The organism is Streptomyces sp. UC4497, assembly GCF_054871485.1.
In genome coordinates this window covers 1-57,671 of sequence record NZ_JBTYHB010000026.1, presented here as the reverse complement: position 1 = coordinate 57,671, position 57,671 = coordinate 1, and the positions used below count along the sequence as shown (strand labels likewise).

Annotated in this window: 50 protein-coding genes, 2 pseudogenes and 1 riboswitch; of the genes and pseudogenes, 37 read left to right on the top strand and 15 right to left on the bottom strand. The window is 71.6% G+C overall.

Features of this window, described 5'->3' with window-relative positions:
• Positions 1-46: 46 nt before the first annotated feature.
• Positions 47-1,501 (bottom strand): FG-GAP-like repeat-containing protein, encoded by a 1,455-nt coding sequence (locus ACYSUO_RS29380; RefSeq protein WP_461779258.1) that lies wholly within the window; start codon positions 1,499-1,501, stop codon positions 47-49.
• A gap of 151 nt (positions 1,502-1,652) precedes the next feature.
• Positions 1,653-2,528, bottom strand: coding sequence for an SCO6745 family protein (locus tag ACYSUO_RS29375; RefSeq protein WP_461779257.1), 876 nt, complete (start codon positions 2,526-2,528; stop codon positions 1,653-1,655).
• Between the two features lie 115 nt (positions 2,529-2,643).
• On the opposite strand from ACYSUO_RS29375, the gene ACYSUO_RS29370 reads away from it, so the two are divergent.
• The 3 genes and pseudogenes from ACYSUO_RS29370 to ACYSUO_RS29360 all read left to right on the top strand — a co-directional run.
• Positions 2,644-3,591: a GlxA family transcriptional regulator gene (locus ACYSUO_RS29370; RefSeq protein ID WP_461779256.1), complete on the top strand. Its 948-nt coding sequence runs from the start codon at positions 2,644-2,646 to the stop codon at positions 3,589-3,591.
• A gap of 36 nt (positions 3,592-3,627) precedes the next feature.
• Positions 3,628-4,101: pseudogene (locus tag ACYSUO_RS29365) on the top strand (DJ-1/PfpI family protein); the annotation flags it as partial.
• A 187-nt stretch (positions 4,102-4,288) separates the two neighbouring features.
• Positions 4,289-4,435: pseudogene (locus tag ACYSUO_RS29360) on the top strand (DJ-1/PfpI family protein); the annotation flags it as partial.
• Between the two features lie 24 nt (positions 4,436-4,459).
• Here ACYSUO_RS29360 and ACYSUO_RS29355 read toward each other — a convergent pair.
• Positions 4,460-5,215, bottom strand: a complete 756-nt coding sequence (locus tag ACYSUO_RS29355) for an enoyl-CoA hydratase/isomerase family protein (RefSeq protein WP_461779255.1) — start codon at positions 5,213-5,215, stop codon at positions 4,460-4,462.
• Between the two features lie 241 nt (positions 5,216-5,456).
• On the opposite strand from ACYSUO_RS29355, the gene ACYSUO_RS29350 reads away from it, so the two are divergent.
• Positions 5,457-5,993 (top strand): ATP-binding protein, encoded by a 537-nt coding sequence (locus ACYSUO_RS29350; protein WP_461779307.1) that lies wholly within the window; start codon positions 5,457-5,459, stop codon positions 5,991-5,993.
• On the opposite strand, the gene idi is transcribed toward ACYSUO_RS29350, so the two are convergent.
• From idi to galE, 4 genes are all read right to left on the bottom strand, one after another.
• Positions 5,959-6,552, bottom strand: a complete 594-nt coding sequence (gene idi, locus ACYSUO_RS29345) for an isopentenyl-diphosphate Delta-isomerase (RefSeq protein ID WP_461779254.1) — start codon at positions 6,550-6,552, stop codon at positions 5,959-5,961. The genes ACYSUO_RS29350 and idi overlap by 35 nt on opposite strands.
• 122 nt (positions 6,553-6,674) lie before the next feature.
• Positions 6,675-7,208 carry a GNAT family N-acetyltransferase gene (locus ACYSUO_RS29340; protein WP_461779253.1) on the bottom strand — a complete coding sequence of 178 codons (534 nt, stop codon included), beginning with the start codon at positions 7,206-7,208 and terminating at the stop codon, positions 6,675-6,677.
• A 46-nt stretch (positions 7,209-7,254) separates the two neighbouring features.
• Positions 7,255-8,196, bottom strand: a complete 942-nt coding sequence (locus tag ACYSUO_RS29335; RefSeq protein ID WP_461779252.1) for a cation diffusion facilitator family transporter — start codon at positions 8,194-8,196, stop codon at positions 7,255-7,257.
• Between the two features lie 168 nt (positions 8,197-8,364).
• Positions 8,365-9,348, bottom strand: a complete 984-nt coding sequence (gene galE, locus ACYSUO_RS29330; protein WP_461779251.1) for a UDP-glucose 4-epimerase GalE — start codon at positions 9,346-9,348, stop codon at positions 8,365-8,367.
• A gap of 306 nt (positions 9,349-9,654) precedes the next feature.
• Between galE and ACYSUO_RS29325 the strand changes: the two genes are divergently transcribed.
• The 21 genes from ACYSUO_RS29325 to ACYSUO_RS29225 all read left to right on the top strand — a co-directional run bounded on the left by ACYSUO_RS29325 (position 9,655) and on the right by ACYSUO_RS29225 (position 34,557).
• The gene (locus tag ACYSUO_RS29325) at positions 9,655-11,436 is read left to right on the top strand and encodes a DUF5941 domain-containing protein (RefSeq protein WP_461779306.1); all 1,782 of its coding nucleotides are present in this window, start codon (positions 9,655-9,657) and stop codon (positions 11,434-11,436) included.
• Positions 11,433-12,185 carry a phosphocholine cytidylyltransferase family protein gene (locus ACYSUO_RS29320; protein WP_327660362.1) on the top strand — a complete coding sequence of 251 codons (753 nt, stop codon included), beginning with the start codon at positions 11,433-11,435 and terminating at the stop codon, positions 12,183-12,185. The genes ACYSUO_RS29325 and ACYSUO_RS29320 overlap by 4 nt, the downstream gene beginning before the upstream one ends.
• Positions 12,173-13,240 carry an iron-containing alcohol dehydrogenase family protein gene (locus ACYSUO_RS29315; RefSeq protein ID WP_327660361.1) on the top strand — a complete coding sequence of 356 codons (1,068 nt, stop codon included), beginning with the start codon at positions 12,173-12,175 and terminating at the stop codon, positions 13,238-13,240. The genes ACYSUO_RS29320 and ACYSUO_RS29315 overlap by 13 nt, the downstream gene beginning before the upstream one ends.
• On the top strand, positions 13,218-13,997 hold the full coding sequence (locus ACYSUO_RS29310) for a CDP-alcohol phosphatidyltransferase family protein (protein WP_426898700.1): 780 nt from the start codon (positions 13,218-13,220) through the stop codon (positions 13,995-13,997). The genes ACYSUO_RS29315 and ACYSUO_RS29310 overlap by 23 nt, the downstream gene beginning before the upstream one ends.
• 17 nt (positions 13,998-14,014) lie before the next feature.
• Positions 14,015-14,887: a glycosyltransferase family 2 protein gene (locus ACYSUO_RS29305; RefSeq protein WP_461779305.1), complete on the top strand. Its 873-nt coding sequence runs from the start codon at positions 14,015-14,017 to the stop codon at positions 14,885-14,887.
• Between the two features lie 51 nt (positions 14,888-14,938).
• Entirely contained in the window at positions 14,939-15,880 is a 942-nt protein-coding gene (locus tag ACYSUO_RS29300) for an ABC transporter permease (protein ID WP_461779250.1), read from the top strand.
• Positions 15,873-16,658: an ABC transporter ATP-binding protein gene (locus ACYSUO_RS29295; RefSeq protein WP_461779249.1), complete on the top strand. Its 786-nt coding sequence runs from the start codon at positions 15,873-15,875 to the stop codon at positions 16,656-16,658. Before ACYSUO_RS29300 ends, ACYSUO_RS29295 begins: the two co-directional genes overlap by 8 nt.
• 431 nt (positions 16,659-17,089) lie before the next feature.
• Positions 17,090-17,992, top strand: coding sequence for a squalene synthase HpnC (gene hpnC / locus ACYSUO_RS29290; RefSeq protein ID WP_461779304.1), 903 nt, complete (start codon positions 17,090-17,092; stop codon positions 17,990-17,992).
• A complete protein-coding gene (hpnD, locus tag ACYSUO_RS29285; protein ID WP_461779248.1) occupies positions 17,989-18,951 on the top strand; it encodes a presqualene diphosphate synthase HpnD in 963 nt (320 codons plus the stop codon). Before hpnC ends, hpnD begins: the two co-directional genes overlap by 4 nt.
• Positions 18,952-19,120: 169 nt before the next feature.
• Entirely contained in the window at positions 19,121-20,566 is a 1,446-nt protein-coding gene (hpnE, locus tag ACYSUO_RS29280) for a hydroxysqualene dehydroxylase HpnE (RefSeq protein ID WP_461779247.1), read from the top strand.
• Between the two features lie 89 nt (positions 20,567-20,655).
• The gene (locus ACYSUO_RS29275) at positions 20,656-21,723 is read left to right on the top strand and encodes a polyprenyl synthetase family protein (RefSeq protein WP_461779246.1); all 1,068 of its coding nucleotides are present in this window, start codon (positions 20,656-20,658) and stop codon (positions 21,721-21,723) included.
• 103 nt (positions 21,724-21,826) lie between these two features.
• Entirely contained in the window at positions 21,827-23,833 is a 2,007-nt protein-coding gene (shc, locus tag ACYSUO_RS29270) for a squalene--hopene cyclase (RefSeq protein ID WP_461779245.1), read from the top strand.
• Positions 23,833-24,489, top strand: coding sequence for a phosphorylase family protein (locus tag ACYSUO_RS29265; protein WP_461779244.1), 657 nt, complete (start codon positions 23,833-23,835; stop codon positions 24,487-24,489). The genes shc and ACYSUO_RS29265 overlap by 1 nt, the downstream gene beginning before the upstream one ends.
• A gap of 6 nt (positions 24,490-24,495) precedes the next feature.
• Positions 24,496-25,518, top strand: a complete 1,023-nt coding sequence (gene hpnH / locus ACYSUO_RS29260) for an adenosyl-hopene transferase HpnH (protein WP_461779243.1) — start codon at positions 24,496-24,498, stop codon at positions 25,516-25,518.
• A 7-nt stretch (positions 25,519-25,525) separates the two neighbouring features.
• The gene (ispG, locus tag ACYSUO_RS29255) at positions 25,526-26,692 is read left to right on the top strand and encodes a flavodoxin-dependent (E)-4-hydroxy-3-methylbut-2-enyl-diphosphate synthase (protein WP_461779242.1); all 1,167 of its coding nucleotides are present in this window, start codon (positions 25,526-25,528) and stop codon (positions 26,690-26,692) included.
• Between the two features lie 33 nt (positions 26,693-26,725).
• Positions 26,726-28,675 carry a 1-deoxy-D-xylulose-5-phosphate synthase gene (dxs, locus tag ACYSUO_RS29250; RefSeq protein WP_461779241.1) on the top strand — a complete coding sequence of 650 codons (1,950 nt, stop codon included), beginning with the start codon at positions 26,726-26,728 and terminating at the stop codon, positions 28,673-28,675.
• Positions 28,672-30,057, top strand: coding sequence for an aspartate aminotransferase family protein (locus tag ACYSUO_RS29245; protein ID WP_461779240.1), 1,386 nt, complete (start codon positions 28,672-28,674; stop codon positions 30,055-30,057). The genes dxs and ACYSUO_RS29245 overlap by 4 nt, the downstream gene beginning before the upstream one ends.
• Positions 30,058-30,179: 122 nt before the next feature.
• Complete coding sequence (locus tag ACYSUO_RS29240) at positions 30,180-30,842, top strand: helix-turn-helix domain-containing protein (protein ID WP_461779239.1); 663 nt, start codon at positions 30,180-30,182, stop codon at positions 30,840-30,842.
• Positions 30,835-31,020 carry a DUF6126 family protein gene (locus tag ACYSUO_RS29235; protein ID WP_426898676.1) on the top strand — a complete coding sequence of 62 codons (186 nt, stop codon included), beginning with the start codon at positions 30,835-30,837 and terminating at the stop codon, positions 31,018-31,020. Before ACYSUO_RS29240 ends, ACYSUO_RS29235 begins: the two co-directional genes overlap by 8 nt.
• 184 nt (positions 31,021-31,204) lie before the next feature.
• A complete protein-coding gene (locus tag ACYSUO_RS29230; protein WP_461779238.1) occupies positions 31,205-32,035 on the top strand; it encodes an ABC transporter ATP-binding protein in 831 nt (276 codons plus the stop codon).
• Positions 32,032-34,557, top strand: coding sequence for an ABC transporter permease (locus ACYSUO_RS29225; protein ID WP_461779237.1), 2,526 nt, complete (start codon positions 32,032-32,034; stop codon positions 34,555-34,557). Before ACYSUO_RS29230 ends, ACYSUO_RS29225 begins: the two co-directional genes overlap by 4 nt.
• A gap of 86 nt (positions 34,558-34,643) precedes the next feature.
• Here the strand turns inward: ACYSUO_RS29225 and ACYSUO_RS29220 are convergent, their stop codons facing one another.
• A complete protein-coding gene (locus ACYSUO_RS29220; protein WP_461779236.1) occupies positions 34,644-35,441 on the bottom strand; it encodes a tyrosine-protein phosphatase in 798 nt (265 codons plus the stop codon).
• A 383-nt stretch (positions 35,442-35,824) separates the two neighbouring features.
• A riboswitch (cyclic di-AMP (ydaO/yuaA leader) is annotated at positions 35,825-35,996 on the top strand.
• A 3-nt stretch (positions 35,997-35,999) separates the two neighbouring features.
• Here ACYSUO_RS29220 and ACYSUO_RS29215 point away from each other — a divergent pair.
• Together ACYSUO_RS29215 and ACYSUO_RS29210 are read left to right on the top strand one after the other, a co-directional pair.
• The gene (locus tag ACYSUO_RS29215) at positions 36,000-36,782 is read left to right on the top strand and encodes a M23 family metallopeptidase (RefSeq protein ID WP_461779235.1); all 783 of its coding nucleotides are present in this window, start codon (positions 36,000-36,002) and stop codon (positions 36,780-36,782) included.
• Between the two features lie 218 nt (positions 36,783-37,000).
• Entirely contained in the window at positions 37,001-37,783 is a 783-nt protein-coding gene (locus ACYSUO_RS29210; RefSeq protein WP_461779303.1) for an SGNH/GDSL hydrolase family protein, read from the top strand.
• 42 nt (positions 37,784-37,825) lie between these two features.
• Here ACYSUO_RS29210 and ACYSUO_RS29205 read toward each other — a convergent pair whose 3' ends face one another.
• Complete coding sequence (locus tag ACYSUO_RS29205) at positions 37,826-38,464, bottom strand: TetR/AcrR family transcriptional regulator (protein ID WP_461779234.1); 639 nt, start codon at positions 38,462-38,464, stop codon at positions 37,826-37,828.
• A gap of 215 nt (positions 38,465-38,679) precedes the next feature.
• Between ACYSUO_RS29205 and ACYSUO_RS29200 the strand changes: the two genes are divergently transcribed.
• Positions 38,680-40,254, top strand: a complete 1,575-nt coding sequence (locus ACYSUO_RS29200; RefSeq protein ID WP_461779233.1) for an APC family permease — start codon at positions 38,680-38,682, stop codon at positions 40,252-40,254.
• Between the two features lie 96 nt (positions 40,255-40,350).
• Here ACYSUO_RS29200 and ACYSUO_RS29195 read toward each other — a convergent pair whose 3' ends face one another.
• From ACYSUO_RS29195 to ACYSUO_RS29180, 4 genes are read right to left on the bottom strand one after another with little or no spacing between them, the layout of a single operon-like run.
• Complete coding sequence (locus ACYSUO_RS29195) at positions 40,351-42,513, bottom strand: acetate--CoA ligase family protein (protein ID WP_461779232.1); 2,163 nt, start codon at positions 42,511-42,513, stop codon at positions 40,351-40,353.
• Positions 42,510-43,751 (bottom strand): glutamate dehydrogenase, encoded by a 1,242-nt coding sequence (locus ACYSUO_RS29190; protein WP_461779231.1) that lies wholly within the window; start codon positions 43,749-43,751, stop codon positions 42,510-42,512. Before ACYSUO_RS29190 ends, ACYSUO_RS29195 begins: the two co-directional genes overlap by 4 nt.
• A complete protein-coding gene (locus ACYSUO_RS29185) occupies positions 43,748-45,409 on the bottom strand; it encodes a 5-guanidino-2-oxopentanoate decarboxylase (RefSeq protein ID WP_461779230.1) in 1,662 nt (553 codons plus the stop codon). The genes ACYSUO_RS29190 and ACYSUO_RS29185 overlap by 4 nt, the downstream gene beginning before the upstream one ends.
• Positions 45,406-46,563, bottom strand: coding sequence for an acyl-CoA dehydrogenase family protein (locus ACYSUO_RS29180; RefSeq protein WP_461779229.1), 1,158 nt, complete (start codon positions 46,561-46,563; stop codon positions 45,406-45,408). Before ACYSUO_RS29180 ends, ACYSUO_RS29185 begins: the two co-directional genes overlap by 4 nt.
• A 250-nt stretch (positions 46,564-46,813) precedes the next feature.
• Between ACYSUO_RS29180 and ACYSUO_RS29175 the strand changes: the two genes are divergently transcribed.
• Positions 46,814-48,007 (top strand): MBL fold metallo-hydrolase, encoded by a 1,194-nt coding sequence (locus tag ACYSUO_RS29175; RefSeq protein WP_461779228.1) that lies wholly within the window; start codon positions 46,814-46,816, stop codon positions 48,005-48,007.
• 94 nt (positions 48,008-48,101) lie between these two features.
• On the opposite strand, the gene ACYSUO_RS29170 is transcribed toward ACYSUO_RS29175, so the two are convergent.
• The gene (locus ACYSUO_RS29170) at positions 48,102-48,857 is read right to left on the bottom strand and encodes a class I SAM-dependent methyltransferase (protein ID WP_461779227.1); all 756 of its coding nucleotides are present in this window, start codon (positions 48,855-48,857) and stop codon (positions 48,102-48,104) included.
• A 119-nt stretch (positions 48,858-48,976) separates the two neighbouring features.
• Between ACYSUO_RS29170 and ACYSUO_RS29165 the strand changes: the two genes are divergently transcribed.
• From ACYSUO_RS29165 to ACYSUO_RS29135, 7 genes are all read left to right on the top strand, one after another.
• Positions 48,977-49,570, top strand: coding sequence for a helix-turn-helix domain-containing protein (locus ACYSUO_RS29165; protein ID WP_461779226.1), 594 nt, complete (start codon positions 48,977-48,979; stop codon positions 49,568-49,570).
• A 130-nt stretch (positions 49,571-49,700) separates the two neighbouring features.
• Positions 49,701-49,970: a DUF1905 domain-containing protein gene (locus ACYSUO_RS29160; RefSeq protein ID WP_426898650.1), complete on the top strand. Its 270-nt coding sequence runs from the start codon at positions 49,701-49,703 to the stop codon at positions 49,968-49,970.
• Between the two features lie 267 nt (positions 49,971-50,237).
• A complete protein-coding gene (locus ACYSUO_RS29155) occupies positions 50,238-52,307 on the top strand; it encodes a sensor histidine kinase (protein WP_461779225.1) in 2,070 nt (689 codons plus the stop codon).
• A 160-nt stretch (positions 52,308-52,467) separates the two neighbouring features.
• On the top strand, positions 52,468-52,902 hold the full coding sequence (locus tag ACYSUO_RS29150) for a roadblock/LC7 domain-containing protein (protein WP_266722430.1): 435 nt from the start codon (positions 52,468-52,470) through the stop codon (positions 52,900-52,902).
• A 2-nt stretch (positions 52,903-52,904) separates the two neighbouring features.
• A complete protein-coding gene (locus ACYSUO_RS29145) occupies positions 52,905-53,276 on the top strand; it encodes a DUF742 domain-containing protein (protein WP_266722432.1) in 372 nt (123 codons plus the stop codon).
• Entirely contained in the window at positions 53,254-53,853 is a 600-nt protein-coding gene (locus ACYSUO_RS29140; RefSeq protein ID WP_461779224.1) for a GTP-binding protein, read from the top strand. The genes ACYSUO_RS29145 and ACYSUO_RS29140 overlap by 23 nt, the downstream gene beginning before the upstream one ends.
• Positions 53,850-54,446 (top strand): GAF domain-containing protein, encoded by a 597-nt coding sequence (locus ACYSUO_RS29135; protein ID WP_461779223.1) that lies wholly within the window; start codon positions 53,850-53,852, stop codon positions 54,444-54,446. Before ACYSUO_RS29140 ends, ACYSUO_RS29135 begins: the two co-directional genes overlap by 4 nt.
• A gap of 39 nt (positions 54,447-54,485) precedes the next feature.
• Here the strand turns inward: ACYSUO_RS29135 and ACYSUO_RS29130 are convergent, their stop codons facing one another.
• On the bottom strand, positions 54,486-55,922 hold the full coding sequence (locus ACYSUO_RS29130) for an amino acid permease (RefSeq protein ID WP_461779222.1): 1,437 nt from the start codon (positions 55,920-55,922) through the stop codon (positions 54,486-54,488).
• Positions 55,923-56,501: 579 nt separating this feature from the next.
• On the opposite strand from ACYSUO_RS29130, the gene tdh reads away from it, so the two are divergent.
• Positions 56,502-57,530: an L-threonine 3-dehydrogenase gene (tdh, locus tag ACYSUO_RS29125; RefSeq protein WP_461779221.1), complete on the top strand. Its 1,029-nt coding sequence runs from the start codon at positions 56,502-56,504 to the stop codon at positions 57,528-57,530.
• The last annotated feature ends 141 nt before the right edge of the window (positions 57,531-57,671 follow it).

The window sequence follows — 57,671 nt, the reverse complement described above, 5'->3', positions numbered from 1 at the left end:
CTGCGGGGACGGTCATTTCACTGGGCGTGCGTCCGGTCGGCAGCGTCTACTTGCCGAGGACCTCGCCGTACTTCGTGCCGGTGGACAGCGCGAGCCCGAACGGGGTCAGTGAGCGCCCGAGGGGATAGGCGGTCTCCGTGGTCTGGGCGTACCAGACGCCGCCCGAGCGGGCCTCGCCCGCGTTCTCCGTGGGGGCGCTCGCGGCGACGTCGTCCAGCTGGTCGGGGTTGTACCTCCCGGTGCTCACCTGCGCGCCGAACTGGTCGCCGGCCTCCGCGGTGCCGGGCATGTCGGGGGTGTTCTGGTTGCGCGCGACACCGCCGGCCGGGCCGGTGGCGGTGCCGCGCAGGACGACGTACGCACCCGCGTCCTTGGCGGTGCCGACGTCCTCACCGGGCACGCCGACCACGAGCTCCGGGAGGTCGTCGTCGTTCACGTCACCCGCGGCGACCGAGAAGCCGAACCAGTCGCCGGCCTCGGAGGCCCCGGCGACGTCGGGGCTGTCCTGGGTGAAGCAGTCGTGCGCGGACCCGAACGCGCCCTTGCCGTACACGACGGCGACGGCGCCGCCGGCCCGCTCGTCCGCGCACAGCGGTCCCTGTTCGGTCTCGGGGTGGGGCTGGTCGTATCCGATGGCCAGGTCGTCCCTGCCGTCCCGGTCGAAGTCCGCGGCGGCCAGCGACTGGCCGTAGTCCCAGGTGTTCCAGTAGCGGGCGGGCTGGCCCGCGGCGTCCCAGCGCAGGATGAAGGTGCCCGCTCCCTCCAGCTCCTTGTACGTCACCGCGAGGTCGTCCTGGCCGTCCCCGTCGAAGTCGCCGGTCGCGAGGTCGCGGGTGCGGCCGCCCATGCTGTACTGCTCGATGACCTCGGTCGTGGTGGGCGAGCCGGGGATGAGGGGGCCGCGCCGCAGCCGCAGCGAGCCGCTCTCCTCGTCGGCCGCGCCGAGCGCCAGGTCCTGGTCGCCGTCGTGGTCGTAGTCGCCCACGGAGATGCGGCCGCCGAGCTCGGTGAACTCGCCCTCGCCCTTGGCAGCGGTGAAGCCGACGCTGTCGTGGTTGCCGAAGCCCGTCGGGGAGCCGTACAGCACGGTGACGCTGCCTTCGTGGCCGTAGCCCGCGTCGGTGAGGGCCTCGCCGCTCGCGCCGATGACGAGGTCGGTGATGCCGTCGCCGTCGAGGTCGCCCGAGGCCACCGCGGACCCGAAGCGGTCCCCGGCCTCCGGGGTGCCGGGCACGGCGCGGTAGGACTGGCTGATGACACCGGTGGAGCTGTTCGGGCCGAGCCCGTTCGGGCCGCCCCAGACCACGTTGACGTAACCGGCCTTCGCCTCGCCGTTCACGGTCGCCGAGGGCACGCCGACCGCGAGGTCGGTGAAACCGTCCCCGTTGAAGTCGGCGTGAACCGGGGTCGCGGCGGCCGCGGTTCCGGCGAGGGGCAGGGTCAGCCCGGCGGCGGTGAGGGCCGCGACAGCCGCTGAAGCGCCCAGGGTTCGTACACGCACGGTGGTTCTCCCGGAGATCGAGAATGAGGGGGAAGCTCTCCGGGCTGTGTGACGTGTGAGGCGCACGAAGGGTTGTGCGCAAGTGGCTTGAAGGTGAACGCGGTTGCCCTGCGGGGTCAGAGGGAACCAAGACCCCGCGCCGATCAAGACCTCAGGCCGCCTTGCCGATCAGGTCCGCGGGGAAGGCGCCGTTGCCGAGCGCCGTGCCGATGAAGCCCGTCGCCAGCTCGGTCAGCCGGGCGACGCCCGTCTCGCCGAGGTGCTCGTAGGGGGCGCGGTCGAGCGCGTCGGTGCGGTGCTCGATCTCGGCGCGCAGCGTCACGCCCTGCTCGGTGAGCGTCAACTCCTCGTCGCCGGTGAGCAGTCCACGCGCGCGAAGTCGCTCGGCTGCCGCGTCGTACTCGGCCCTGTCCCAGCCGCGGGTGGCGAGCAGCCACTTCGGGGCCATGCCCTTGCCGGTCGCGACGTGGCTCACGAGGGCCTCCACCGGGTCGAGTTCGGCGCCGAGCAGCGCCGCGATGTGCCCGTCGCCGCGGTGCTCGCGCAGCAGCGTCGTGGCGTGCCAGTACGCCATGTGCGGCTCCTCCGGCACGTCCAGGTCGGCGTGGGCGGCGTACAGGGGGCGGGCGTGCCGGGTGCAGGCCTCAGCGGCGTGGAGGGCGAGCTGGGCGGCCTCGGCCATCTCCCGGGACGCGAGCGCCTCCGCACCGAGCAGGCGGCGCAGCGTCGAGTCGACGGCACGCGCGCGTGCGGCGAGCACCGCCTCCGGGGATGCGGTCTCCCACACGGCCGGAACGTGCCGGGCGACCAGTTCGTGCTTGAAGTTGTAGAACGTGGCGGTCACGGTCCCGGCGCCGACGGCCCCCATGGGCGCGGAACGCGCCGCGAAGTAGGCCGCAGAGGAGTCGCTGACGCCGATGGCGGCCAGCTCCTTGCCGAGGTCGGGCGAGAAGTAGTGCGTCGAGTGGAACGGGTTGAGCACGTTGTGGCAGTGGCGGGCGGCGCGCAGGCGGGGGTCCGAAGTCATGCGCCTACGTTACCGACCGGTCGGTACGGGTGGCAGTACCGGGCACCGGGCCATGGCAGGAAAGGTGGGGGATTCGTCATTGCGGCCATGCGGCGGGCGCCGAAGAATGAGCCGCATGCCGCCGCGTACCGTCCTGGTCCTCCTCTTCGACCGCGTGCAGAGCCTCGACGTCACGGGCCCCGTGGAGGTCTTCTCCGGCGCGGGCGACGCCTATCGCGTGCGCACCGCCTCGGCCGACGGCGCCCCGGTCCGCACGTCGAGCGGACTGACCCTGACGCCGGACCACGCCCTTGCCGACGCGCCGTCCGCGGACACCCTCCTGGTCCCCGGAGGCGACGGCACGCGCGACCCGGACCCGCGCCTGACCGACTGGCTGCGCGAGCGCGCCCCGCACACCCGCCGCACCGTCTCGGTGTGCACCGGCGCGTTCCTGCTGGCCCGGGCGGGGCTCCTGGACGGCCGCCGGGCCACGACGCACTGGGCGTTCTGCGACACCCTCGCCCGCCAGTACCCCGAGGTGGCTATGGACCCCGACCCCGTCTACGTACGCGACGGCCCCGTATCGACGTCGGCGGGCGTGACCGCGGGCATCGACCTCGCGCTCGCCCTGGTCGAGGAGGACCACGGCAGGGACGTGGCGCTGCGGATCGCCCGCGCCCTGGTCGTGTTCCTCCGACGCCCGGGAAACCAGGCCCAGTTCAGTACGCAGCTCGCCGCCCAGACGGCCACCAGGGAACCGCTCGGCGAGGTGCAGCGATGGATCGCCGAGCACCCCGGAGCCGACCTCTGCGTCGAGGCGCTCGCCGCCCGCGCCCGGCTCTCCCCGCGCCACTTCGCCCGCGCCTTCCGTACGGAGACCGGCCTGACGCCCGGCCGGTACGTCGAGCGCGTCCGCGTGGAGCACGCCCGCCGCCTCCTGGAGGACACCAAGGGTGGCGTCGAGGAGATCTCCCGGTCGAGCGGCTACGGCACCCCGGAGGCGATGCGCCGCGCCTTCCTCAAGACCCTCGGCACGTCACCCGCCGAGTACCGGCGCCGGTTCCACGCACCGGTGGGCCCCTGACCAGCCCAGCACGGCACCCGACCCGAAAGGCATGCCATGCAGATCGCCATCGCCCTCTACGAGCGGTTCACCGCCCTCGACGCCATCGGCCCGTACCAGACCCTCGGCGGCATTCCGGACGCCGACGTCGTCTTCGTGGCCGAGCGGACCGGCCCCGTGCGGGACGACTCGGGACGGCTCGCGCTCGTCGCCGACAAGACCTTCGACGAAGTGGGCTCCCCGGACGTGGTCGTCGTGCCCGGCGGCCCCCAGCAGAGCGATCAGACGGAGAACGGGCCGCTCCTGGAGTGGCTGCGCTCCGTCGACGCCACCAGCACCTGGACGACGTCCGTGTGCACGGGCTCCCTCGCGCTCGCCGCCGCGGGCCTGCTCAAGGGGCGCGAGGCGACCTCGCACTGGCTGGCCCTGGAGGAGCTGGACCGGCTCGGCTCCCGCTCGACCGGACGGCGCGTGGTCTTCGACGGCAAGTACGTCACCGCGGCCGGCGTCTCGTCCGGCATCGACATGGGCCCAGGGCCCTTCTGACGGATCTTGCTGGAGTCGCGGGCCCTGGCACGCACATCTGCGGCGTTGTCGTCGGTTGCCAACGCTCCGCGTTGTCGCCCTCCTCCGCCTTGCAGCTGCACGCACCAGACCCCGCTTGTCGGCACCGGACATGCACGGCCGCCCGCATCCAGCCTGATCCGTCAGAAGGACCCTCGCCCTCGCGGGCCGGATCGCGGGCGACGAGACCGCCCAGGCCATCCAGCTGATGACCGAGTACGACCCGCAGCCGCCCTACGACGCCGGCTCCCCGGACAAGGCCCCCGCGCACCTCGTGGCGAGGTTCCGCCCGGCCGGTTGAGTGACGGGAGTTTGCAGATAGGACCTAGGCCTCCACGGTCCATTCGAACCGCGGAGCGCGCCGCTCCAGGAACGCGGCGACGCCCTCCGCGCTCTCGCCGCCGACGCGCGCCTGCTCGGCCCAGTGCGCGTCCCGGTCCGTGCGGCCCGTCACGAACTCCTTCGCCGCGGCCTGTGTCAGCTGCGAGCGGGCGGCGAGGGTGCGGGTGAACTCGGCGACCCGCTTGTCCAGCGCGTCCCCGGGCAGCACCTCGTCCACGAGCCCGGTGCGCAGCGCCCGCTCCGTCTCGATCAACTCACCGGAGAACAAAAGGTACTTGGCGGTCGCCGGGCCCACGAGCGCGGCGAGGCGGCGCGTGGAGGAGGCCGGGTAGACGATGCCGAGCTTGGCGGGGGTCACCCCGAACCGCGCGCCGTCGGCGGCGAAGCGCAGATCGCAGGCGGCCGCCAACTGGCTGCCGCCGCCCACGCAGTACCCGCGCACCACGGCGAGCGTCGGCTTCGGGAACGCGGCGAGCGCGTCCTCCGCCGCGACCGCGAGCCCCTGCGCCGCCCCCTGGCCGAGAGTCGATATGTCGGCCCCGGCGCAGAACGTGTCGCCGGCCCCGGTGAGCACGAGAACCCGTACCTCCGCATCGGCCGCGAGCCGTTCGAGGAGCGGCGGCAGGGACGCCCACATGGCGTCGGTCATGGCGTTGCGCTTGGCCGGGTGGTCGATCACGACGGTGGCGACACCCTCGGCGACGCTGTGCGTGAGCTGCGGTGGGGACACGGAAGGCATGGCCGGATGCTAGCCGGGTACCCGGCCGGGTCGGCGTGTCGGGCAGCTCGTAGAACAAGCGTAAGAAGGTGCAAGTCGGGCGTAATGAGGGCGGGACCGGTCGACTTTCTGGCTCGGTCTACCAGTAACGATCAAATGCCGTCGATACACGCTGACTTCTGGTCAGTCCCGCGGTACGAAGCAGGTGATTCTCAACACTCGAAGGGTGGTGACAATCGAGCGCAAGGGCGGCGACCTGACAATGAGCGACCACGGGTGGGGGTCCCGCCCAAGTCCTCAGGACAGCGGGGGAGCACCCCCCGACCGTCCTGCGGACGGGCCGCTCCCGTACGAGGGAGTGTGGCGGTTCACGACGCAGGCGGTCGACGCCTCCGTGCCGCAGGCCCGGCGCGCGGTACGGGAGTTGCTCACCCGGCAGGGTGTGCCCGCGCCTGACGACCTGGTGCACGGGCTGCTCGTGATCGTCTCCGAACTGGTCACGAACGCGGTGAAGCACGCCGCCGTGGTCTCGCCGATGCTCGCCGTCGAGGTCGCCGTGGGCCCCGAGTGGGTGCGGGTGTCCGTGGAGGACGAACACCCCTACAAGCCCACGGCACTCGAGGCCACCAGCGGTCAGACCGGCGGCCGCGGCCTGCTGCTCGTCCGCGAGATCACCGCGGAGGCGGGCGGCGTCTGCGACGTCGCCGGCACGGCGAGCGGGGGCAAGGTGATCTGGGCCGCCCTGCCCCTCAAGCCCGAGACGGCTACCAGCCCGCCGAGGGGCCTGTCAGCTCCCTGACCGCGGGCCGCGCCGCGTCGAGGACCGTCATGAACCACGCGGAGAACGGGTCCTTGGCGTGCCGCTCGGCCAGCTCGTCCGCCGTCACGAAAGCCGTCGCCCCGACCTCTTCCGGGTCGGGGTTCAGCGTTGCCTGCACGAGGCCCACGAAGAGGTGGTTGAACTCCTGCTCCACCAGGCCCGATTCCGGGTCCGGGTGGTTGTAGCGCACCGTGCCGGCCTCGGCCATCAGGGACGGCGAGACGCCGAGCTCCTCGAAGGTGCGCCGCGCGGCCGCCGCGAACGGGGCCTCGCCGGGGTAGGGGTGGCCGCAGCAGGTGTTCGACCAGACGCCGGGGGAGTGGTACTTGCCGAGCGCCCGCTGCTGGAGCAGCAGCCGGCCCTGCTCGTCGAAGAGGAACACGGAGAACGCTCTGTGCAGCTGCCCGGGCGGCTGGTGCGCCGCGAGCTTCTCCGCCGTGCCGATCGTCCTGCCGTCCTCGTCGACGAGTTCCAGCAAGATCGCTTCCGCGGTGCCGTTCGACGAGCTGTTCGTCGTGGGGGCAGGTGTGATCGGCATACCTATCCTTCGTTTCGTTCCTCGAACCAAGTCTGCCGTACGGGACGGACAGCCCCCGCGCTGCCGGCGTCCCGCAAGTCCCGTCCGGCCGCGAGGCCGGGCGGGACCACCGTAGGCGCCGGTCAGACGCCGAATGCGGCCGGGTAGGTGATCGTGCCCCGCGGGAGCTGCCCGGAATCGTCCCGTTCATCCAGAACGAGGGCCATCATCGCCTCGTCCGGCACGTCGAAACCGGGCCGGATGCCGTACCCGGAGGCGGGCGTGAAGCCGAACCTCGGGTAGTACTCCGGGTGCCCGAGGACCAGCACAAGTCGCTCGCCACGCGCGCGTGCCGCCTCCAGCACCGCACGTACGACGGCCGAACCGGCCCCCGTGCGCTGGTACTCGGGAAGCACCGCACAGGGCGCGAGCGCCGCGGCGGGCGCGCCGTCCACGGTGCAGCGGGTGATCAGCGCGTACGCGGCGATCGCGCCGTCCGGGGCCTCGGCCACGTACGACAGCCCCTCCAGCCACGCGCCCTTGTCGGCGCGCAGGGCGTCGACGAGGTCGGCCTCGGCCTCGGTGGGGAAGGCGGCGGCGTTGACGGCGTGCACGGCCGCCCGGTCGGCCCCGGTCTCGGGGCGCGGACGCCACGCGTGGGTCGTGTTGTCGGTCAACCTGTGAACCTTTGAGTGAAGGGACGTCGCTCAGAACCGGCGATGCTCAGTGGCACAGCCGCGCCTCGTGCTCGGCGTGCCCGGTGGGCTCCAGCTGGAACGTGCAGTGCTCCACGTCGAAGTGGTCGCCGAGGCAGCCCTGCAGTTCGTGGAGCATCTTCTCGTGGCCGATCGAGCCGAGCATCTCCGTGCTGACGACGACGTGCGCCGAGAGCACCGGCATCCCCGAGGTGATCGTCCAGGCGTGCAGGTCGTGCACGTCCTCGACGCCGGGCAGCGCCAGTATGTGGGCCCTGACCTCGGCCATGTCGACGCCCTTGGGGGCCGATTCGAGCAGCACGTTCAGCGTCTCGCGCAGCAGCTTCACCGTACGCGGGACGATCATGAGGCCGATGACGAGCGAGGCGATCGGGTCGGCGGCCTGCCAGCCCGTGGTCAGGATGATCGCGGCGGAGATCAGCACCGCGAGGGAACCGAGCGCGTCGGCGGCCACCTCCAGGAAGGCGCCGCGCACGTTCAGGCTCTCCTGCTGGCCCTTCACCAGGAGGGACAGCGAGATCATGTTCGCGACCAGGCCGATCAGGCCGAAGACGATCGTCTGCCCGCCCGCGGTCTCGGCCGGCTCGATGAACCGCTGGATCGCCTCGTACAGGACGTAGCCGCCGACGCCGAGCAGCAGCAGGCAGTTGGCGAGCGCGGCGAGGATCTCGGCGCGGGCGTAGCCGAAGGTGCGCTGGTCGCTCGCGGGGCGGTTGGCGAAGTGGATCGCGATCAGGGCCATCGCGAGGCCGAGCGCGTCCGTCGCCATGTGGGCGGCGTCGGCGATCAGGGCGAGCGAGTCGGCGACGATGCCGCCGATGATCTCCACCACCATCACGGCCAGCGTGATCGACAGGGCGACGCGCAGCCGTCCGCGGTGCGCCGCGGCGGCCGTCCCGGTCGTCGGCCCGTGGCTGTGCCCGTGGTCGTGATCGTGCCCGAGGCCCATCGAAAACCCCCTACGTATCGATCCGGCGTGTTGCCCTGGTCGGGGGCGACGATCACAGTGAACTACGGGTAGGGGGTATCCGCAAACATGGCGGTGAACACCGTTGTCATGTGCCCTGACCTGCGCAAACGATACGTCGCGTGTACGCAGGTCAGGGCGCCGACGTGATCACTTGCCGGTCGCCTCCGGGTGCCGCAGGCACCAGCCGGCCCAGGCCGACTCGACCATCTCGCGCACCCCGCGCTGCGCCTTCCAGCCGAGCTCCTGCTCGGCGAGCGCCGAGGAACCGACGGCGCGCGGGGCGTCGCCGGGACGGCGCGGCTCGACGATCGCGGGGGTGGGGTTCCCGGAGACGTCCGCGATCAGGTCGATCAGCTCGCGCACGGAGGCGCCCTGCCCGGTGCCGATGTTGAGCGTCAGATCGCCGCTCGCGTCGGGCCCGGACAGTCGGCGGGCCGCCGCCAGGTGCGCCTCGGCGAGGTCGGCGACGTGAATGTAGTCACGGATGCAGGTGCCGTCCGGGGTCGGGTAGTCGTCGCCGAAGATCCGCGGGGCCTCGCCGCGCGTCAGGCGGTCGAAGACCATCGGGATCACGTTGTAGACGCCGATGTCCGCGAGCTCCGGCGCCGCGGCGCCCGCCACGTTGAAGTAGCGCAGGCAGGCCGTCGCCATGCCGTGCGCGTGCCCGGCCGCCCGCACCAGCCACTCGCCCGCGAGCTTCGTCTCGCCGTACGGGTTCACGGGCGCGGTGGCCGTGGACTCGGTGATGAGGCCCACATCCGGGTTGCCGTAGACGGCCGCGGACGAGGAGAACACGAAGCGGCGCACCCCGGCCGCCGCGACCGTCTCCAGGAGCGCGGCGAGCCCGCCCACGTTGTCCCGGTAGTACAGCTCCGGCTTCTCCACCGACTCGCCGACCTGCTTGTGCGCGGCGAGGTGGACGACGCCGGTCACCTCGTGCTGCGCGCACACCCGGGCCACCAGCTCGGTGTCCAGCGCCGAGCCGCGCACCAGCGTGATCGACTCGGGCAGTCGGGAGGGCACCCCCGAGGTCACGTTGTCGAGGACGACGACCCGCTCGCCCGCTTCCGTCATGGTCCGCGCCACATGGGCCCCGATGTATCCGGCTCCGCCGGTGATCAGCCACGTCATGGCGCACCACCCTAAGACCGAACCGGCCCACCCCCGCCCGTCGCGCGCGGTTACCCCCGGTTACGGACCCGGGCCACCCCTGGTTTGTGGCCCGAGTGCTTGATCGTCAATGATGAGCGCGCGGTCGGCCCTGCGCGGACCGCATGAGACAGGGGCCAATCGGTCGGTAAACGGGCAGCGAACGCCCGGTTGCGCCATCCGATAGCCTCTGCCGACATGCCGCCCGGCCGCGTATCCGCCCCGGGTGCTCCACCATGCATGAGCCCGGCGCACAGGTGTGCGTCGGCACCCAAGGAGTGAGTTCGTCTGTCGACCGCCATCGTCACCGGATCGCCGGTCCCCGGATCGTCCCTGGAGGGAGATCTGCGGGCGCTGGGCTTCGACGTGCGGCTCGCCCAGGACCCCGCGGACGCCGAAGCGGCGCTCGCGGCCGTCCCCGGCGAGCAGCGGGTCGCGGTCGTCGACGCGGGCTTCGTGGGCCATGTCCACGCCCTGCGCCTCGGCCTGACCGACCCGCGCTTTCCCGCGTCGGCGATCCCCGGCGCGGTCACCGCGCAGCCCGCCGCCCGCCAGGCACTGACCCGCGCGGTCGCGCGGACCGGCGTCGACCCGGACGTCGTGGCCAAGAGCCTGGAGGCGGACGGCACCGACGTGCACCACCCCGAGCTCGGCGAGCTCGTCGCCGCGGTGCCCGCCGACCCGCAGGCCCGCAACGAGGCGCGGCAGGCCCTGGCGTCCGTCGACGACGAGGCGATCCGGCTGCGTACGGCGGTCAAGGCGCGCGACGGCTTCTTCACGACCTACTGCATCAGCCCGTACTCCCGCTACATCGCGCGCTGGTGCGCACGCCGGGGCCTGACCCCGAACCAGGTCACCACCGCGTCGCTGCTCGTCGCGGTGATCGCGGCCGCCTGCGCGGCCACCGGAACGCGCGGCGGTTTCGTCGCGGCGGGCGTGCTGCTGCTCGCCTCCTTCGTCCTGGACTGCACCGACGGGCAGCTCGCCCGCTACTCGCTGCAGTACTCGACGATGGGCGCCTGGCTGGACGCGACGTTCGACCGCGCCAAGGAGTACGCCTACTACGCGGGCCTCGCGCTCGGCGCCGCCAACGCGAGCGGCGACGACGTATGGGCGCTGGCGCTCGGCGCGATGGTGCTCCAGACCGGCCGGCACGTGATCGACTTCTCGTTCAACGAGGCGAACCACGACGCCGAGGCGCTGGGTGAATTGGCGGGGGCCAGCCCCACCGCGTCCCTTTCCGGCAAGCTCGACTCCGTCGGCTGGACCGTCTGGGCCCGCCGGATGATAGTGCTGCCGATCGGTGAACGCTGGGCGCTGATCGCGCTGTTCACCGCGCTGACCACGCCGCGCATCACCTTCTACATGCTGCTCATCGGCTGTGCGCTCGCCGCCTGCTACACGACCGCGGGCCGCGTCCTGCGCTCGCTGACCCGCAGGGCCCGCCGCACGGACCGGGCCGCCGCGGCGCTCGGCGACCTCGCCGACTCCGGCCCGATCGCCGAGGTGGTCGCGAAGGCCCTCAAGGCGAAGGCCGCCCCCGTGCTCGCCGCCGTCGGAGCCGCCGCGGTCGTCGCCGTGAGCGCGCTCACGGACTTCGGCAGCGTCTGGCCGATCGTGGCCGCGGCCGTGTACTGCGTCACGTCGGGCCTCGCCGTCTCCCGCCCCCTCAAGGGCGCCCTCGACTGGCTCGTGCCCCCGATGTTCCGGGCCGGGGAGTACCTCACGATCCTCGTCCTCGCGGCCCGCGCGGACGTACAGGGCGCCCTGCCCGCGGCTTTCGGCCTCGTGGCGGCGGTCGCCTACCATCACTACGACACGGTGTACCGCATTCGCGGCAACGCCGGGTCGCCCCCGCACTGGCTGGTGCGGGCGATCGGCGGGCACGAAGGCCGGACACTGGTCGTCACGGTCCTCGCCGCGCTGCTCACCCCCACAGATTTCACCCTCGCGCTCACGGTGCTCGCCGTGGCCGTGGCACTCGTGGTGCTCGCAGAGAGCATCCGCTTCTGGGTCGCCTCCGCTCAGCGCGGAGAGCCCGCCGTACACGATGAAGGAGAACCCGCATGATCGGCCTCGTCCTGGCCGCCGGCGCCGGCAGCCGGCTCCGTCCCTACACCGAGACGCTTCCCAAGGCGCTCGTGCCCGTCGTGGGCGAGGGGACCGAGAACGAGCTCTCCGTACTCGACCTCACGCTGAAGAACTTCGCCGAGATCGGCCTCACCGAGGTCGGCATCATCGTCGGCTACCGCAAGGAGGTCGTCTACGAGCGCAAGGCCGCGCTCGAGGCGAAGTACGGCCTGAAGCTCACGCTGATCGAGAACGACGTGGCCGAGAAGTGGAACAACGCCTACTCCCTGTGGTGCGGCCGTGACGCCATGAAGCACACGGTGATCCTCGCCAACGGCGACACCGTGCACCCGGTCTCCGTCGAGAAGACGCTGCTCGCCGCCCGCGGCGACGGCAAGAAGATCATCCTCGCGCTCGACACGGTCAAGGACCTGGGCGAAGAGGAGATGAAGGTCGTCGTGGACCCCGACAAGGGCGTCCAGAAGATCACGAAGCTGATGGACCCGTCCGAGGCCACCGGCGAGTACATCGGCGTCACCCTCATCGAGGGCGAGGCCGCCGACGAGCTGGCCGACGCCCTGAAGGCGACGTACGAGCGCGACCCGCAGCTGTACTACGAGGACGGCTACCAGGAGCTCGTGAACCGCGGCTTCAAGGTCGACGTCGCGCCCATCGGCGACGTCCCGTGGGTCGAGATCGACAACCACGACGACCTGGCCAAGGGGCGGGAGATCGCGTGCCAGTACTGACGAGACTCATCCCCTCGCCGGTCGTCGTCGACATTCGGTCCGGGGCGCTCGACGACCTGGCCAAGGTCCTCGCCGACGGGAGGATCTCGTCGTCCACGGGGCGCCTGGCCATCGCGATCAGCGGTGGTTCGGGCGCCGCCCTGCGGGCCCGCCTCGAGCCCTCGCTGCCCCGCGCCGAGTGGTTCGAGGTCGGCGGCGGCACCATCGACGACGCGATCAAGCTCGCCGACGACGTCAAGAAGGCCGGGCGCTACGACGCCCTGGTCGGCCTCGGCGGCGGCAAGATCATCGACTGCGCCAAGTTCGCGGCCGCGCGCGTCGGCGTGCCGCTGGTCGCCGTCGCGACGAACCTGTCGCACGACGGCCTGTGCTCGCCCGTCGCGACCCTCGACAACGACGCGGGCCGCGGCTCGTACGGTGTGCCGAACCCGATCGGCGTCGTCATCGACCTCGACATCATCCGCGAGGCCCCGGTGCGCTTCGTGCGCTCCGGCATCGGTGACGCCCTCTCCAACATCTCCGCGGTCGCGGACTGGGAGCTGGGCGCCCGTGAGCGCGGCGAGGACATCGACGGCCTGGCCGCCGCCATGGCCCGCCAGGCGGGCGAGGCGGTCCTGCGGCACCCCGGCGGCGTCGGCGACGACGACTTCCTGCAGGTGCTCGCGGAGGGCCTGGTCCTCACCGGTATCGCCATGTCGGTCTCCGGTGACTCGCGGCCCGCCTCCGGCGCCTGCCACGAGATCAACCACGCCTTCGACCTCCTCTACCCCAAGCGCGCCGCGAGCCACGGCGAGCAGTGCGGCCTGGGCGCGGCGTTCGCGATGCACCTGCGCGGTGCCCACGAGCAGTCCAAGTACATGGTCTCGGTGCTGCGCCGGCACGGCCTGCCGGTGCTGCCGGAGGAGATCGGCTTCAGCGTGGACGAGTTCGTGAAGGTCGTGGAGTTCGCTCCGCAGACCCGTCCGGGCCGCTACACGATCCTCGAGCACCTCGACCTCTCCACCGATCAGATCAGGGACGCCTACGCCGACTATGCAAAAGCCATCGGTAGCTGAACTCCGCCCGGTCGTTCACCCCGCCGGGGTGAAGGACCGCAGGAGCGGTGAGCACTGGATGGGCCGGCTCTACATGCGCGAGGTCTCGCTGCGTGTGGACCGCCACCTGGTGAACACCAAGGTCTCGCCCAACCAGCTGACCTACCTGATGACCGTCTGCGGTGTCCTCGCGGCCCCGGCGCTCCTGGTGCCGGGGATCTGGGGCGCGGTCCTCGGTGTCGTCGCGGTGCAGCTGTACCTGCTGCTCGACTGCGTCGACGGCGAGATCGCGCGCTGGCGCAAGCAGTACTCGCTGGCCGGCGTGTGGATGGACCGGGTCGGCGCGTACCTCACCGACGCCGCCGTCCTCGTCGGCTTCGGGCTGCGCGCCGCCGACCTGTTCGGCACGGGCCGCATCGACTGGCTGTGGGCCTTCCTCGGCACGCTCGCCGCGCTCGGCGCCATCCTGATCAAGGCCGAGACGGACCTGGTCGGGCTCGCCCGCGCGGCGACCGGCAAGGAGCAGGTCAAGGAGTCCGCCTCCGAGATGCGCTCCTCCGGCATGGCCCTGGCCCGCAGGGCCGCGGCCATGCTGAAGTTCCACCGGCTCATCCTGGGCATCGAGGCGACGCTCCTCATCCTGGTCCTCTCGGTCGTGGACCAGATCAGGGGCGACCTGTTCTTCTCGCGCCTGGGTGTGGCCGTCCTGGCGGGCATCGCGCTCCTCCAGACCCTGCTTCACCTCGTGTCCATCCTCGCTTCGAGCAGGCTCAAGTGAGCGGCGGGACACAGCAGTTGAAGGTCGGCGCGGTTGTCATCACCATGGGCAACCGGCCGGCCGAACTGCGCGCCCTCCTCGACTCGGTCGCCAAGCAGGACGGCGACCCGGTCGAGGTGGTCGTGGTCGGCAACGGCTCCCCGGTCCCGGACGTCCCCGAGGGCGTGCGGACCATCGAGCTGCCCGAGAACCTCGGCATCCCCGGCGGCCGCAACGTCGGCATCGAGGCCTTCGGCCCGTCCGGCTCCGACGTCGACATCCTGATGTTCCTGGACGACGACGGGCTGCTGCCGCTGACGGACACGGCGGAGAAGTGCCGCGAGGCCTTCACCGGCGACCCGAAGCTCGGCATCGTCAGCTTCCGCATCGCGGACCCGGACACCGGCGAGACGCAGCGCCGGCACGTGCCGCGGCTGCGCGCCGCCGACCCGATGCGCTCCTCGCGCGTGACCACGTTCCTCGGCGGCGCCAACGCCGTGCGTACGCGGGTCATCGCCGAGGCGGGACCGCTGCCCGCCGAGTTCTTCTACGCCCACGAGGAGACCGACCTCGCCTGGCGTGCCCTCGACGCGGGCTGGATGATCGACTACCGCGCCGACATGGTGCTGCACCACCCCACCACGGCCCCGTCCCGGCACGCGGTCTACCACCGGATGGTGGCCCGCAACCGGGTCTGGCTGGCCCGCCGCAATCTGCCCGCGCTCCTGGTGCCCGTGTACCTCGGCGTCTGGCTGCTGCTCACCCTGGCCCGCCGGCCCTCGGGCCCGGCACTGAAGGCCTGGCTGGGCGGCTTCAGGGAAGGCTGGAAGACCCCCTGCGGGCCCAGGCGTCCCATGAAGTGGCGTACCGTGTGGCGGCTGACCCGACTGGGCCGCCCCCCTGTCATCTGACAAGCTCGTGCCTGACGGCAGGCCGTGCATTTGAAGACGAAAGTTCCTCTTGTGAGTGAGACAACGCATGACGCCGGTGTCGCGGTGAGCGCGACCCCGTCGCCGGACGACGGGCTCTCCCGGCGGGAGCTCGCCGCGAAGTACGGCTTGTCCGTCAGCGGGGCCCGGCCCGGCCTTTTCGAGTACGTACGGCAGCTGTGGGGCCGGCGGCACTTCATCATTGCCTTCTCGCAGGCGAAGCTGACCGCCCAGTACAGCCAGGCCAAGCTCGGCCAGCTGTGGCAGGTGGCGACGCCGCTGCTGAACGCGGCGGTCTACTTCTTCATCTTCGGCCTGCTGCTGGGCGCCCGTAAGGGCATCCCGAACGACATCTACGTGCCGTTCCTGGTGACGGGTGTCTTCGTCTTCACGTTCACGCAGAGCTCCGTGATGGCGGGGGTGCGGGCCATCTCCGGCAACCTCGGCCTGGTCAGGGCGCTGCACTTCCCGCGGGCCTCGCTGCCGATCTCGTTCGCGCTCCAGCAGCTCCAGCAGCTGCTGTTCTCGATGATCGTGCTGGTCATCGTGATGGTCGGGTTCGGCGTCCTGCCGGCCTTCTCCTGGCTCCTGGTGATCCCCGCGCTGGTCCTCCAGTTCGGCTTCAACATGGGCCTCGCGCTGATCTTCGCCAGGGCGGGCAGCAAGACCCCCGACCTCGCGCAGCTGATGCCGTTCGTCATGCGTACGTGGATGTACGCGTCCGGCGTCATGTTCAGCATCCCCGCGATGCTCGCCGACAAGAACGCCCCCGGCTGGCTCACGGACGTCCTGCAGTGGAACCCGGCCTCGATCTACATGGACCTGATCCGTTACGCCTTCATGGGCGGGCACGGATACGGCTCCGAGTACCTCCCGCCGCACGTGTGGGCCTTCGCGGCCGGATGGGCCGTGCTGATCGGCGCCGCCGGCTTCGTGTACTTCTGGAAGGCAGAGGAGCGGTACGGCCGTGGCTGATCTCGACAACCCCACCGATGCGCGCATCCCGACGGTCATCGCCGACGAGCTGCACATCGTGTACCGCGTCAACGGCGCGAAGACCGGCAAGGGCAGCGCCACCTCGGCGCTGAGCCGGATCCTCAAGCGCGGCGACGAGCGCGGCGTGCGCAAGGTGCACGCCGTCAAGGGCGTCTCCTTCACCTCCTACCGCGGCGAGGCCATCGGCCTCATCGGGTCGAACGGCTCCGGCAAGTCGACCCTGCTGCGCGCCATCGCGGGCCTGCTGCCCGCCGAGAAGGGCAAGGTCTACACGAACGGCCAGCCCTCGCTGCTCGGCGTGAACGCGGCCCTGATGAACGACCTCACGGGCGAGCGCAACGTCATCCTCGGCGGTCTCGCCATGGGCATGTCCCGCGAGGAGATCAAGGCGCGCTACCAGGACATCGTCGACTTCTCCGGCATCAACGAGAAGGGCGACTTCATCACGCTGCCGATGCGGACGTACTCGTCCGGCATGGCCGCGCGCCTGCGCTTCTCCATCGCGGCCGCCAAGGACCACGACGTGCTGATGATCGACGAGGCGCTGGCCACCGGTGACCGCAAGTTCCAGAAGCGCTCCGAGGCCCGCATCCGCGAGCTGCGCAAGGAGGCCGGAACGGTCTTCCTGGTGAGTCACAACAACAAGTCCATCCGCGACACCTGCGAGCGCGTCCTGTGGCTCGAGCGCGGGGAACTGCGTATGGACGGTCCGACGGCCGAGGTACTCAAGGAGTACGAGAAGTTCACGGGCAAGTAACCGCCCGCCTCTGGACCACGTCATATGAGGCCCTACCGGCTTCCGTCCGGTGGGGCCTCTGATATGCCTGTAGGTACCAAGTAATTGGCGATCGCGGTCAAGGGCGGGTCAACTTCCTTGCCCTGAAGGAATCTTGGCGTCAATCGTCGTGTTGTTGTGATGTGCAGAACACCCCGACGCGAGGGCGGGCGTTGTACAACGTAAGCTGTACCGGCCTCAATCGCGGCATGTGGGGCGATAAGGCGCGACATCCCGACCCCTGCGGGGCTGGGCGGCCGCGCGGGCGGCCGGGCGGCGTGTCCGAAATGAGATGCATTGGGTCCGCAGTGTAGAACGGGAGTTGTGACGGCAATGGCTATGGAAACTCTCCGGCACGGGGCTTTCGCCGTCCTCGGGGAAGCGGGCCGTACCCGGTGAGCCCGCACCCCCGAGTGCGCCCCGAGAGCCCTGTCGACACAGCGAGCCCGGTGAGTGCCACCCTCGACAAGGCCGCCGAGGAGAACTTCCCGGTGGCCCCCTTCTTCCTGCCGCGCGCCTGGCGCGACGACCTGATGGCCGTGTACGGCTTCGCGCGCCTCGTCGACGACATCGGTGACGGCGACCTCGCCCCCGGCGGCGCGGACGCCCGCTTCCTGGGCGTGTCACCCGATCAGGCGCACGACCGCCTCGCGATGCTGGACGCCTTCGAGACCGACCTGCGGCAGGTCTTCGACGGCACGCCCCGCCACCCGCTCCTGAAGGCCCTGCAGCCCACCGTCCGGCGCCGCTCGCTGACCCCCGAGCCGTTCCTCGGCCTCATCGCCGCGAACCGCCAGGACCAGCTGGTCACGCGCTACGAGACGTACGACGACCTGCTGGCCTACTGCGAGCTGTCCGCCAACCCCGTGGGCCGCCTCGTCCTCGCCATCACCGGCACCGCGACCCCCGAGCGCATCCGCCTGTCGGACGCGGTCTGCACCGGGCTCCAGATCGTCGAGCACCTCCAGGACGTGGCCGAGGACCTGGAGCGCGACCGGATCTACCTGCCGGCCGAAGACCTGAAGAAGTTCCACGTCGACGAGACGGATCTCGCCGCCCCGAGCGCGGGCGCATCGGTGCGCGCGCTGGTCGCGTACGAGGCCGAACGCGCCCTGAAGCTGCTGAATGAAGGCACCCCCCTGGTGGGTAGCGTCCACGGCAGGCTGAAGCTGCTGCTGGCAGGGTTCGTCGCAGGGGGGAAAGCGGCGGTCCACGCGATCACCGCCGTTTCGTACGACGTGCTTCCTGGACCACCCAAACCCACCAAGGCGCGATTGCTGCGCGAGGTGGGAGCGACTCTGCGAGGAGAGGGGTGAGCAACACCGTGGAGTCTGACCAGACCGTGTCGGCGCCGGTGCTCGCCGCATACAGCTACTGCGAGACCGTCACCGGGCAGCAGGCCCGCAACTTCGCCTACGGGATCCGGCTGCTGCCGACCGCGAAGCGGCGCGCCATGTCGGCGCTCTACGCGTTCTCGCGCCGCGTCGACGACATCGGCGACGGCGGCCTGGAGCCCGACATCAAGGCGCACCGGCTCGACGAGACCAGGGCGCTGCTCGGCCGCGTCCAGGACGGCAAGGTCGAGGAGGACGACACCGACCCGGTGGCCGTCGCCCTGGCCGATGCCGCGAGCCGCTTCCCGGTTCCGTTGGACGCGCTCGACGAGCTGATCGACGGTGTCCTGATGGACCTGCGCGGCGAGACCTACGAGACCTGGGACGACCTGAAGGTCTACTGCCGGTGCGTCGCGGGCGCCATCGGGCGGGTCTCGCTGGGCGTCTTCGGCACGGAACCGGGGGCGCGCGGCGTCGAGCGCGCGCCGGAGCTCGCCGACACGCTCGGCCTCGCGCTCCAACTCACCAACATCCTGCGCGACGTGCGCGAGGACGCTGCGGACGGGCGCACCTATCTGCCCGCCGACGACCTCGCGAAGTTCGGCTGCTCGACGGGGTTCCAGAGCTCCGTGCCGCCGGCCGGCTCGGACTTCGCCGGGCTCGTGCACTTCGAAGTGCGGCGCGCCCGCGCCCTGTTCGCCGAGGGCTACCGGCTGCTTCCCATGCTCGACCGGCGCTCCGGCGCCTGCGTCGCCGCCATGGCCGGCATCTACCGCCGGCTGCTCGACCGCATCGAGCGCGACCCCGAGGCCGTGCTGCGCGGCCGGGTCTCGCTGCCCGGGCACGAGAAGGCGTACGTCGCCGTGCGCGGCCTGTCGGGCCTGGACACCCGCACCGTCGTGCGCGGCGCCACCCGCGGCACGACCAGGAGGCGCGCCTGATGGACAGCGCGGGCCAGGTCGACGTGGCGAGAACGAAGCGGCGGGCAACCCTCCGCAGCGGCGTGGCGTCCCTGCATGCAACGGTCGGTCGCGTGTTCGCCACACCCGTCGAACCCGGCCCCACAGGGGCCGTACGCACCACCGAGAGCACCACCCAGGGGGAGGGCGCATGAGCGAGGCGACCACGTCCGGCGACGTGCGCGAGGCGGACGCCGCGGGGGACCGCGGGCGTCCCACCGCGGTGGTCGTCGGCGGTGGGCTCGCGGGGATCACGTCCGCGCTCGCGCTCGCCGACGGAGGCATGGACGTCACCCTCCTCGAGGGGCGCCCCAGGCTGGGCGGCCTCGCGTTCTCCTTCAAGCGCGGCGACCTCACCGTCGACAACGGCCAGCACGTCTACCTGCGCTGCTGCACCGCCTACCGCTGGTTCCTCGACCGCGTCGACGCCGCCGCGCTCGCGCCCCTGCAGGAACGACTCGACGTGCCCGTACTCGACGCCGAGAGGAACCGGCTCGGCCGGCTGCGGCGCACCGCGCTGCCCGTGCCGCTGCACCTGGCCAAGAGCCTCGCCACGTACCCGCACCTGTCGCTCGCCGAGCGGGCCAACGTCGGCCGTGCCGCGCTCGCCCTCAAGGGCCTGGATCCCGCCGATCCGGCGCTCGACAAGCGGGACTTCGGCTCCTGGCTGGCCGAGCACGGTCAGACGCAGCGGGCCATCGAGGCGCTGTGGGACCTCGTCGGCGTCGCGACCCTGAACGCGGTGGCGGGCGACTCCTCGCTGGGCCTCGCCGCCAAGGTCTTCAAGACCGGGCTGCTGTCCGAGCCCGGCGCCGCCGACATCGGGTGGGCCAAGGTGCCCCTCGGTGAACTCCACGACACTCTCGCCCGCAAGGCGCTCGACTCCGTGGGCGTACGCACCGAACTCCGTACACGCGTCACCTCCATCTCCCGTACGGACAACGGGCGTTGGGCCGTGGAGGTTCCCGAAGGGCCGGACCGTTCCGGCGCCGTGCTCGCCGCCGACACCGTCGTGCTCGCCGTGCCGCAGCGCGAGGCGCACGACCTGCTGCCCGCGGGAGCCCTCGACGACGCCGACCGGCTGCTCGACATCGGCACCGCGCCGATCCTCAACCTGCACGTCGTCTACGGCCACAAGGTCCTCAAGCAGCCCTTCTTCACCGCGCTCGGCTCGCCGGTCCAGTGGGTCTTCGACCGCACCGACGCCTCGGGACTCGCCCGTACGCTGCCGGACGCCCAGTACCTCGCCGTCTCCCAGTCGGCCGCGCAGGACGAGATCGACGCGCCGGTCGCCGAGCTGCGCAAGCGGTACCTGCCGGAGCTGGAGCGGCTGCTGCCCGCCGCGCGCGGCGCCGAGATCCACGACTTCTTCGTCACCCGGGAGCGGACGGCGACCTTCGCGCCGACCCCCGGAGTCGGCGCGCTGCGGCCCACGGCCCGCACCAATGCCCCCGGCCTGTACCTGGCCGGCGCGTGGACCGCCACCGGGTGGCCCGCGACCATGGAAGGCGCTGTCCGCAGCGGCACCAGTGCCGCCGACGCGGCGCTCGCCGCGCTCGGCCGCCCCCGCGGCCACCTGTACCGGGAGGCGGCGTGACCAGCGACCTTCCCACGGTGGACGTGACCAGCGACCTGCCCCAGGTCGACAAGCCGACAACGCTGTATCCGGTTACACAAGGAGAGACTGTGCCACCTGTGCCCTCGGCCCCAGAGGCTGCCGACGCGGTGGACGTGACCGCGCTTTTGGAGCGCGGCCGAACCCTGGCCACCCCCGTGCTGAAGGCGGCCGTGGACCGCCTGGCAGCACCGATGGACACCGTCGCCGCCTACCACTTCGGCTGGATCGACGCCGAGGGCAACCCGGCCGACGGTGACGGCGGCAAGGCCGTGCGCCCCGCCCTGGCCGTGCTGTCCGCACAGGCCGCGGGCGCCGACCCCGAGGTCGGCGTGCCGGGCGCCGTCGCGGTCGAGCTCGTCCACAACTTCTCGCTGCTGCACGACGACCTGATGGACGGCGACGAGCAGCGCCGGCACCGCGACACCGTGTGGAAGGTGCACGGCCCCGCCCAGGCGATCCTCGTCGGCGACGCCCTCTTCGCGCTGGCCAACGAGGTCATCCTGGAGCTGGAGACCGTCGACGCGGGCCGCGCCACGCGCCGCCTGACCACCGCGACCCGCGCCCTCATCGACGGCCAGGCGCAGGACATCGGGTTCGAGCACCGCGAGCGCGTCAGCGTCGTGGAGTGCCTGGAGATGGAGGGCAACAAGACGGGCGCGCTGCTCGCCTGCGCCTCCTCCATCGGCGCGGTCCTCGGCGGCGCCGACGACGCGACCGCCGACGCCCTGGAGAAGTACGGCTACCACCTGGGCCTCGCCTTCCAGGCCGTCGACGACCTGCTCGGCATCTGGGGCGACCCCGAGTCGACCGGCAAGCAGACCTGGAGCGACCTGCGCCAGCGCAAGAAGTCCCTGCCGGTCGTCGCCGCGCTCGGCGCCGGCGGACCGGCCTCCGAGCAACTCGGCGAGCTCCTGGCCGCCGACGCCAAGGACGTCGACTTCGACACCTTCACCGAGGCGGACTTCGCCGCCCGCGCCGCCCTCATCGAGGAGGCCGGCGGGCGCGAGTGGACCGCCGAGGAAGCGCGGCGCCAGTACGCCGTCGCCCTCGAAGCCCTGGACTCCGTCCAGATGTCAGCCACGGTGCGCGCCCAGTTCGTGGCGCTCGCCGACTTCGTCGTCGTACGAAAGAGATGATCACTATCGGCCGCATATGACTCGCAGTCGCCGGCCGGTGTCCCGCCAGGGCTCCGGCCGACGGTTACCCAGCAGAGAAGAAGCACTGCATGAAGGGATAGCCATGACAGCGACGACCGACGGAAGCTCCGGCGCCACGGCGCCGCAGACGACCTCGGCCACCACTGCCCAACTGACCGACACGACCCCCGGGGCGGCCGGGCCCCGAAACGCCGCCGGCCGAGCCATACAGCGCGCCACGGACTTCCTGCTCGCGCGGCAGGACGACCGGGGCTGGTGGAAGGGCGACCTCGACACCAACGTGACGATGGACGCCGAAGACCTGCTGCTGCGCCAGTTCCTCGGTATCAGGGACCAGGCCACCACCGACGCCGCCGCGCTGTTCATCCGCGGCGAGCAGCGCGAGGACGGCACCTGGGCCACCTTCTACGGCGGCCCCGGCGAACTGTCCACCACCATCGAGGCGTACGTCGCGCTGCGCCTGGCCGGTGACTCCCCGGACGACGCGCACATGGCCAAGGCCTCCGCGTGGATCCGCGAGCGCGGCGGCATCGCCGCCAGCCGCGTGTTCACCCGGATCTGGCTGGCCCTGTTCGGCTGGTGGAAGTGGGACGACCTCCCCGAACTCCCCCCGGAGCTCATCTACTTCCCCAAGTGGATGCCGCTCAACATCTACGACTTCGGGTGCTGGGCCCGGCAGACGATCGTGCCGCTCACCGTGGTCTCCGCGAAGCGCCCGGTGCGCCCCGCGCCGTTCCCGCTGGACGAGTTGCACACCGACGCCCGCGATCCGAACCCCGCCAAGCCCCTTGCCCCCGTGGTGAGTTGGGACGGCGCGTTCCAGCGGCTCGACAAGATCATGCACGGCTACCACAAGGTGGCCCTGAAGCGGCTGCGCAAGTCCGCGATGAACTCCGCGGCCCGCTGGATCGTCGAGCGCCAGGAGAACGACGGCTGCTGGGGCGGCATCCAGCCGCCCGCCGTCTACTCCGTCATCGCGCTCCACCTGCTCGGCTACGACCTCGAACACCCGGTTCTCAAGGCCGGGTTGGCGTCCCTCGACCGGTTCGCCGTGTGGCGCGAGGACGGGGCCCGGATGATCGAGGCCTGCCAGTCGCCGGTGTGGGACACGTGCCTGGCGACCATCGCGCTCGCCGACGCGGGCCTGCCCGCCGACCACCCGGCGCTCGTCAAGGCGGCCGAGTGGATGATCGCCGAGCAGATCGACCGGCCGGGCGACTGGTCCGTGCGCAAGCCCGCGCTCGAACCCGGCGGCTGGGCCTTCGAGTTCGACAACGACAACTACCCCGACATCGACGACACCGCCGAGGTCGTGCTCGCGCTGCGCCGCGTCGCCCACCCCGACAAGGCGCGCGTCGAGAAGGCCATCGAGCGCGGCGTGCGCTGGAACCTCGGCATGCAGTCGAAGAACGGCGCGTGGGGCGCCTTCGACGTCGACAACACCAGCCCGTTCCCCAACCGGCTGCCGTTCTGCGACTTCGGCGAGGTCATCGACCCGCCGTCCGCCGACGTCACCGGGCACGTCGTCGAGATGCTCGCCATCGAGGGGTACACGCGCGACCCGCGCACCCGGCGCGGCATCGAGTGGCTGCTCGCCGAACAGGAGGACAACGGCGCCTGGTTCGGCCGCTGGGGCGTCAACTACGTCTACGGCACGGGCTCCGTGGTGCCCGCCCTGATCGCCGCCGGCCTGCCCGCATCGCACCCCGCGATCAGACGGGCCGTCAGCTGGCTGGAGTCCGTCCAGAACGAGGACGGCGGCTGGGGCGAGGACCTGCGCTCGTACCGCTACGAGGACTGGAAGGGGCACGGCGCCTCGACCGCCTCGCAGACCGGGTGGGCGCTGCTCGCGCTGCTCGCGGCGGGGGAGCGGGAGTCGAAGGCCGTCGAACGCGGTGTCACGTACCTCGCCGACACCCAGACCGAGGACGGCACCTGGGACGAGCCGTACTTCACCGGGACCGGCTTCCCCTGGGACTTCTCGATCAACTACCACCTGTACCGGCAGGTGTTCCCGCTGACCGCACTCGGTCGGTATGTCAACGGCGAGCCCTTCAGTGACAAGGGCGCCGCCACCAAGGGGAGCTGATGACCGCATCGCCGGTGGCCCGCCCACCGGAGACCGCGCCGCTGCTGGTCGCCTGTGCGCTCGGCATCGAGCACCTCGCGCTGCGCAGCGGCAGCAGGGCCGGGGCCACGAGCCCCGTGACCGTGCTGCGTACGGGCATGGGGCCGAAGGCCGCCGAGCAGGCGGTCACCCGCGCCCTGGGTGACGCCGTGCTGCGCGACGCCGCCGTCGTGGCCACCGGGTTCTGCGCCGGGCTCGCGCCCGGCATGCACCCCGGCGACCTGGTGGTGGCCGACGAGACCCGTGACACGTACGGCGCCACGCCGTGCGCGGGCACGGATCTCCTGGTCAAGGAGCTGGTCAAGGCCGTGCCCGGCAAGACCGTGCACACCGGGCCGCTGACCGGATCCGACCACGTGGTGCGCGGTCACGAGCGCGCCGACCTGCTCGCGACCGGCGCGATCGCCGTCGACATGGAGTCGGCCGCGACCCTGCGGGCGGCCGGTGGCGCCGGGAGGCGTCCGGTTGCCGCCGTCCGGGTGGTCGTGGACGCTCCAGAACATGAACTCGTCAGGATCGGCACGGTTCGCGGTGGACTATCGGCTTTCCGTGTCCTTCGTGCCGTCCTTCCCGCTTTTTTTGAATGGCACCGTTCTTTGCTGCTCCCTCGGAGGTGAGCCCAGATGGCCATGCCGCTTCGTCAATCCATCAAGGTCGCGACCTATCTCGCTGAACAGAAGATCCGCCGGCGGGACAAGTTTCCGCTCATCGTCGAATTGGAGCCGCTCTTCGCCTGCAACCTGAAGTGCGAGGGCTGCGGAAAGATCCAGCACCCGGCCGGGGTGCTCAAGCAGCGCATGCCGGTCGCCCAGGCCGTCGGTGCCGTCCTCGAATCGGGTGCGCCGATGGTGTCCATCGCCGGCGGCGAGCCGCTGATGCACTCTCAGATCGATGAGATCGTGCGGCAGTTGGTGGCCAAGAAGAAGTACGTCTTCCTGTGCACCAACGCGATGCTGCTGCGCAAGAAGATGGAGAAGTTCACGCCGTCGCCGTACTTCGCCTTCACAGTGCACATCGACGGCATGCGCGAGCGGCACGACGAGTCCGTCGCCAAGGAAGGTGTCTTCGACGAGGCGGTCGAGGCGATCAAGGAGGCCAAGCGGCGCGGCTTCCGGGTCACCACGAACTCGACCTTCTTCAACACCGACACCCCGCAGAACATCATCGAGGTGCTCAACTACCTCAACGACGACCTCAAGGTCGACGAGATGATGATCTCGCCCGCCTACGCCTACGAGAAGGCGCCCGACCAGGACCACTTCCTGGGCGTCACGCAGACCCGCGAACTGTTCAAGAAGTCCTTCGCGGGCGGCAACCGGCGCCGCTGGCGGCTCAACCACTCGCCGCTGTTCCTCGACTTCCTCGAGGGCAAGGTCGACTTCCCGTGCACCGCGTGGGCCATCCCCAACTACTCGCTCTTCGGTTGGCAGCGGCCCTGCTACCTGATGAGCGACGGGTACGTGCCCACGTACAAGGAGCTCATCGAGGAGACCGACTGGGACGCCTACGGGCGCGGCAAGGACCCGCGCTGCGACAACTGCATGGCGCACTGCGGCTACGAGCCGACGGCCGTGCTCGCCACCATGGGGTCGCTGAAGGAGTCCATCCGCGCCATGTCCGAGACCGTCGCCGGGAACCGTGGGTGACGACACCATGAATCCCGGAGAGCCAGTCTCACTGGGCCTCCCCGAGGTACCGGTCCGACCGATCGCTGAACGGCGGGTCAGCCGTCAGATCCAGGTCGGACCGGTGGCCGTGGGAGGCGGGGCACCCGTTTCCGTACAGTCGATGACCACGACGCGCACGTCCGACATCGGGGCGACGCTGCAGCAGATCGCCGAACTGACCGCCTCCGGCTGCCAGATCGTGCGAGTGGCATGCCCCACGCAGGACGACGCGGACGCGCTCGCGACCATCGCGCGCAAGTCGCAGATCCCCGTCATCGCGGACATCCACTTCCAGCCGAAGTACGTGTTCGCCGCCATCGACGCGGGGTGTGCGGCGGTGCGCGTGAACCCGGGCAACATCAAGCAGTTCGACGACAAGGTGAAGCAGATCGCGCGGGCGGCGTCCGACGCCGGCACACCGATCCGCATCGGGGTCAACGCCGGCTCGCTGGACAAGCGCCTGCTCCAGAAGTACGGGAAGGCGACCCCGGAGGCCCTCGCCGAGTCGGCGCTGTGGGAGGCCTCGCTCTTCGAGGAGCACGGCTTCCGTGACATCAAGATCTCGGTGAAGCACAACGACCCCGTGGTGATGGTCAACGCGTACCGGCAGCTCGCCGCCGCGTGCGACTATCCGCTGCACCTCGGGGTCACCGAGGCGGGGCCCGCCTTCCAGGGCACCATCAAGTCCGCCGTGGCCTTCGGAGCGCTGCTCTCCGAGGGCATCGGGGACACCATCCGGGTCTCGCTGTCCGCGCCGCCCGCCGAGGAGTGCAAGGTCGGCATCCAGATCCTGGAGTCGCTGGGCCTGCGCCAGAGGCGCCTGGAGATCGTGTCGTGCCCGTCCTGCGGGCGCGCGCAGGTCGACGTCTACAAGCTCGCCGACGAGGTGACCGCCGGGCTCGAGGGCATGGAGGTGCCGCTGCGGGTGGCCGTCATGGGGTGCGTGGTCAACGGTCCGGGTGAGGCCCGCGAGGCGGACCTCGGTGTCGCGTCCGGCAACGGCAAGGGCCAGATCTTCGTCAAGGGCGAGGTCATCAAGACCGTGCCCGAGTCGAAGATCGTCGAGACGCTCATTGAAGAGGCGATGCAGATCGCCGAGCAGATGGAGAAGGACGGCGTCGCGTCGGGGGCTCCCGACGTCACCGTGAGCTGAGTTCTTGAGGACGGACCGGAAGGGGGCTCGAGCGTGACGATTCTGGAAAGCATCCGGGGGCCGCGCGACCTGAAGGCGCTGAGCGAGGAGGAGATCGGTGAACTGGCCCATGAGGTCAGAGAGTTCCTGATCCACGCGGTCGCGAGGACGGGGGGACACCTCGGGCCGAACCTGGGTGTGGTGGAACTGTCCATCGCGTTGCACCGGGTATTCGAGTCGCCGGTCGACCGCCTCGTGTGGGACACCGGCCATCAGAGCTATGTACACAAGCTTCTGACGGGCCGCCAGGACTTCTCGAAGCTGCGCGGAAAGGGCGGCCTGTCCGGCTACCCCTCGCGTGAGGAGTCCGAGCACGACATCGTGGAGAACTCGCACGCCTCCACGGCGCTCGGCTGGGCCGACGGCCTCGCCAAGGCGCGTCAGGTGCAGGGCGAGCGCGGGCACGTCGTCGCCGTCATCGGGGACGGCGCGCTGACCGGGGGCATGGCCTGGGAGGCGCTGAACAACATCGCGGCCGCCAAGGACCGGCCGCTGATCATCGTCGTCAACGACAACGAGCGCTCATACGCGCCCACGATCGGCGGCCTCGCCAACCATCTCGCGACGCTGCGGACGACGGACGGCTACGAGAAGGTGCTGGCCTGGGGCAAGGACGTGCTGCTGAAGACCCCCGTGGTCGGGCACACGGTCTACGAGTCGCTGCACGGTGCGAAGAAGGGCTTCAAGGACGCGTTCGCGCCGCAGGGCATGTTCGAGGACCTGGGCCTGAAGTACGTGGGTCCCATCGACGGCCATGACATGGGCGCCGTCGAATCCGCCCTGCGACGCGCAAAACGCTTCCACGGCCCGGTACTTGTGCACTGCCTGACCGAGAAGGGGCGCGGCTACGAGCCCGCGCTCGCCGACGAGGCCGACCGCTTCCACACCGTCGGCGTGATGGACCCGCTCACCTGCGAGCCGCTCGCGCCGTCCAACGGGCCCTCCTGGACCTCGGTGTTCGGCGACGAGATCGCGGCGATCGGGCGCGAGCGCGAGGACGTCGTCGCGATCACCGCGGCGATGCTGCACCCGGTGGGACTCACCAAGTTCGCGGCGGAGTTCCCCGAGCGGGTGTGGGACGTCGGGATCGCCGAACAGCACGCCGCCGTGTCGGCCGCGGGGCTCGCAACGGGCGGGCTGCATCCGGTCGTTGCCGTGTACGCGACCTTCCTCAATCGGGCCTTCGACCAGCTCCTGATGGACGTCGCGCTGCACAAATGCGGGGTCACCTTCGTGCTCGACCGGGCCGGTGTCACGGGTGCCGACGGGGCCTCCCACAACGGCATGTGGGACATGTCCGTGCTCCAGGTCGTGCCGGGCCTGCGGATCGCCGCGCCGCGCGACGCCGACCAACTCCGCTCGCAGCTGAGGGAAGCGGTCGCCGTCGACGACGCGCCGACCATGCTGCGGTTCCCCAAGGAGTCGGTGGGCGAGCCGATCGCGGCCGTCGACCGGGTCGGCGGCATCGACGTCCTGCACCGGGCCGAGGAGCCGCGGGTGCTGCTCGTCTCGGTCGGCGTGATGGCGCCGGTGTGCCTGCAGGCCGCGGATCTGCTGGAGGCGCGCGGTATCAACTGCACGGTGGTGGACCCCCGTTGGGTCAAGCCCGTCGACCCCGACCTCGCGCCGCTCGCCGCCGCGCACGAACTGGTCGCCGTCGTCGAGGACAACAGCAAGGCGGCGGGCGTCGGCTCGGCCGTCGCGCTCGCCCTCGGCGAGGCCGAAGTCGACGTCCCCGTACGGCGGTTCGGCATCCCGGAGCAGTTCCTGGCGCACGGCAAGCGGGGCGAGGTACTGGCCGACATCGGTCTGACGCCCGTGGAGATCGCGGGGCGGATCAGCGCCAGCATGAGCCGCGCAGCGGATAGCCGGACGGCGGACAGTCGAACAGTGGGCAGCGGCACAGCGGGTAGTGGCACACCGGGCAAGGAGATCAACGCATGAGCAAGGAGTTCGACCTCGGCAAGCTGCTCGCCGAGCGCGGCGCCGAACGGTACGAGCTGCACACCAAGTACCTCAACCACCAGCTGCCGAAGATGCTCCACACCATCGGCTTCGACAAGGTCTACGAGCGGGCCGAGGGCGCGCACTTCTGGGACGCGGACGGCAACGACTACCTGGACATGCTCGCCGGATTCGGTGTCATGGGCCTCGGCCGGCACCACCCCGTCGTACGCAAGGCACTGCACGACGTCCTCGACGCCTCGCTCGCCGACCTGACCCGCTTCGACTGCCAGCCGCTGCCGGGCCTGCTCGCCGAGAAGCTGGTGACGCACAGCCCGCACCTGGACCGGGTGTTCTTCGGCAACAGCGGTACGGAGGCGGTGGAGACGGCGCTGAAGTTCGCGCGGTACGCGACCGGCAAGCCGCGGATCCTGTACTGCGCGCACGCCTTCCACGGCCTGACGACCGGCTCGTTGTCGGTGAACGGGGAGGACGGCTTCCGCGACGGCTTCGCCCCTCTGCTGCCCGACACCCCGATTCCGCTTGGCGATCTCGACGCGCTGGCAAGGGAGTTGAAGAAGGGCGATGTCGCCGGGCTCATCGTCGAACCGATCCAGGGCAAGGGCGTGTACGAGTCGCCGCCCGGCTATCTGCGGGCCGCGCAGGAGCTGTTGCGTAGGCACAAGGCGCTGCTGATCGCGGACGAGGTGCAGACGGGCCTCGGCCGCACCGGCGACTTCTACGCCTACCAGCACGAGGAGGGCGTCGAACCGGACCTGGTGTGCGTGGCCAAGGCGCTGTCGGGCGGTTATGTGCCCGTCGGCGCGACGCTCGGCAAGGACTGGATCTTCAAGAAGGTCTACTCGTCCATGGACCGGGTCCTCGTCCACTCGGCGAGCTTCGGCTCCAACGCCCAGGCGATGGCGGCGGGCCTCGCGGTCCTGTCCGTCATGGAGGACGAGGAGACGGTCGCGAACGCGCGGGCGATGGGCGAGCTGCTGACGTCCCGGCTCACCGAACTCATCGACCGCTACGAGCTGTTGAGTGACGTGCGCGGGCGCGGGCTCATGATCGGCATCGAGTTCGGGCGGCCGAAGTCCCTGAAACTGCGCAGCCGTTGGACGATGCTGCAGGCCGCGCGCAAGGGTCTGTTCGCGCAGATGGTCGTGGTGCCGCTGCTCCAGAAGTACCGGATCCTGACCCAGGTCTCCGGCGACCACCTCGAAGTCATCAAACTGATCCCGCCGCTCGTGGTGAACGAGGCCGACGTCGAGCGCTTCGTCGAGGCGTTCACGGCGGTCATGGACGACGCGCACAGTGGGGGCGGGCTGATGTGGGACTTCAGCAAGACGCTGATCAAGCAGGCGGTGGCGAACCGCTGAGGGTGTCGGTGGTTCGGGCGTCCCGGCTTCGGACGGTGGCTTACGCGGTGGCGCTCGCGACGGCTTTTGCCTCTGAGGCAAGAAAGTTGCCGGAGGGGCACGGCTCTGGCTGAATCGACAGCATGAGCCCTGCCCTCTCGCCGGACCAGCCGGACGAGGTCGACGGTGCGGAGGTCCCGGAACCCCCGGAACTTCCCGCCGTCGCACCCCAGCTCCGCGAACTGCGCCGCCGCGCGGCCCTCACCCTGGAGGTCGCCGCCGGATCCGCCGGTCTGTCCCCGGCGCACCTCTCCCGCCTGGAGACCGGACAGCGTCAGCCCTCGCTCCCGATGCTGCTGTCACTGGCCCGTATCTACGGTACGACCGTATCCGAACTGCTCGGCGAGACTCCCGCCGACCGGGACGCGGTCGTGCGCGGCGGCACGATGGAAGCCACCGAGGCCGGGGGCTGGACGTACCGGCAGGCCGGGTCGCCCGGCCGCGGCATGCAGGCGTTGCAGGTCCACGCGCCGTACGGGTCCCAGGGCGATGTGGTGCGCGTGCATCCGGGGGAGGAGTGGCTGTACGTCCTGTCGGGGCGCCTGCGGCTGCGGCTGGGGGACACGTCCTACCGGCTCGACCCGGGCGACAGCTCCCACTTCGACTCGCTCACCCCGCACCGCATCGCCGCCGTCGACCCGGGCGGCGTCGACTTCCTGTTCGTCCACACCCTGCTGCAGAGCCCGACGGCCGCACTGTGCCTCGGTCCGTCGGCGGGACCGGTAAAGGAGACCCGCCATGGCTGACACGTCCGATGCGGCTCACACGCCTGACACGACCGGGCCGACCCCGGGGCCGGCCCGCCGACAGATAGAGGACAAGCTGCCGCGCGGCATTCTGATCCGGGTCCTCGTGTACGTCTTCGCCGGGCATGCGCTGGCCGGGTTCATCTACTTGCTGTTCACGCTGGGTGGGAATCAGTGAGGCGGTGCGCTGTGGGGCGGGGCCGCGTGAAGCGGGACCGCTGAGGCCGGACCGCGTGAGGCGGGACCCCCTACTGCAGTAGCACCTCCATGTTGGCTCCTGGGTATGACGCCAGGCGACCGTCCGCTCTCGCACACTCCTCCCCGTCAGAGCGAGGAAGCGTACGAGAGGGCGGGACAGGGCCATGGGGCTACGCAGGGGCAAGCAGCGGACGATCGAGGACGACCGGCCGGAGGCGCAAGCCGGCACGCCGGGTCTCGCTGTCGAACTGCGCGGTGTGCGGCGGCAGTACGGGCGCGGGGCCGGTGCGGTGCACGCTCTCGCGGGCGTCGACCTCGCTCTGCCGCGCGGCACGTTCACGGCCGTGATGGGACCGTCCGGGTCCGGCAAGTCCACCTTCCTGCAGTGCGCCGCCGGGCTCGACCGGCCGTCGGCGGGATCCGTGCACCTTGGTGGCACGGAGATCACCGGCATGAGCGAGAACCGGCTCACCGAGTTGCGCCGCAGCCGCCTCGGCTTCGTCTTCCAGGCGTTCAACCTGCTGCCGTCGCTGACCGTGGAGCAGAACGTGCTGCTGCCCATGCGTCTCGCCGGGCGCCGCCAGGACCGCCGCCGGGCGGCCGCGATGCTCGCTCAGGTCGGGCTCGCGGACAAGGCGCGGCGCCGGCCCGGCGAGCTCTCCGGCGGCCAGCAGCAGCGGGTGGCCGTCGCCCGCGCCCTGGTCACGAGCCCCGACGTGGTGTTCGCGGACGAGCCCACCGGCGCCCTCGACACCGGCACCGCGGCCGAGGTCCTGGGCCTGCTCCGCAACGCCGTCGACCACCTCGGCGCCACCGTCGTGATGGTCACCCACGACCCGACCGCGGCCGCCTGGGCCGACCGCGTGCTGTTCCTCGCCGACGGCGCCTTCGCCGACAGCCTGGAGCGCGGTTCGGCGGAGCAGATCGCGGCGCGGATGGCGACGCTCGCCGCCCGCACCTCCCGCGCGGGCGCGATGGCGGGGGCGGCGGCATGAGGAGCCCTGCCCCCAACGGCCTCGCGCGGGCGGCCGTACGCTTCAAGCCCGCTTCGTTCGCGGGCACGTTCGTCGCGCTGCTGATGTCGGCGCTGATCGTCGCGGCCTGCGGCACCCTGCTGGAGACCGGCGTACGTGCTTCGGTTCCGGCGGAGCGGTACGCGAAGGCGCCGGTCGTGGCGGCGGCGGACCAGTCCGCGCGGGTCGTCACCGACACCGTCGACGGCCCCGAGGAGACCTCGTACCCGCTGCCGGACACCGCGCGCGTGGACGCGCGGCTCGCGGCGAAGGCGGCCCGGGCGCCGGGCGCCGAGGCGGCGGTGGCGGACTTCACCTTCCCGGTGCGGCAGAGTGCCTCCTCGTCCGGTGCGCTCACCGGTCACGGCTGGGACTCGGGCGCCTTCACCGGGACCGCGCTGTCCGCGGGCGCCGCGCCGCGCACGGGAGAGGTGGCGCTCGACGCCGCCGCGGCCCGCACCGCGAAGGCCCATGTCGGTGACACCGTCGCGCTCGAAACGGCGGCGGGGCGCGCGGAGTTCAGGGTGTCCGGTCTTGCCAAGGCCGGAGCCGGGGACACCGCAGGGGCAGGCACGGCGGCGGGCGGCGGGGCCACGGCCTGGTTCGCCGACGCCCAGGCGCCCGCGCTGTCCGGCCATCCAGGCAAGGCCGACGCCATCGCCGTACTCGCCAAGGACGGCGCCGACACCGGCGCCCTGGCCACCGCCGTCGAGAAGGCCCTGACCGGATCCGGCGCGCAGGTGCTCACCGGTGACGACCGCGGCGAGGTCGAGGACCACGGCCTGGCCTACGCCAAGGAGACGCTCACCGCGCTCGGCGGCTCCTTCGGCGGGATCGCCACGCTGGTCGCCGTCTTCACCGCGGCCGGCACGGTCGCCCTCTCGGTCGGCCAGCGCACCCGCGAGTTCGCGCTGCTGCGTGCCGTCGGCGCCACCCCGCGGCAGATCCGCCGGGCGGTCGCCTCCGAGGCGCTGCTCGTCGCGCCGCTCGCCGGGGTGCTCGGGTGCCTGCCGGGCATCGGGCTCGCGCACTGGTGGTTCGGGCAGCTGAAGGACCGCGGGGCCGTCCCGCAGGCGGTCGAGCTGCACGTCTCGTGGATCCCGCTGGTCGCCGCCGTCGGGACCGGACTGCTCACGGCGCTCGGCGCCGGGTGGATCGCCGGGCGCAGGCCCGCGAGGATCAAGCCGGGGCAGGCGCTCGCCGAGGCCTCGGTGGAGCGGCTGCGCCCGGGCGTCATCCGTACCGTGCTCGGTGTCGCGGCCCTCGGCGGCGGCTCGGCGCTCGCCGGCGTCGCGGCCTCCACCGCCGGAGCCGACGCGGCGAATGCCTCGCTCGGCGTGGTCATGCTCTTCATGCTCGCCGTCGCGCTGCTCGGCCCGCTGGTGGCCCGGCTGTGCGCGGCGCTCTTCGGCCTGCTGCTGCGCGGCGGAGGGGCCTCGGCCTCGCTGGCGGCCGCCAACTCTCGGACGAATTCCCGCCGGTTGGCCTCCGCGATCACGCCGATCGTGCTGGCGATGGCCTTCGCCTCGACGCTGGTCTTCATGCACACGAGCGAGAGCAAGGTCTCCGCGGACCAGCTGCGCGAGGGCATCACGGCGGACCACGTCGTCACCGCCCCGGCAGGACTTCCCGCGGGCGCCGCCGACCGGGCCGCCCGCGCTCCCGGCGTGGACGCGGCCGTAAGCCTCCTCGACACACAGGTGCTCGTACCGGTCGACTCGGGCGGGGAGACGTCGCTGCAGGCAACGGCGACGCAGGGCATCTCGGGCTCCGGCGCCGAGCTGGCCAGGGTGCAGGACCTGGATGTGCGTGACGGCAGCTTGAACGGCGTGGGCGCGGGCCGCATCGCCATCGACAAGACGCTCGCCACGGCGGCGAAGGTGAAGGTCGGCGACAGGCTGCCGCTCTACCTTCCCGACGGCACGAAGGCCCGCCCGGAAGTCGCCGCGGTCTACGGCCGGGGCCTCGGCCTGGCGGCGGTGACCATGGACCGCGCGTCCCTGGCCGCCCACGTCACCTCGGGCTTCGACGGCACGCTGCTGGTGCGCGGCGGCGACGCCGAGCCGCTCACCGCACTGGGCAAGGTCACCGACGCCTCGGGCTATGCCGTCGCGCAGAGCGTGGACAGCGAGCTGGGGGCCTGGTCCAACTACATGATGGCCGCGGTCCTGGGCGGGTTCGCCGCCGTCGCCGCGGTCAACACCCTGGTGATGACGGTCCTGGACCGCCGTCGCGAACTGACGGTGCTCCGCCTCGTCGGATCCACGCGCCGCCAGGTGCTGCGGATGCTCCGCTGGGAGAGCCTGCTGGTATCGGCGGCAGGGGTGGCGCTCGGCACCACCATCGCGCTGATCACGCTGACCCCGATGATGCGCGGCATGACGGGGGAGTCCCCGTACATACCGCCGCTGCTGTACGGCACGTTCGCCGCGAGCGCGGTGTGCCTCGGGCTGCTCGCCGTAACCCTCCCTGCCCGCGCGGCACTTCGCGACAGGGAGGGGTGACGTCGGGCACTGGGCCGGGGTCCGGGGCTGCGGCTCAGGCCCGGGCTTCGGCCGAGAGGACGGTGCAGGCCCTCAGGCGCCGGGCCTCAGTCCAGCAGGCGCTCGCGCAGCCGCTCGCGCGTCGCCGAGGTGAGCTTCAGGCCCTCTTCGAGGTAGCGGTCCGTGCTGCCCCACAGTTCGTCGATCGTCTCGAGGCCCGCGTTGAGGTACTCGATGCGGGCGTCGAAGAGCGGGCTGAGCAGCTCCATGATCTCGGGGGAGTAGGCGTCCTTCGCGGTGGCGGTGCGGCGCACGTTGTAGCGGCGGTGCTTCTCGTTGGACTTGAGGTAGTCCGCCTCGATGGCGTCGCGCTCCACGCCCACCGCGAGCAGCGTCACCGCGATCGACAGGCCCGCGCGGTCCTTGCCCGCCGCGCAGTGCATCAGCGCGGGGAGGCTGTCCTCGGCGAGGGAGTGCAGCACGCGGCTGTGCTCGGCGGTGCGCTCCTTGATCATGGTGCGGTAGGACTCGACGAGCCGGTTCGCCGCGCGGCCCTCGTCGAGGATCTGGCGCAGCTGGTCGATGTTGCCGTCGCGGACCATGGTCCAGAATTCGGCGCCGTCGGCCGGGTCGTTGAGCGGCAGGTTCAGATTGCGCACGCCGGGCAGTTCGACGTCCGCGCCCTCCAGCTTCTGGTCCGCGGAGTTGCGGAAGTCGAAGACCGTGTGCAGGCCGAGGGAGGAGAGGAAGGCCGAGTCCTCTGCCGTGGCGTGGGCGAGGTGACCGCTGCGGAACAGTACGCCCTGGCGCACGCGCCGGCCGTCCACGGTGGGCAGGCCGCCCACATCTCGGAAGTTGCGCACTCCGGTCAGCTCGGGCTCGGTGGACGGTGCGTGCTGCGTCACAGGGGCTCCTCCCAATCGGTGCACCGGCGTTGGGTCGCCGGCGGGCGCGCTCCTGACGATACGACATCGGTTCCACAGGCAACCATCTGTCTGATTCGCCCCGATTCGTGCCAACTGTGCATGAATCGAAGGGGCTTGTGGGCGTGTGCGTGACCGGCTTCATGTTCGTGACGCTGTGTGGCGGACGGCCGGGAATGGCGCCCCAGTAATCCCCGAAGGTATGGCGTTGGTAAAGCGAGGAATGTCGACGGAGGGTTACACAGGGAAGCCTCAGAATCCCAAGGAATTGCCCCCGCAGATGAATTCGGGGTTTGTCGTCGCCATTGCCGTTCGCCTACGGTCACCAATCAATCCGGTCGGAACGCCTAGTCCTGCCGCCGCCCGGATTCCTTTCGACTACCCGTCACGGCAGGAGCGGGGGACCCACACGCAAGACGCCGCGTAGGGGATTTCCCGAAGCGGCTTGGGGTGAAGCCGTGCCCGTACCCCGGGCGCGGCCGGGCATCTCCAGCCCGAACCCGACAGCTCACCTCGTAGGCGACGGAGAGGAAATTCAGCATGCCCGCAAAGGGAAAGCACCGCCTTTCGACCTCCCGCCGCATCGCCCGTGTCGCCGCCGTCGCCTCCGCCGGCGGAGCCGCCATCGCGCTGCCGCTGATGGGCGCCACCGGCGCGCAGGCCGCGACGTCCGGCCCCGCCGCCGACGCCACGACGTACACCGTCAAGGCCGGTGACACGCTCTCGAAGATCGCCAAGGCGCAGGACGTCGACGGCGGCTGGAAGAAGCTCTACGAGGACAACAAGGACGCCGTCGGCCCCGACGCGGACCACCTCAAGATCGGCGTCGAGCTCGACCTCGGCGGCGCGGCCGACAGTGAATCCGGCTCCGAGGGCGCGGCCACCGCCACGGAGACGAGCGCCAAGACCACCGCCTCCGGCGACTACGCGGCGCCGGTCGACGGCGCCCAGGGCACGGGCTACGGCAACTCGGGCTCCATGTGGTCCAGCGGCAGCCACACCGGCGCCGACTACTCGGTGCCGACCGGCACCTCCGTGAAGTCGATCGCCGACGGCACCGTCGTCTCGACCGGCTCGGGCGGCGCGTACGGCAACGAGGTCGTCATCGAGCACGCCGACGGCCACTTCTCCCAGTACGGCCACCTGTCCTCGATCGGCGTCGCCCAGGGCGACACCGTGACGGCCGGCCAGGAGATCGCCAAGTCCGGCGCGACGGGCAACGTCACCGGACCGCACCTGCACTTCGAGGTCCGCACGACCGCGGACTACGGCTCGGACATCGACCCGATCGCGTACCTGAGCGAGCACGGTGTGAACGCCTGAGACGACTCGTAGCGGTCGCGACCGCTCGCTCACTTCGGCGCCCGGGGCTGTCCCCCGGGCGCCGAAGTGCGTTCCCGCGCTTATTCCCCAGGTGGCGAGTGGGTTATCTCACCACGCGTCAACCCCTGGCTACGGTCGCGTAGGTCACAGTCGAGGGTGAAAGATGTGTGGTCGTGGCAAACGAATCGAGAGCACTCACGGAGACACTCAACGGCACGATCCGGTCCTACGCGGCCGTGGGCGACAGCTTCACCGAAGGAGTCGGTGACCCCGGGCCCGACGGAAAGTTCGCGGGTTGGGCCGACCGGCTCGCCGTCCTCCTGGACGACCGTGTCCCCGAGGACACCTTCAAGTACGCGAACCTGGCCGTGCGCGGCAAGCTCCTCGACCAGATCGTCGCGGACCAGGTCCCGAAGGCGGTCGAGCTCGCGCCCGACCTGGTGACCCTGGTCGCCGGCGGCAACGACATCATCCGCCCCGGCACCGACCCGGACGACGTGGCCGAACGCTTCGAGAAGGCCGTGGTCCAGCTCACCGAGGCGGCCGGCACCGTCATGGTGGCCACCGGCTTCGACACCCGTGACGTGGCCGTGCTCAAGCACCTGCGCGGCAAGATCGCCACGTACAACATGCACGTGCGGGCGATCGCCGACCGGCACGGCTGCCTGATGCTCGACCTGTGGTCCCTGAAGTCCATCCAGGACCGCAGGGCCTGGGACGACGACCGTCTCCACCTGTCGCCCGAGGGGCACACGCGGGTGGCGCTGCGCGCCGGTCAGGCGCTGGGCATCGACGTGCCGGCCGACCCCGAGCAGGCGTGGCCGCTGCTGCCGCCGCGCGGCACGTTCGAGGTGCGGCGCGACGACATCCACTGGGCGCGCGAGTTCCTGGTGCCGTGGATCGGGCGCCGGCTGCGCGGCGAGTCCTCCGGCGACCGGGTGCAGGCGAAGGGCTTCGTGGACCCGCACGCGGTGAAGGCGCACCTGGAGGCGGCGTCCTGACGCGTTGAACCTCTGCGGCGCGGTGGCGCTGACGGCCGCCCGTCAGCGCCCCGCCCCGGTCAACTCCGCGCGCTCGAGCCCCAGTTCGCGGGCGAGCGCCTCATCCACCCACTCCTGCATACGGGCCCGCGACACGACGGCCGACCTGGCGCGCCCGTCGTCGTAGGCCGTCATCTGCACGGCGAGCCCGTCGAGCAGCGCCGTGATCCGCAGCGCCGCCCCCATCGGGTCGGCGCAGACGAACTCGCCCGCCGCCACGCCCTCGGCGACCACTTCGGCGAGCGCCGCCTTCCACTGCCGGTCGAGGTCCCGCGTGACCTCCCGCAGCGCGGGCTCGCGCAGCGCCGCCGCCCAGCCCTCGATCCACAGCCGCCACCCCTTGGCCTGCCCCGTCGGCGCGTACCAGCGCACCGCGGCGCGCAGCCGCTTCAGGGCCGTTGTGCGGCGGCCGAGCAGCTTGCGCAGATGGGCCAGGTCGCTCTCGGCGGCATGCGCGAACGCGGCCGCGACGAGCTTCTCCTTCGTCGAGAAGTGGTACAGCACCAGCGCGTTGCTCACGCCGAGCGCCGATGCCACGTCGGCGATGCGCACGGCGGCCACCCCGCGCGCCTCGATCTGCTCGATGGCGGCCCCCAGCAGCTCTTCGCGCCGCTCGGCCACGCTCAACCGGACTCTGGTCACGCCGCAAGCCTAGTTGTTCCCGGGTGCCGACTCCTTCACGTGCAGGACTCTTGACGGCTCGCCGCCTGACAGGTCACAGTCACGTCACGTTCCACTACTGACTGGCTGTTCAGTCAATAAGTCGGTCGGTCGGGGGTAAGCGCGGCCCGAGCAAGACCCGCAATGCCCGTCAGTGCCGTCCTCGTTCGTTCTCGCTGTTCTCGCCAGGAGCAATCGTGACCCAAGCGCCATCCCTCTCGCCGACCCCGCCCGCCGGGGACGAGCCCGACCTCTCCGAAGGCTGGGGCGAGCAGCGCTCACGGCTGCGCAAGGATCTGCGTCGGCTGGACGTGCTGTTCTTCCTCATTTGCACGCTCGTCGGCCTGGACACCATCGGTTCCGTCGCCGCCCAGGGTCCGCAGGGACTGACCTGGATGGTCATCCTGGCGGTCCTCTTCTTCCTCCCCTACGGGCTGCTCGTCGCCGAACTCGGCTCGGCCTTCCCCGTGCAGGGCGGCCCTTACGTGTGGACGCGCCTGGCCTTCGGCCGGCTCGTCGCGGGCGTCAACCAGCTCCTGTACTGGATCTCCAACCCGGTCTGGGTGGGCGGCAGCCTGTGCATCATCGCGCTGACCACCTGGGAGGAGTTCTTCACGCCGCTGCCGGGCTTCTGGAAGTACGTCGCCGGGTTCGTGTTCATCTGGGGCGGCGCGCTCGCCGTGGTGCAGTCCGTACGCATCGGCAAGTGGGTGCCCATCGCGGGCGCCGTCGCGCGCGTCGTGCTGCTCGGCTTCTTCCTCGTGTCCGTCGTCGTCTACGCCGCCGAACATGGCGTGCACGCCCTACCCGCGGGCGAATTCACGCCTACGTATGCGGGCTTCGTGGCGCTCGTCCCGGTGCTCATCTTCAACTACGTAGGCTTTGAACTGCCCAGCTCGGCCGCCGAGGAGATGAAGAACCCGCGCCGCGACATCCCCCTGTCGATCCTGCGCTCCGGGCTCGCCGCCGTGCTCCTCTACGGAGGCCCCATCCTCGGCATCCTGTTCGTCCTGCCCAGCCAGGAGATCGGCAGCCTGGGCGGCTTCATCGACGCCTGCAAGGCCGTCTTCACCGTCTACGGCGGCTCCATCGCGGCCGACGGCACGGTGACGCTGACCGGGCTCGGCTCCGTGTTCGGCGGGATCGCCGCGGCGGGCCTCATCATCGGCCTGCTCACCTCCGGTGTCACCTGGGCGATGGGCGCCCACCGCGCGCAGGCAGTGGCGTGCGCGGACGGCGCCGGCCCGGCCTGGCTGGGCCGCATCTCCGAGAAGCACGGCACGCCGGTACGGGTCAACATCCTGTCCGCCGTGCTCGGTTCGATCCTGTTCGTCGTCGCCCTCAACCTCACCGGCGGCGACGGCGAGAAGTACTTCGCGGCGGGCCTCGGCCTGACCATCAGCACGACGTTCATCTCCTACGTCATCACTTTCCCGAGCCTCGCCGTGCTGCGCCGCAAGTACCCCGACCAGGAGCGCCCCTACGCCGTGCCCGGCGGCCGGGTGGGCGCCTGGATCGTGACAGCCCTCGCCACCGGCTTCGTGGCGTTCACCGTGGTCGTGCTCGTCTGGCCCGGCTTCGGGGTGGGCTGGTTCGGCACGGCGGGCAACCCGGCGGACTCGCTGCCCGAGTCGTTCGCGGGCCAGCGGCTGCCGTACACGCTCAGCCAGGTGCTGCCGCTGCTGCTGTTCGTTGTGATCGGGTTGGTGTTCTACGCGTGCGGGGCGCCTGCGCGGCGGCGGGCGCGGGAGGGTGCGGTTGACGGTCGCTGAACGTGCGGCGGGCTCCCGCCCAGATGAAGCGGGAGCCCGCCGCGCGTGCCGGTCACAGTGGTTGACGACTCGGGGCTCTGCCCCGGACCCCGCTGCTCAATCGCCGCAGGGGCTTGATTTGCCGCAGGTCGCGCTGGAATAGGCCACTACCGCATGTGCGTCCAGGGCGATGGCGCCGCCGGGGTGGACGAGGAGGGGGTTGACCTCCAGGTCGGTCAGTTCCGGGTGGTCCGTCGCGGCCTGGGCCACCGCGCACACCGCCGCTGCGGCCGCCTCCAGGTGGACGGCCGGTGCGCCGCGCCACCCGGTCAACAGCGGCGCGTGCCGCAGTTCCAGGAGCAGGGCACGCGCGCGTGCCGGAGTGAGCGGGGCAAGCGCCAGCGCCGTGTCGGCGTGCAGTTCGGCGGTGACACCTCCGGCGCCGACCATGACGACCGGGCCGAACGCCGCGTCCTTCCGTACGCCGACGATGAGTTCGCGCGCGTACGGAGGCGTGGCCATCGCCTCGACCGCGTACCGGTCCGCACCCGTGGCCTCCCGCATCCGCGCGAACGCGGTCCGCAGGGCGGCCTCGTCCGCGATGTGCAGCGCCACACCACCGGCCTCGGTCTTGTGGGCGAGCCCCATCGCCTTGAGCACCAAGGGGTAGCCCGTGCGGTAGGCGGCCTCGGCCGCCGCGTCCGCGTCCGTCACGAACTCGGCCGTGGGGAACGCGACTCCGTAGGACGCCAGCAGCTCACGCACCCGCTCGTAGCCGCCGTCCTCGACCTCGTACGCCGCCGGGGGAGCGGTCCGCTCCTGGGGCAGGCGCGGCGTGGTGGCGGCCAGCCGCACGGCGCCCGCGAGCGCCGTCGCCGCCTGCTCGACCCGCTCGTGGACCGGCACACCGCGTTCCCTGAGGATGGCGAGGGCCGGGGTGTCGCGGGCCATCGTGTGCACCACCAGGGCCCGCCCCGCGGCGCCGGCGGCGTCGGCGAGGGCGTGCGCGATCTCGCACTCGCGCCCCGCCTGGGCGGGGTTCGCGGTCGCGTAGTCCCCGAAGTAGCCGGTGAGCACGACCGTGTCCGCGTCGCCGCTGTGCAGCAAGGTGGCCGCCACGCGCGCGTAGGCGGCCAGATCCTGCTCGCCCGCCCCGGCCAGGTCGACCGGGTTGGCCCGCCCCGCGCCCGGCGGCAGCTGCGCACCGAGGGCGTCGACGGTGGCCGGGGAGAGCGCGGGCACGTCGAAGCCGCAGGCGGCGAACGAGTCGGCGGCCAGCGCACCCTGCCCGCCGCTGTCCCCGATCACGGCGATCCGGTGCGGTGGGGGTGGGGTGGCGGCGCTGGGGTGGTCGGGGTGGGGAACGGGGGGCGTTTCGTGGCGTGTGGGGGTGGGGCGGGAACGTATGAGGGAAGGGGTGGGGGACATCAAGTGGAGGGCGGTGTCGACGAGTTCGCCCGCGGAGTCCAGGAGGAGGGCGCCGGCGTCGCGGCAGACCGCCGCGACCGTTGCGTGCGGGCTGACGAGGGCGCCGGTGTGGGAGGCGGCCGCGCGGCCCGAAGCCGTGCTGCGGCCCACCGTGAGGAGCAGGACCGGCTTTCCGGCGGCGTGGGCGGCCGCCAGGACGTCCGCGAGGCGGCGGCCGTCCCGGAAGTCCTCCACGTACGCCGCGATCGCTCTCGTCGGCTCGTGGGCGATCAGGGACTCCAGGGCGTCGGCGGCGTCGATGTCGCGCTGGTTGCCGAGCGAGACGAAGCGCGAGAAGCCCGCGCCCGCGCGTTGGAGGTGGCGGCCGATCTCCAGGGCCAGGTTGCCGCTCTGCGAGACGAGGCCGAGGCCGCCGGTGGGGAAGTCGCCCCAGCTGAGCCGGAGTTGGCTCGTCGTGTCGACGATGCCCATGCAGTTGGGGCCGAGCAGGCGGGCGCCGCGGGAGGTGACCAGGTCGGCGAGGTCGGCCTCCTCCGACGCTCCCGAGGTGATCACCGTGAAGCAGCGGGCGCCCGTGTCGAGGCCCTCCTGGACCACCGGGCGCACCTGGTGGGGCGGGACCGCGACCACCACGTGCTCGGGGGCCGCGTCCAGGGTGGACAGGGCGGGGCGGAACGGTTCGCCCTGGAGGTGGCCGCCCCTGTGGTTGACCAGGTGGACCGCGCGGCGGGCGCGGCCGGTCAGGGCGCCCGCCGCGAGCCAGTAGCCCCACTTCTCCGGGTTGTCGGACGCGCCGACGACCGCGACGGACGCCGGGTCGTACAGCGCGTCCAGGCCTGTTGTCGTCGTCACCTGTACCACCCGAACCTCTCCGCGAGGATTGGCAGGCGGTCGGCGACGATGGCGTGCGCCGCGGCCCGCGGGGTCGTTCCGTCGCCCTCCGCGCGCGCGAGCATCTGGTCGATCAGGGAGCGCATGGAGCGCCGCGTGTAGGCGAAGGCCTCGTCCGCGTCCGCGCCGATGTCGCCGAACAGGGTCCACCACCACCAGGCGTTCGTACCGGAGTTGACGACGACGTCCGGCAGGACCGTGATGCCGCGCCCGGTCAGCAGCTCCTCGGCGTCCGCGAGGACCGGCATGTTCGCCGCCTCGACGACCCAGCGGGCCGTGATCCGCTCCTGGTTCGCCGCGTCGATCGCGTACGACACCGCGGCGGGGATCAGCACGTCCACGTCCGCCGACAGCCAGGCGTCGCCCGGCAGTTCACGGTCCTCGGGGCGCAGCCGCTCACGGTTCACCGTGCCGTAGGCGTCGCGCGCCGCGAGCAGCGCCTCCACGTCGAGGCCCGCGTCGTTGGCGATGGTGCCCTCCAGGTCGGCCACCGCCACGATCGTGAGCCCCGCGCGCGCGAGGAAGCGGGCCGTGGCGCCGCCCATGGTGCCCAGGCCCTGGAGGGAGACACGGGTGCCTTCGTAGGAGCGGCCGGCGCGGTCGAGCGCCACCAGGACCGCCTCGGCGACGCCGCAGCCGCCCACCAGCTCGTCGAGACCGATGCCGTCGACGTCCACCGCGAAGGCGTCCGCCAGCCGCTGACGGGCCGTCTCCTCGTCGTCCAGGAGCGGGTACACGGCCTGGATGGACGACACGAGACCCGCCTCGGCCGCCGCCTTGTCGACCAGGTCCTGCGTGAGGCCCAGGTCCTCGCCCGTCGTCCAGAAGGACTCGATGTACGGACGCATCGCCTTCAGGTAGCGCACCAGGATGCCGTACGCCTCCGGGTCCTGCGGGTCGCAGTCGATGCCGCCCTTGGCGCCGCCCAGCGGGATGTAGCGGCCCTCCGGGTTGTAGTGCAGCGCCTCCTTCATCGACATGCCGCGCGCGAGCCCCGCGACCTCCTCCAGGGTGCAGCCCTTGCGCATCCGAAGGCCGCCGCTGGAGACACCGCGGACCAGGCGGTCGATCACCAAGTAGCCGTTGCGGCCGGTGACATGGTCGGTCCAGGTGAGCTGGGTGAGGGGGGCCGTCGTCGGCGTCGGGGGAGTGGCGGTGCCGGCGGGTGCGGGAGCGGCGGGCGTGGGGGCGGTGGTCATGCGGACTCCTCGGGAACGACGATCAGGGTGGGGGCGGGAGTGGTCAGGGCGGTGCTCAGCAACTTCGCGAGCTCCTCGGGTGAGTGGGCCGTCGCGCCGTGTCCTCCGTAGGCGCGGGCGAGGGCGGGCAGGTCCACGCGCGCGTGGTCGACCGCGAGCGGTGCGTCGCCGCGGGCGTTCATCTCGTCGCGGATCTCGCCGTAGCCCGAGTTGTCGAACACCACGACCGCGAGCGGCTGTTGGAGCGCGGCGGCCGTGGCCAGCTCCTGGATCGAGAACTGCAGGCCCCCGTCACCGCTGAGCGCTACCACCTGGCGGTCCGGGCAGGCGGCCTTCGCGCCGACCGCCGCGGGCAGGGCGTAGCCGAGCGTGCCGAACCCGGTGGGGTGCAGATAGCGGGCGCGAGGCCCCAGGGCGAGGTGCGGCAGGGCGCCGTAGTAGCAGCACTGGGCGCTGTCCGAGGTGACGAGGGCGTCCGGGGCGAGGGCGCCGCGGATCGCCTCCAGGTAGGGCAGCCAGTGGGCGTCGCGGGGGCGGGATTCGTTGTCGCGGGCGGCTTTGAGGGCGGCGGTTTCGGTGTGGGCGGTGTTGGAGTTCGGGGTGACGGCCGCGGTTTCGAGAACGAGCGCATCCAGCGTGGCGGCGGCGTCGCCGACCAGGGGGACGTCCGCCGGGACGCCCGCGTACATCTGCGCCGGGTCGAGGTCGACGCGGATCAACTGCCCCTGGAGCGGCAGAGGTTCGGCGGTCCAGATGTCGGACTCGGCCAGCTCCGTGCCGACGGCCAGGACCACGTCACGGGTCGTGAGCCACTCCTGGACCGCCGTGCTGTGCAGGGACACGCCGAGGGACAGCGGATGCTCCTCGTCGACGATCGCCTTGCCGTTCGCCGTGGTGACCACCGGCGCCGCCAACCGCTCTGCCAGGGCGAGGCATTGGGCCGCAGCGCCGCGGGCTCCGCCGCCGAGGACGAGGGCCGGGCGCTCCGCACGGGCGAGGAGCGCGGCGGCCTCCTCGATGCGTGCGGCGTCGGGGACGCGCGGCGCGGCCGGGGGAGCGGTGCGGGCCGGGCCCGCTGGCTCCTTCGCCTCCAGGAGGTCGAGCGGGATCTCGATGTGCGCCGGGCGCGGCCGCTCCGAGCGGAACAGCGTGAACGCCCTCGCCACCGCCGCACCGATCTCCGCCACCGACGAGACCCGGTGACTGAAGGCGGCCACGTTCCGCAACGCCTCGCTCTGGCTGCGCATTTCGTGCAGCAGGCCCGTCGACTGGCGCGGGTGGCGCAGCGGCATGCCCGGCGAGATCACAAGGAGCGGCACGCTGTCGGAGTACGCCTGGCCGACGGCAGCCGCGATGTTCAAAAGCGCGGGACCCGTGGTGGTGATCGCCACTCCGGGCGTGCCCGTCACGCGCGCGTACGCGTCCGCCGCGTATCCGGCGCCCTGTTCGTGGCGCGGCGCGACGTGGGAGACACCGTAGGCCGTCAAGTGGCGGTAGATCTCCAGGTTGTGGGTGCCCGGGATGCCGAAGGCCTGGGTGACGCCGTGGGCGGCCAGGGCGCGGACGAGTGCTTCGCCGCCGGTGAGGTGGTGGGTGCGGTCCGGTGGTGGCGCGGGACTGTGACGCGCAACTACGGCGGATTCGTGGACAGACGTCACAGTGACCTCGCAATGATCAGGCGCATGATGTCGGAGGTGCCCTCTTCGATCTCCTCCAACTTGGCGTCGCGCATCCACTGTTCGACCGGGAACTCGCGCGAGTAGCCCCAGCCGCCCAGCGTCTGCACGGCCGCCCAGGTGCAGTACGCGGCCGTCTCAGACGCGGTGAGCTTGGCCATGGCCGCCTCCGTGGTGGCGGACAGGCCCGCGTCCAGGCGGCGGGCCGCGCGCCACGTCATCAGGCGCGACTGCTCGATGCGGGTGCGCATGTCGGCGAGGCGGAACGCGACCGCCTGGTGCTCGATGACGGGCTTGCCGAACTGTTCGCGCGTGCGCGCGTAGTCGCGTGCGTACTCGTAGGCGGCGCGGGCGACGCCGGTGGCGGCGGCGCCCAGGACGGCGCGCGAGATGTCGAAGGTGCGCATCAGGCCGATGAAGCCCTGGCCCTCGTCGCCGAGCCGGTTCTCCTCGGGGACGAACGCGTCGGAGAGGAAGATCTCCCGGCAGACGATGGCGCGTTGGCCCATCTTCCGCATCGGCTCGCCGAAGGTGACACCTTCGGTGTCCTTGTGCAGCAGGAAGGCGCTCACGCCGCGCGAGCGCTGCGTCGGGTCCGTCTTGGCGAACACCACGTAGCGGTCGGCCTCGCCCGCGTTCGAGATCCACGCCTTCTGGCCGTTGAGCCGGTAGCCGCCCTCGGCGCGGCGGGCCGTTGTGGTGATCGACGCGGCGTCCGAGCCCGCGCCCGGTTCGGTGGTCGCCAGTGACGTCATCGGGGTGTCGGGGCCTGCGAGCGGGGTGAGCCAGGTGCGTTGCTGCTCCTCGGTGCCGAGGGCGAGCACGGGGTCGGCGAAGAAGCCGTTCGAGCAGAGCAGGTTGCCGATGCCCAGGTCGCCGACGCACAGCTCCTCCTGCACGAGGACCTGCGTGAACACGTCGGTGAAGCCGCCTCCGCCGAACTCCTCGGGAAGCATGAACCCGGTGATGCCGACCTTGGCCGCCTTGCGCCACAGGTCCCAGGGCGTCTCGACGTCGGCCTCGTCGACGGCACGCGCGCGTGGCCTGATCTCCTCGGCCGCGAACGTCCGGGCGAGCTCGACGACGGCGTGCTGTTCGGGGGTGAGCGGGACCAGTTCGGTGGGGAGTTCCGACACGGTGCCTCCAGACGGTCCAGGTGGCTTTACTGAACGGCTTTACTGAATCGTCGGTCAGTATCCGGAGTCGGCGAGAGTGCTGTCAATCGAACTGTTACTGAATGAGGGGTCAGTTTGTGCGAGGGCGGGTGCGGACGGTGGACGAGGGGCGTCGGTCACATGTCCCGGCGGCGGGCACACAGGAGGCGCTCAGCGCGTTGTCAGTGGTGCCGCACATAATGGGAAACCTGATCGATCAATGGGAGGCGCCGTGTCGCGTTCGCTGACGTCACGTTCTCTGACTTCCGGGCTGCGCTCGCTCCAGCCCGATGCCTTTGGCGCCGAACCCACAGGGGCGCGTCTTGACCGGATCCGCCGGTCTCCGAACTTCGCGGACGGGTCCTTCCAGAACCCGGAGGGCGCGCGCGTCCGGCCCGACGGCTCGATGCTCGAGTTCGCGAAGAACTACTTCCGTAAGGAGGAGCGCGCCCGCCGGGCCCCCACGGGCACCGTGCCCGTGCACGCCACCACCGTCGCCGATCTGGCGAAGCCGCCGGTGAGCGGCCTGCGGATCACATGGATGGGGCACTCCAGCGTCCTCGCCGAGATCGACGGGGTGCGGGTGCTGTTCGACCCGGTGTGGGGCGAGCGCTGCTCACCGTTCGCCTTCGCGGGGCCCAAGCGGCTGCACCCGGCGCCGCTGCCGCTCGCCGCGCTGGGGCCGGTCGACGTGGTGGTGATCTCCCACGATCACTACGACCACCTGGACATGCCCACCATCAAGGCGCTCGCCCACACGGACACCGTGTTCGCGGTGCCGCTCGGCGTCGGCGCGCACCTGGAGCACTGGGGCGTGCCCGCGGACCGGCTGCGCGAGCTGGACTGGCACGAGTCGACGAAGGTCGCCGGGGTGACGCTGACCGCCACCCCTGCCCGCCACTTCTGCGGCCGCGGCCTGCGCAACACGCAGCACACCCTGTGGGCGTCGTGGGTGGTCGCCGGGTCCGAGCACAGCGTCTTCCACAGTGGCGACACCGGTTATTTCGCGGGGTTCAAGGACATCGGCGCCGAGCACGGACCGTTCGACGTGACGATGATCCAGATCGGTGCGTATTCGGAGTACTGGCCCGACATCCACATGACCCCGGAGGAGGGCATGCGCGCCCACCTCGATCTGCAGGGCGGGCCCGCGGCCGGGCCGATGCTGCCGATCCACTGGGGGACGTTCAACCTCGCGCCGCACGCCTGGACCGAGCCCGGTGAGGGGACCGTCACCGCGGCCCGCCGGTCCGCCGCCCGCATCGCGCTGCCGCGCCCCGGCGAGCCCTTCGAGCCGGGTGCCGAGGCGCTGCCCACGGAGCAGTGGTGGCGGCCGGTCGCGGCGGTCCCGCAGGGCGGGTGGCCGGTGGCCGGGCCCGTGGCGGGGGCGGGGGCGGACGACACGGAGATCGTGGTCGCCGGGTAGCCCGTAGCCCGTAGCCCGTGGGCGATGGGCGGCTGGGTGCGGTCGGGCGTCCGGTGGGTCGGCTGCGGGTTCGGGTTCCGCGCGCCGTTGCGGCTTACGCCGTGCGGCGGGCCCGCAGGACCGTGTCCCGGTGGTGGTGTGTGCCGGGCGGGGCCGGGGCGGTGCGCGGGCGGGTCTCGTTGGCCTCGATCTTCCAGGTGCGGTCGCCCTCGGCGTCGGCGTCGAGGAGTGCGGCGATGTCGTCGGCCCAGTAGTAGTCGGCGGGGTCGAATTCGGCGGTCGCCTCGGTGTGCTCCGTCAGGTCCGCCAGGGCGTGCGTGACGAAGAGCAGCGTGCCGCCGGGCGCGACGGCGTCAATGAGCCTGCGCAGCGCCGGCAGTCCCGCGCTGCGCAGCAGCGGGAAGTACTGGAGGGTCACCAGGTCGAAGGCGCCCGCGGGCGGCGGCGTGACGGCCAGATCGGCCCGCGCCCAGGAGACCCGGCCCGCCACGTCGGCGCCGGCCGCGGCCGCGCGGCGCAGGGCGACCTCGGAGACGTCGACCGCCGTGACCTGCCAGCCGCGCCGGGCCAGCCAGAGCGCGTCGCCGCCCTCACCGCAGCCGACGTCAAGCGCCTGGCCGGGCGGCAGCTCGGCGGCCTCGGCGACGAGCACGCCGTTCGGGTTGCCGCTGAAGAGCTGGTCACGGCTGCGGTACCGCTCGTCCCACTCCTGAGCGGTGTCGGACTGGGCGGTGCCCGGCTGGGGGATGTCCGATTGAGCGGCGTCGGACGGGGCGGTGCCCGGCCGGGGGATGCCCGACTGCGGGGTGGCCGACTGAGGCGTGTCGTACTGGGCGATGTCGTTGTCCATGGCGTCCGGTCCTGTCTCTCGTCCGTTCGACGGTGACCCCGTCGACGCCAAGGTCGCGCCACGCGTGCGTACGGGCAAACTTCTTTGCAGAAAACGCAAAACGCGGGCACGGTGGACGGATGGGCGACGACATCGACGGGGTGCTGGCCGGCGTCGGACCGAGGCTGCGCGAGCTGCGCAAGCGCCGCGGCGCCACCCTGACAGCCCTGTCGGAGGCCACGGGAATCCCGATCAGCACCCTCTCCCGCCTCGAATCCGGGCACCGCAAGCCGGGACTGGAACTCCTGCTGCCACTGGCCAAGGCCTACCAGGTGTCGATCGACGAGCTGGTCGGCGCCCCCGCCGACCTCGACCCGCGCGTGCACCCGCAGCCGATCACGCGCAACGGCGTGACGATCGTGCCGCTGACCCGCAAGCCCGGCGGCCTTCAGGCGTTCAAGCAGACCCTGCCCGCGGGCCTCACCGACGGCCGGGAGCCCGAGCCGCGCTCGCACGAGGGCTACCACTGGCTGTACGTCCTCAAGGGGCGGCTGCGCCTCCTGCTCGGTGACCAGGACGTCGTCCTCACGGAGGGCGAGGCAGCCGAATTCGACACCCACCTCCCGCACTGGTTCGGCAACGCCGACGAGCGCGCCGTGGAATTCCTCAGCATCCTGGGGCCGCAGGGCGAGCGCATGCACATCAAGGCCCGCTTCCGGCCGGACGAAAGCTAGCCGTGCCGCGCGGGCGATGAGTTTCCTCGCCTGCCTCCGTCCTACCTGGTGAACATCAAAAACGCGGTGGCACGGGCTGAGCACGCTGAACACGACCACCGGACCTGCTCCTGACGAGGCGGTACCCGTGATGGACAAGCAATTCACCGCGACCCTGCGGAAGAGTCCGAACAAGGGCGGCTGGATCTACGTCGTGTGGCCCGAGTCGGTGGAGTTCTTCGGCACCCGCGGTCTGGTGAAGGTCCGGGGCACGATCGACGGCCATCCGTTCCAGAGCTCGTTCATGGCCCTGGGGGACGGCACGCACAAGCTGCCGGTGAAGGCGGAGGTGCGCAAGGCGATCGGCAAGGACGAAGGGGACACCGTGACCGTTCGGCTGGAGGAGCGGCTGGGGCACTGAGCGGCCGGCGTGCGTCGCCGGGAACCGCCCGGCAACCCTCAGGCGAACACGTATGCGGATGCGTCCCGGTCGCGTATTCGGTCGCAGGTACGAACGCTCATACCAGAGCGGGACCTCGGCCGTCGGAGTTTGTCAACTGCCCCGCGCGTATATGCCGTTGGCGACTACCGTGTGTGCTCGCCGTGCGACGCCCGGTCGCACTGCCTGCTGTCTCTCCAGCTGCCGAGCCACCCCCTGAACCCACAGAACCGAGGACGAGGTCGCCGTATGTCCCAGCCCCGCCAGCCGGCCGCCCGCGCAGACCGCCGCGAAGGCGGTCGGCACGGCAGGCCGGCCGGGCGGACCGCGCCGCAGCCGACCGAGACCCACATACGTTCCCAACTCCTGCGCATCGCCGTCCTTCCGCCGCTCGCGGTGGCCCTCGGCGCGAGCGCCGCAGTGCTGTTCGTCCTCCAGCACACGGGGGTGCGACCCAGCGCGACGCTGTGGGCGGTGCTCGGCGGGGCCTGCCTGGTGACGGTCGCGGGCATCGTGATCGCCGTCGTCGCCGCGCGGCGCGCCGCGGCCGTCGTACGGGACCGGGTGCTCACGCTGCGTCAGAGCACCGCGCACCGGCAGTCCGAACTGCGGGCTCTGGTCGAGCAGTTGCGCAAGGGCGAGGCTCCGCCACCGCGCCGCGCGCCCGCCGTCGGTGCGCCCGGCGGTGACGACTTCGACCGGCTCGGCGTCGACCTCGCGCGCGGGCACGACATCGCGGTGACCGCCGTCGTCCAGGCCACCCAGCTGTCCAGCCAGGCGGGCAGCCGGCAGAAGGTCGAGGTGTTCGTGAACCTCGCCCGGCGCCTGCAGTCACTCGTGCACCGGGAAATCAGCCTGCTCGACGAGCTGGAGAACCAGGTCGAGGACCCCGACCTGCTCAAGGGCCTCTTCCACGTCGACCACATGGCCACGCGCACCCGTCGGCACGCCGAGAACCTCGCCGTGCTCGGCGGCGCCGTCTCGCGCCGCCAGTGGAGCCACCCCGTGTCCATGACCGAGGTGATGCGCTCCGCGATCGCCGAGGTCGAGCAGTACTCGCGGGTCAAACTCGTGCCGCCGATCGACGGCACGCTGCGCGGGCACGCCGTCGCCGACTGCATCCACCTGCTGGCCGAACTCGTCGAGAACGCCACGGTGTTCTCCGCCCCGCACACCCAGGTCCTGCTCCGCGCCAACCAGGTGACCTCCGGGCTCGCCATCGAGGTGGAGGACCGCGGCCTCGGCATGCCGGTCACCGAGCAGAACAAGATGAACACGCTGCTCACCGACCCCGACCAGGTCAACGTGGCCAGCCTCCTCGCGGACGGCCGCATCGGCCTGTTCGTGGTCTCGCAGCTCGCGCGGCGGCACGGCATCACGGTGCGGCTCCAGACCAATATCTACGGGGGAGTGCAGGCGGTCCTCGTGCTGCCCCAGGACCTGCTCGGCGGCGACGGCGACACGGACGGCGCGGGCGTGCGCATCCCGCACGTGCGCAAGGCCGCCGCGGCGGCGACCGCGAACAGCGTGCTCGGCAGCGAGCCCACGCCGTCGGCGAACGGCCACCGGGCGGGGCCGCCGCAGTCCGGACCGGACACCAACGGCACCCGGCCCGCACCCGCCAACACCCCTGCCCCGGCGCCCCCTTCACCCGCCCCGCTCCACGGAGCCGTCTCCGTGGTCCCCCGACAGCCGCCCACGGGTACGCCTCCTGCGGGCACGCCCACGGGTACGCCCCCTGCCGGTACGCCCACGAGCAACCCTCCCTCCGCCCCGCCGACCGACACACCCGCCACGGACACGCCTCCCGCCGGCACCCCGACGGGCCTGCCGACCAGGGGCGCACCCCTCAACGGCACCGGCACGCCCACCGATACGCCTCCCAACGGCACACCACCCGCAACACCCGCCCCCTCCCGCCCCGGAACCCACGCCGCCCCCCTCCCGCAACGCATCGTCGGCGACTCCCGCCCCACCCCCGCCGACGCCGTCCCCGGCATCCGCCCCGAGACCCGCGAGGCCGCGGCCCACGCCGAGCTCCCGGTCGCCCGTCCCGAGGGAGCCGTGCGGGGCACCATGGGCCGGCCCCAACTGCCGCGCCGCAGGGCCCAGGAGCACATCGCCCCGCAACTGCGCGGCGGCCCCGTGCCGCGCCAGGAGGAAGCGGCCCCGTCCGTGCACGACCCCGGCCTCATGGCCGCCTTCCAGCGCGGCATCACGCTCGCCGAGTCGGCCGAACCACGGGCCCCCGGCGACGAGGGGCCGGACGCCCAGCGGTGGGAGCCGGGCCCCGACGACCGAGGCGGCGCCCCTGCATGACGACCGTGACGCCGCACACGCGCCCGCCCCCGCCCTCGTACACGTACGAGCACGCCACCACGCGCGCGTACCCACCCGAAAGCCCGCACCCGCACCCGCCCCAGCCGATCCCCCACCTCTTCGCACCACACCCAGCAGTCCACCAAGGAGTCGATCCCCCATGGCGAGCGATGTGCCGACGGGTCATGTGTCCGATCTCGACTGGCTGATGAGCGGCCTCGTCCAGCGCGTTCCCCACACCAACAGCGCCGTGCTGCTGTCCTCCGACGGCCTCGTCAAGTCCGTGCACGGGCTCGACGCCGACAGCGCCGACCACATGGCGGCCCTCGCCTCGGGCCTCTACTCGCTCGGCCGCAGCGCGGGCATCCGGTTCGCCGACGGCGGCGACGTACGGCAGGTGGTGGTGGAGCTCGACTCGGCGCTGCTGTTCGTGTCGACCGCGGGCTCCGGCACCTGCCTCGCGGTCCTCGCCGGGCGCGACGCGGACGCGGCCGTGCTCGGCTATGAGATGGCCATGCTCGTCAAGAGCGTGCGCCCCTACCTGGTGACCGCACCCCGGCAGCCCTCCGCCGAGCCCACGGCGATGAGGAATTGACGGTGGCGGCCCCGCAGGACGGGCCATGGCTGGACGGCGCCGCTGGCCGGCTCGTGCGTCCGTACGCGATCAGCAACGGACGCACCCGGCCGAGCACGTCGATGGATCTGCTCACCCATGTGATGGCCACCGGGGCGACCCCCCTCGGCTATCTGGGTCCGGAACACAGCCAGGCGCTCGACCTGTGTGCGCAGCCCACATCGGTCGCGGAGATCGCCGGTCATCTGAAGCTCCCGGCGGGCGTGACCAAGGTGCTCCTCTCCGACCTCGTCGACTGCCAGGCCATCACGACCAAGCCCCCCACGTTCCACGACAACCCCACTGACCGGTCCCTACTGGAGGCAGTGCTCGATGGACTACGACGCCAGCTCTGACCCTTTCCCCACCGCACTGAAGATCTTGGTCGCGGGCGGGTTCGGGGTCGGCAAGACGACCTTCGTAGGGGCCGTCAGCGAGATCGCTCCGCTCAGCACGGAAGAACTGCTCACCACGGTCAGCGCGGATACCGACAGCCTCGACGGCATCGAGAACAAGGTCGAGACGACCGTCGCGATGGACTTCGGGCGGATCACCCTGGACCCGGAGCATGTGCTCTATCTGTTCGGCACACCGGGCCAGGAGCGCTTCTGGTTCATGTGGGACGAACTGTCCGAGGGCGCCCTCGGAGCGGTCATCCTCGCGGACACGCGCCGCCTGGAGGACTGCTTCGCCGCCGTCGACTTCTTCGAGGAGCGCGGCATGGGCTTCATCGTGGCGGTCAACGAGTTCGACGGCGGCTACCGCTACGAGGCCGAGGAGGTCCGCGCCGCGATCGACCTGGACCCGGCGGTGCCGGTCGTGCGCTGCGACGCGCGCATCTCCAGCTCCGGCATCCAGACGCTGCTCACCCTCGTACGGCACCTGCTGGCGCACGCACCCGCGGCCGCCACGGGGTTCGGAGCCCACACGTGACGTACGACGCGACCAGGAGGCTGCTGCTGACCCCGCAGGACCGGGAGGGCGTCGAGCGGGCCCGCCGGTTGCGAAGGCTCGACCTGGGGCAGCGCGCCGAGCCGGTGTTCGACCGCTTTGCGGACCGGCTCGCCGAGGTGACGGGCGCGCCGTACGCCATGGTCAACTTCATTGACGAGAACCGGCAGTTCTTCGCCGGGCTGCACACTCCCGACGGGGACCACCGGGGCGGTGAACTGGGCGCGGTGGCCGCCTCGGCCGCCAAATCGACGTCTACGGAAGGTGAAGTGGCGCGCTACATGGCGCGCGATCACGGTTACTGCCCCCATGTAGTGGTGCGGCGCAAAGCACTCGTCCTTGAAGACGTGTGCGACTACCCGCGCTTCGCGGGCAACCCCGTAGTCGACGAGATCGGCATCCGCTCCTACTTGGGCGCGCCGTTGATCGACGAGCGCACGGGGCTCGCCCTCGGCACCGTGTGCGCGGTCGCGACCGAGCCCCGCCCGTGGGGACAGGCGGGGCTCGCGACCATCAAGTCGATGGCGGGTGAACTGATGCAACTGGTGCGGGGCCGGGGCGACCTGCTCGGCTAGGGCCCGTCCTGTCGGTGAGGACCTGTCCTGTCGTGCGGGTCAGGCCCGCACCGCACGGGCGTCCCGGCGCTGCTTGACGTAACCGCCCGCGGCCAGCGCGACCACCAGGATCGCGGAGACGAACAGCTGGTTGCGGCCGTCGGCGGTGCTGGCCATGACCACGAAGACGCCCGCGATCGCCGCCAGGGCGAGCCAGGTCAGATACGGGAAGCCCCACATCTTCACGGTGAGCAGCTCGGGCGACTCGCGCTCCAGGCGGCGGCGCATCTTCAGCTGCGCGAGGCAGATGAAGACCCAGCCGACGAGGATGGCGACACCGGTCGTGTTCATCAGCCAGGTGAACACGGTGTCGGGCCACCAGACGCCGGCGAACACCGCGAAGAAGCCGAACAGGCAGGACGCGAGCACCGCGGCCACCGGTACGCGGCGGTGCACCCGGCCCAGGAAGCGCGGGCCGAGGCCGCGGGAGACGAGCGAGTAGGCCATGCGGGACGAGCCGTAGATGTTGGCGTTCATCGCCGACAGCAGGGCGACGAGGATGACGACCTGCATGATGGTGCCGGCGGCCGGGATGCCGAACTCGCCCAGCACCGTGACGTACGGGCCGTCGGTGGCGACGTTCGGGTCGTTCCACGGCACCAGGGCCACGACGAGCGCCATGGACCCTACGTAGAAGAGCGCGATGCGCCACACGGCGGTGCGCACGGCGCGTGCCACGTTCTCGCGCGGCTTGTCGGACTCGGCGGCGGCGATGGACACCGTCTCCAGGCCGCCGTACGCGAAGACGGCGGTGAGCAGTCCGGCGATCAGGCCGGAGCTGCCGGTGGGGAAGAAGCCGCCCTGCCCGGTGAGGTTCGAGGCGCCGGGGGCGTCACCGAAGACGCCGAAGATGCCGAGCACACCGAGGACCAGGAAGGCGCAGATCGCGGTGACCTTCAGGGCCGAGAAGAAGAACTCGAACTCGCCGAAGTTGCGCACGGCGGCCAGGTTGCTCAGGCAGAAGAACACCATGAAGACGGCGACCCACCCGTAGGCGGGCAGGAACGGCACCCAGCCGTGCATGATCTGCCCGGCCGCCGTCGCCTCCGCGGCCACGCCGCAGGTCAGCATCACCCAGTACATCCAGCCGGAGGTCGCCCCCGCCCAGGCGCCGAGCTCGCGCTCGGCGTGCACGGAGAACGAACCGGTGGCAGGACGCGCGGCGGACATCTCGCCGAGCATCCGCATCAGCAGCATGACCACGAACCCGGCGCCCGCGAAGAGCAGGACGACCGCGGGCCCCGCGGCGGCGATCCCGGCACCCGACCCTACGAAGAGGCCCGCGCCGATGACACCGCCGAGGGCGATCATCGAGAGGTGCCGCTGCTTGAGGCCGTGGCCGAGTTCCGTGCCGGTGGAGGCGTCCTCGACGTCGCCCGGCGTGGCGCCGACGTCGGATCCGGCCTGCGGCCGGTCCGTGACGGAGGTGCGTGTCATGGTCGTGCCTGTTCGCTGTCTGAGACGGGTTGAAGTGCGGCGACAGTATGCGACTCAGTGGGATGCGCTGCGTCGGGCGTCCGTTATTCGGACACTCCGTTCGTTGAGCGGATCAACCGGCCTGCAGTGCGTCTTCAGTGCATCGTCGGTGTGCCTCTCGAAACGCTCCCAACGCGCCTTTGATCAGGGGTTCTTCAGCGAGTGCTCAGGGGGTTCTTCAGCGAGGCCGCTTGAACCACTGGCCCGCCGACGCCTGCGACAGCAGCACGATCAGGGCGATGGTCCCCGGGCCCTGCCCGTAGCCGGGCGCCTGACCGTACGGCTGCGGCTGCCCTGGCGGGCCGAACTGTCCGTACGGGCCGGGGTTCTGGGGTGGCAGTCGGGCCTGTAGGAAACCTGGGGCGCCGCTTAAGAAAACCTCGATGGACCGAACGCGTCATGTACGGAAGAGTCTGCGGTGTCGGCGGACCGCATACGGGGCGTATCCGGATGACTGCCGCGGCACACCCCACCACCCACTCTCCCTCGCACAGGGGCCGGTTCGCCCTGCCCGCGTGCGCGACGACAGGAGTCGAACCCTTGAAGGCACTGGTCAAGGAGAAGGCCGAACCGGGTCTGTGGCTGACGGATGTCCCCGAGCCCGCCGTCGGCCCCGGGGACGTACTGATCAAGGTCCTGCGCACCGGGATCTGCGGCACCGATCTGCACATCCGCAGCTGGGACGGCTGGGCGCAGTCGACCATCAGCGCGCCGCTGGTCGTGGGTCACGAGTTCGTCGGCGAGGTCGTCGAGACGGGCCGGGACGTGAGCGACATCGCCGTGGGCGACACGGTCAGCGGCGAGGGCCACCTGGTGTGCGGCAAGTGCCGCAACTGCCTTGCCGGGCGCCGCCACTTGTGTCGGGCGACGGTCGGCCTCGGCGTCGGCCGCGACGGCGCGTTCGCCGAGTACGTGGCGCTGCCCGCGTCGAACGTATGGGTGCACCGCGTCCCCGTGGACCTCGATGTCGCCGCGATCTTCGACCCGTTCGGCAACGCCGTGCACACCGCGCTGTCCTTCCCGCTCGTCGGCGAGGACGTACTGATCACGGGAGCGGGTCCCATCGGCCTGATGGCGGCGGCCGTCGCCAAGCACGCCGGCGCCCGCAACGTCGTCGTGACCGACGTCAGCGAGGAGCGTCTGACCCTTGCGCGGAAGGTGGGCGTGAGCCTCGCCCTGAACGTGGCGTCCTCGACCATCGCGGACGGCCAGCGCGAACTCGGCCTGCGCGAGGGCTTCGACGTGGGCCTGGAGATGTCCGGCAACCCCGTCGCGATGCGCGACATGCTGGCGAACATGACCCACGGCGGCAAGATCGCCATGCTCGGTCTGCCGTCCGAGGAGTTCGCCGTCGACTGGGCGCGGATCGTCACCTCGATGATCACCATCAAGGGCATCTACGGCCGCGAGATGTTCGAAACCTGGTACGCGATGTCGGTGCTCCTGGAGGGCGGCCTCGACCTGTCCCCGGTGATAACCGGCCGCTACGCGTACACCGACTTCGACGCGGCGTTCGAGGACGCGGCGAGCGGCAAGGGCGGCAAAGTCATCCTGGACTGGACCGTTTAATTTTCGGGCTCGCTCGCCTCCGGGGCGGCAAAGCCGGTGTCGAGATGCCGGCCGTGCTCGACCCTCCTTCGGCGGGGCCCCCCCCCCCCCCCCCCAACCACACCCCCGCCCCCCCCCCGCCCCCCCCCCCCCCCCCCCCCC

Bases quoted from the DNA above. Each gene is read 5' to 3' on its own strand.
- ACYSUO_RS29225 (WP_461779237.1), top strand. From the start codon at position 32,032: ATGAGGAGCCCTGCCCCCAACGGCCTCGCGCGGGCGGCCGTACGCTTC.
- ACYSUO_RS29235 (WP_426898676.1), top strand. From the start codon at position 30,835: ATGGCTGACACGTCCGATGCGGCTCACACGCCTGACACGACCGGGCCG.
- ACYSUO_RS29130 (WP_461779222.1), bottom strand. From the start codon at position 55,922: ATGACACGCACCTCCGTCACGGACCGGCCGCAGGCCGGATCCGACGTC.
- ACYSUO_RS29230 (WP_461779238.1), top strand. From the start codon at position 31,205: ATGGGGCTACGCAGGGGCAAGCAGCGGACGATCGAGGACGACCGGCCG.
- ACYSUO_RS29350 (WP_461779307.1), top strand. From the start codon at position 5,457: ATGAGCGACCACGGGTGGGGGTCCCGCCCAAGTCCTCAGGACAGCGGG.
- ACYSUO_RS29375 (WP_461779257.1), bottom strand. From the start codon at position 2,528: ATGACTTCGGACCCCCGCCTGCGCGCCGCCCGCCACTGCCACAACGTG.
- ACYSUO_RS29150 (WP_266722430.1), top strand. From the start codon at position 52,468: ATGGCGAGCGATGTGCCGACGGGTCATGTGTCCGATCTCGACTGGCTG.
- idi (WP_461779254.1), bottom strand. From the start codon at position 6,552: ATGCCGATCACACCTGCCCCCACGACGAACAGCTCGTCGAACGGCACC.
- ACYSUO_RS29320 (WP_327660362.1), top strand. From the start codon at position 11,433: ATGATCGGCCTCGTCCTGGCCGCCGGCGCCGGCAGCCGGCTCCGTCCC.
- ACYSUO_RS29370 (WP_461779256.1), top strand. From the start codon at position 2,644: ATGCCGCCGCGTACCGTCCTGGTCCTCCTCTTCGACCGCGTGCAGAGC.
- ACYSUO_RS29245 (WP_461779240.1), top strand. From the start codon at position 28,672: ATGAGCAAGGAGTTCGACCTCGGCAAGCTGCTCGCCGAGCGCGGCGCC.
- ACYSUO_RS29355 (WP_461779255.1), bottom strand. From the start codon at position 5,215: ATGCCTTCCGTGTCCCCACCGCAGCTCACGCACAGCGTCGCCGAGGGT.
- ACYSUO_RS29215 (WP_461779235.1), top strand. From the start codon at position 36,000: ATGCCCGCAAAGGGAAAGCACCGCCTTTCGACCTCCCGCCGCATCGCC.
- shc (WP_461779245.1), top strand. From the start codon at position 21,827: ATGACAGCGACGACCGACGGAAGCTCCGGCGCCACGGCGCCGCAGACG.
- ACYSUO_RS29140 (WP_461779224.1), top strand. From the start codon at position 53,254: ATGGACTACGACGCCAGCTCTGACCCTTTCCCCACCGCACTGAAGATC.
- ACYSUO_RS29190 (WP_461779231.1), bottom strand. From the start codon at position 43,751: ATGACCACCGCCCCCACGCCCGCCGCTCCCGCACCCGCCGGCACCGCC.
- ACYSUO_RS29335 (WP_461779252.1), bottom strand. From the start codon at position 8,196: ATGGGCCTCGGGCACGATCACGACCACGGGCACAGCCACGGGCCGACG.
- hpnE (WP_461779247.1), top strand. From the start codon at position 19,121: ATGAGCGAGGCGACCACGTCCGGCGACGTGCGCGAGGCGGACGCCGCG.
- ACYSUO_RS29155 (WP_461779225.1), top strand. From the start codon at position 50,238: ATGTCCCAGCCCCGCCAGCCGGCCGCCCGCGCAGACCGCCGCGAAGGC.
- ACYSUO_RS29170 (WP_461779227.1), bottom strand. From the start codon at position 48,857: ATGGACAACGACATCGCCCAGTACGACACGCCTCAGTCGGCCACCCCG.
- ACYSUO_RS29240 (WP_461779239.1), top strand. From the start codon at position 30,180: ATGAGCCCTGCCCTCTCGCCGGACCAGCCGGACGAGGTCGACGGTGCG.
- ACYSUO_RS29310 (WP_426898700.1), top strand. From the start codon at position 13,218: ATGCAAAAGCCATCGGTAGCTGAACTCCGCCCGGTCGTTCACCCCGCC.
- ACYSUO_RS29265 (WP_461779244.1), top strand. From the start codon at position 23,833: ATGACCGCATCGCCGGTGGCCCGCCCACCGGAGACCGCGCCGCTGCTG.
- ACYSUO_RS29165 (WP_461779226.1), top strand. From the start codon at position 48,977: ATGGGCGACGACATCGACGGGGTGCTGGCCGGCGTCGGACCGAGGCTG.
- ispG (WP_461779242.1), top strand. From the start codon at position 25,526: ATGAATCCCGGAGAGCCAGTCTCACTGGGCCTCCCCGAGGTACCGGTC.
- hpnH (WP_461779243.1), top strand. From the start codon at position 24,496: ATGGCCATGCCGCTTCGTCAATCCATCAAGGTCGCGACCTATCTCGCT.
- galE (WP_461779251.1), bottom strand. From the start codon at position 9,348: ATGACGTGGCTGATCACCGGCGGAGCCGGATACATCGGGGCCCATGTG.
- ACYSUO_RS29160 (WP_426898650.1), top strand. From the start codon at position 49,701: ATGGACAAGCAATTCACCGCGACCCTGCGGAAGAGTCCGAACAAGGGC.